Genomic DNA, 57671 nt, shown 5'->3' on the forward strand with positions numbered 1-57671 from the left:
CGGCCGGGTTTCGACCACGACCTCTGGCCGCTGCTGCACCGCGACACGCTCTGGGCGTACTACTCAACCCTGGTGCGCTCGCAGCCCGGGGCGGTCCCTGATGCCGCTGCTTTCCTCGCTGCGCTTGAAGAGGCGCTGCACCCGCATGCCCACAGCGCTGCCAGGTGGGAGGACAGTGTTGAGAGCGTCCTGGCCGTGCATGTGGGCCCGCGCCACCGGCTGGACCTGCCCGGGCTGGCAGCCCCGCTGGCCGGGCGCTCCTTCGCGTCCCGCGCCCAGCTGGACGCCGCCGTCGTCGAATACCTGCTCGACGATGCCCGCCGCTCAGCCCTGGGCGAGGATGATCCGGTGAAGATGGCCATCGGCGCCCTGCACCGCGGCCGGGCTGTCCTGAAAACAGCAGTGGCCGACGGCGGCATCACCGACGAATCATGGGTCGCCGGACTGCGTGGCTGGTTCGAGTCCTTTGTGGAAGGGCTGGCCAGCGGGCCGCCGGCGCTCCGCTCGGAGCAGCTCGCTGCGCTCGCAACCGCCGGAATTGTCAGTTTCGTAGGGCCCGACCCCAAATTCGGCGTCGACCGCAGGAACGCCGTGTTCACTGCCACGTCCCCCTGGGTGGACGGGCCGCCCATGACGGCAAAGACCATGGTGGAGGCGCTCGCCCCCGGCAACAGGGTGTCCGCGACTGATTCACCCGTGCTTGAACAGCTGCTCGCGGACGGGCTCGCCAGGCCCCGGCTGATGATGACGGCGGAGGGCGCACCCGTTCAGTCCACGGGCCTGGATGTTGTGCCCCACCCCTACCGGCCGGTGGCGGCCAACGGGTCGGTGACCGGGAACCTTTACGTGCTGGGCCTGCAGCTCTCGTCCTCGCAGTGGGGAACAGCCATCGCCGCTGAAGCCGTGCAGCCCGGACAGCCTGCCTACCGGAGCGGCCAGCGGACGCTCCGGGACGCCGACGAGATCGCCCGGGCCATCCTCGGACTGTAGCTGCCCCGGACGCTCTCTCACTTGATGTGCTTAAAGCCCAGATGCTCTCTCACACGTGAGAGAGCATCTGGGGAAATGGCGCCTTAAGTGAGAGAGCGTCAGTGGTTTTTTGGACCTTTCACACTTCGAGGCGGGGGCGTCAGCCGCGCAGGCAGGCCCGGTAGGCGGCCATGGCCTGGCCGTAATTCAGCTGGCCGGCCAGGTCCGCAGGCCGTGAAGGCTTGACCGGTTTGGTGCAAACCGGTCCAGCAGGCTCGGTGGCTGCCACTTTGACCTCTACCGTGACCTTGGTACCCGATTCCGCAGCGGTGAGGACCAGTGTTCCCGGCCCGGCAGCGGCACTTGAGGGGACGGCCAGGTTCACTGTTGCGGAACCGGCCGTGACGGGCACGGACCCTAGCTCGGTCACAACACCGGCGGTGTCCGTAAACACTGCCGAGAGGGTCTTGTTGACCGGGCTGCCCAGGGAGGTCAGGTCCAGCTTGGAGACCGAGAGGCTGACCGGTTCGCCGGGCTTGACCTCACTGGCGGTGGTGTTCGTCACGGCCACCGATCGCCGGGCGAAATCGGGCGAGACCGGGCTGCTGTCCTGCAGGTAGCCGATCCACGCGTCACGGTCGACCAGCCCCGAGTCCTTGGTGTTGGCACCTTCGGTGAAAACGCGGAAGTTGTCGCCCCCGGTTGCCAGGAAGCTGAATGTGCCCACCCGGTAGGACCTGGCCGGATCAAGCGCAGCCCCGTTCACACGGACGGAGGTGATGCGGTCACCGGCCGGCCGGGCGGCGTCGTACGTGTAGTTCACGTTCTTGGACAGGCCCAGCTGGATGTAGGCGCGGCTGGGAACCGTGCCGTCCGCGTTGGTCTGCCATTGCTGCTCCAGCAGCGTCTTGAACTGTGCACCGGTCAGGGACGTGGTCCACAGGTTGTTGACGAACGGAAGCACCGCATTGGCTTCGGCGTAGGTAATGGTGCCGTCCGGGGCGTAGTACAGCTCGTTCCGCAAGCCGCCGGCATTGACCACACCGATTTCGGCGCCGCCCAGTTCGGCGGGCTGCAACGAGTTGAGCAGCGAGTCCGCCACCAGGTTGCCCAGCGTGGATTCGCTGCTGCGGTCATCACGTTTTGCCACTCCGGCGGCGTCCGTGGTGAATGCTGTGGTGATGTCCGCCGTGACGGCACCAACAGGCTGGTTGCCGACGACGGCGGCATCCGCGAGTGCCTTCTTCACGATCGCGTCGACGGCGGCCACACGCGGGTAGGCGGTAACCAGGTCTGCGGCAGGATCTGTGGTGCGCTTCACATTTCCGGCCTTGTACGCGGTAACCTGCTTGGTGGCGGTGTCCACGGTGAGCTGGATCTGGCCCACGTTCTCGCCGTAGTTGCCTGTCTGGACAATCGGCCGGGTCTTGCCCTCCGCGCCGGGAACCGGTGCGTCCCAGGCGTACTCCTTGTGGGTGTGCCCGGTGAAGATGGCGTCAACGTCCGGGGACGTTTCGGTGACCAGCTTCGCGAACGGGCCGCCGGCTGCCACTTCCTCCTCCAGGGTGGAGCCTTCCACCGTTCCCGAACCGGCGCCGTCGTGGTTTTCCACGATGATGACGTCGGCCAGGTTCTCCGCGGTGATCCGTGCGGCCGCCCGGTTGATGGCGTCCACGGGATCACCAAACTCAAGGTCGGCAATCCCGGCGGGGGTCACCAGGGAAGGAACTTCCTGCGTGACCGTGCCGATGACGGCCACCTTGATGCCGTTCATGTCCAAAACGGTGAACTCTGGCAGGGCCGGCTCGGTGGTGCCCTTCTTGTACACGTTCGCACCCAGGTAGGGGAACCTGGCGTTGGTGCCGCCGGCGATGACGCGGTCCTGCAGGTCCGCCCAGCCGCCGTCGAACTCGTGGTTGCCGACGGCCGAGGCCCGAAGCTCCAAGGCGTTCAGCACATCGATGGTGGGCTGGTCCTTGGCAACCGCGGAGGCAAACAGCGACGCACCGATGTTGTCTCCGGCCGAGAGGAAGGCGGTGGAACCGGGTGCGGCCGCCGCACGTAGTTTCTCGATGGTGCCTGCGAACAGGACCGTGTTGGTGTCGATCCTTCCGTGGAAGTCGTTGATGCCCAGGAAGTTCAGGTCAACGGTGGCGGGAGCGGACTGCAGGTCCAGGCCGACCACCACGGGATCGTGGTCGCTGGCGCGGAACTGGTCCGGTGCGTAGTAGTTGGTGACGTTGTTGTTGTAGCGGCTGTATTCCAGGGCCACAGACTCAACCGAGTTGATGTTCCAGATGTCAGCGCCAGTGACCACCGCATTGGCGGCAGGTGAGGCCAGGATGTGGTCCAGCGAGCCCACCATGCCGCCGAAGAGGTAGGAGTGCTTGGCGGTGCCGTCGGCGTTGCGGGCTTTCTCGTCCTGGTTGACGTAGCCCTCTGCCGTGAAGACGTTGATGGGGTCTTCCTTGGCGTAGGCGTTGAAGTCGCCGATCAGGAACACCTTGTCCGTGCCCTTTGACTGCTGCAGGGACTTGGTGAACTCGAGAAGGGACTTCGCCTGGGCCGTGCGTGCGAGGTTTGATGCGCCCTGCCCCTGGTCCGTGTCCTCGGGGGTGGCCGCCGAGCCTTTGGATTTGAAGTGGTTTGCGATGGCAATGAACTCTGTGCCCGCACCGCCACCCACGGGCTTGAAAACCTGGGCCAGCGGCTTGCGGGCGTTGGAGAACGCCACGGTGTCGTTGTGGATGATGGACTCACCCACAGGCTCCGCAACTGCCTTTTTGTAGATGAACGCGGTGCGGATCATGTCTTCGTCGCTCAGCGGCGGTGCGTTAGCAGGGGACCTGACGTAATCCCAGATGCCCGGCGTTTCGATGTTCAGGGCGTTCACCAGCTTGGCCAGGGCGTCGTCCCGGTCCTTGCCGAACTGTGCGGAGTTCTCTATCTCCATCAGTGAGACAACATCGGCGCCGGCCTTGGAGATGGCCGAGACAATCTTGTCCTGCTGCCGTTCGAAGTTCTCTGCGTTGGCGGCGCCGCGTGCATCGCAGCCGCCGCGGACCGTGATCGGGTTGCCTTCGCGGTCCTCATAGTAGGTGCAGCCCGTGAGCTGGTCACCGGTGGTGGGGAAGTAGTTGAGCACGTTGAAGGAGGCGATCTTGAGGTTGCCTCCTACTGCGGCAGGAGCGTCGGTGCGCGTAGCCCCGAACGACGCCGGCTGGACTGTGGCCTTGTTCGCTTCTGTGAGGTGGGTTAGCGGCTGGAGCTTCCAGGCGTTGTTGCCGTATCCGAGCACCACATTGGTGGTGAACGTGACCGGCGAGCCCACCCGTACCGGGTCAGCCGTGGTCAGGTAGGGCAGCACTTGGGCTTTGGTGGCGGCGTCCCGCAGGAAGTTGGTGCTGGAACCGTCGTCGAGCTTGATCCCGCGCGCCGCGTTGTCCGCCACCGTTGCGGTGTACTCAGCTGAGCCGTAGGGGGCGACGGCGGTGGGCTGGACCAGCGGCGTTGTTCCGCCGGCGAGGCCGATCTCACCGTACTGGTTCAGGGTGTAGTTGTCCGTGACCGTCAGCGGGCCCTGGGGTGCCAGGAGCATGCCTTCCAGGGATTCGCGGAAGGTTTCGCTTGCGGGCAGCGTGAACGGCGTTGCCTTGACTTCGGGTGCGGCCTCAGCCAGTTTGGCCAGGCCTGCGGCCGCGGTGACATTGATCTGCGTCATGCCGTAGTACTCGGCCACGGTGCCCGTGACCTGCACGTGGTCTCCGGCCTGGACCGATGCCACCGTGGCGGGGGAATAGACGAAGATTCCGTCCGAGGCGGCGTGGTTCGTTGCCGTCAGGTCACCGCCGGTTCCCGGCGTCTGCAGGTAGTAGCCGTTGAGGCCGCCGGTGGGAAAGGCCGCGGTGACCTTACCGGTGGTGGTCACCGTTGATCCGGTGAGGGGGCTTCCAGCGCCCGTGCCCTGAATGTCGGCGATGGGCCTGTTTGACGGCGTGGGGTCGGGTGTGGGATCCGGTGCGGTGCCGCCGCCCGGGGTTGGGCTGATGGTTGCGCTGAGGCTGAAGTCCGCCGCATTGCTGTTGCTGTCCGCGCCCCCGCTGCGGTTCAGGCTCCTCGCGTCGCCTGTACCCGCAGGGCCCGCAGCCAATGCGGTTTCGAATGTGTTCGAGGAGCCGTAGCCCAGCAGGTCCGCCACGCCCGCGGGTTCCACCTGGGAGCCGGTGGACAGCGCGACGGCGGTGGGCTGCTTTGCGAGCACGATGGTGCCGGAGGTGCCGCTGAAATTCAGGCCTCCCGCGACGAGGTCCGGCGTGGGGAGGTCCGCGCCGTTGGTTCCGTTGCTGGCACCCTGGATCAGGTAATGCCCCTTTGCCGCGATGGTGCCGGAAAGGGGTGCCACTGAGGTAGGGGCTGCCGTACCGGCTGCCGAGCGGTACTGGACTGACCAGCCGTCCAGCGACACCGGGGCGTCCGAGGAGTTGTAAAGCTCCAGGAACCGGTTCTTGTAGGCGGCGCCCGTGCTGCCGCCACTGAGGTAGGCCTCGTTAATGACAACAGGGGATGTGCCTGCCGCGGGTGAGACCTCCGCGGCTGTATTGTCCGCAACTGCGGGAAATGCTGCCACGGGAGCCAGAAGCCCCGCCGACAACGCTGTACCCAGCGCTAGTTTCCAAGGTGTGTGATGCATCCGCTCGTACTTTCATAAGGGTGTCCCGGTGGGGGACCCGATGGAAGATGTCCGGGTTGTACCGACGGACAGGGGCCCGGATCCTGCTCCTGGTCAAGTGGTATCCGGCACATCACAACAGCGCTGAATGAACGCAGGGTTGATAGCGCGTGCATTCGGCGGGACGCTCCCCAGCGGAACGGGCCACCTACCGGCCGGGAGCCCCAGTAGCCCCGGTTCCGGTGATGCTGTTGGCGGTATGTGGTGGCCGGCATCTACCCCAGTGTGCCGACTATCACAAAGGATACCGGCCAGTAGCTTTGGTGGAACGGTGCGGGGCAAATTTGCCGGAACAATTTACGCGGGGGGCGCTGGTTTCCCTCGCGGCTGCCCATTCCGGTCCCGCTGCGGCCGGCCGCAGCTTAAACGAAGGACCCCTGTCCGCCAGCATGCTGGCAGACAGGGGTCCTGTTTCGCGGAAGGTAAGAGATTCGAACTCTTGGTACGGGGTTACCGCACACTAGTTTTCAAGACTAGCTCCTTCGGCCGCTCGGACAACCTTCCTCAACAAGTAGTGTTTCATAGGCACTTGCCTGCAACAAAACAGAGTCCGGAAGGTGTCCGGTGCACACTGGTTGCACGCAGTATTCAGTCAGAAACGGGAGTGTTCCATGAAAGCCGTCTACATTTCGGAGCCGGGCGGCCCGGAAGTGTTGGAGGTCCGCGAGGTCGAGGCCCCGGTACCCGGTACCGGAGAGGTGCTGATCGACGTTGTCGCGGCCGGCCTCAACCGGGCGGACGTGCAGCAGCGCAGGGGTTTCTACCCCCCGCCGCCGGGAGCCCCGGACATTCCCGGGCTTGAGGTGTCCGGCCGGATTGCGGGCTTTGGTCCCGGTGTCACGAGGGCGTTTTCCCTCGGTGACAAAGTGGTTGCGCTGCTGGCAGGGGGCGGCTATGCCCAGCAGGTGGCCGTCCCCGCCGAGCAGGTCCTCCGGGTGCCTGACGGCGTTGACCTGGTCACCGCGGCAGCGCTTCCCGAAGTTGCCGCCACCGTGTACTCCAACCTGGTCATGACCGCCCAGCTGCAGGAGGGGGAGACCGTCCTGATCCATGGGGCCACAGGCGGGATCGGCACCATGGCCATCCAACTGGCCAAGGCGCTCGGCGCCAGGGTTGCCACCACGGCCGGTTCTGATGAAAAAGTGAGCACGGCAAAGGCCTTCCTGGGTGCGGACATAGCCATCAACTACGCCGAGGAAGATTTTCCCGCGAGCCTTCGCCGCCAAAACGGAGGCAAGGGTGCGGACGTCATCCTCGACGTCGTCGGCGCCAAATACCTCAAGCAGAACGTGGACGCGCTCGCTGACTACGGACGCCTGGTGGTGATCGGACTGCAGGGCGGCACCAAGGGTGAGCTCGATTTGGGGCAGCTGCTTCAAAAGCGGGCTGCTGTGGTGGCCACAGCCCTGCGCCCGCGGCCCGTGGAGGAGAAAGGCGCCATTATGTCCGCCGTCCGCGACGCCGTATGGCCGATGGTCAGCGACGGAAGGGTCCGGCCGCTGGTGGCAAAGACATTCCCGCTCGACCAGGTGCGCGCGGCCCACCGGTACTTCGACACCGGTGATCACGTCGGCAAGATCCTCTTGGTCATGTAACCGCTCCGCCCGCAGACCGTTGCCCGCCGAGCACAAGGAACAGCATGTCCATCCGCCATAGCCTCCTCGCCCTGCTGCAGGACCAGCCCCGCTACGGCTACCAGCTGCGGGCCGAGTTTGAGGCGCGCACCGGCGCTACCTGGCCGCTGAATATCGGACAGGTGTACACCACCCTGGACAGGCTGGAACGCGACGCCCTGGTGGCCCGGGACGGCGACGACGGGAACGGCCACGTGGTCTACAGCATTACGGCGGCCGGCAGGGCGGAGATCCGGGAGTGGTTCGCAGCGCCGGTGGAGCGGAGCAGCCCGCCGCGCAACGAGCTGGCCATCAAGCTGGCGCTCGCCGTCACCACGCCGGGCGTCGATATCCAAGCCATCATCCAGGGCCAGCGGATGGCCTCCGTCCGCGCCCTGCAGGACTACACCAAAGCCCGGCGGGACACGGCTTCAAACCAGCGGGCCGTTGATACGGCGTGGCTTTTGGTCCTGGACTCCCTGATTTTTCAGACTGAGGCGGAGGTCCGCTGGCTTGATCTGTGCGAGGCAAGGATGATCCAGCAGGCACAGGGGAAATAGGCAACACAATTGGGTCTTTTTGAACGCGGAGGACAGGTTTACCGTGGGGTGCAGGAGCCGCCCGGCCGGGCGGTGGAACTTGGAGGAAGCTCATGACAACCCACGTGGCCGACTGCAGCGTAACGAACTGTTCCTTTAACGATCACACCAACTGCAATGCTGCCGCCATCACGGTTGGCGGCGCGGAAAACCACGCGCACTGCGCCACCTTCATCGACACCGGTATGCACGGCGGACTGCCGAAAGTCCTTGCCGACGTCGGAGCCTGCCAGCGCTCCGAATGCGTCCACAACGACCACCTGATGTGCAAGGCGGCCGAGGTGCATGTCGGCCCCGGTGCTGACAACGCTGACTGCCTTACCTACTCGCACGCCTAAGGAGCAGCTTTACGCTTTCCCCACGAGCCAAGGCCTCCGCCCGAATTGTTCGGACGGAGGCCTTCTCTGCGTTGGTCCGGCCGGGACGACCATCTGAGCCGTCGTTCGTCGCCGCGTCCCGTCCGCTCACCGCACGTTTCCGCGCCACCTGGCAGAACGCCCCTGGAACAGGGCTGCGGGTTGGTAGGGTGCGTCACAGCAGAAGCGAAACAATCTCAAGGAGGAGACATGGCCGAAACGCCTGATCAACGGAGGAATGCATCCGGGGAAAGGGGCGTGGTGGCCACCGACCCGGCCCTGCCCCCGACAGCCATCGACGAGGAGGTCCGCGAGGCAGAAGACCGGAAATGGACGCCGGCGAAGATCGCGCTGTGGGCCGGCATCGCCCTGCTGGGCGGCCTGGCGTGGTTCATGCTGGCCATCATCCGCGGCGAGACCGTCAACGCCATCTGGTTCGTGTTTGCCTCGGTGTGCACCTACCTCATCGGCTACCGCTTCTATTCAAAGGTCATCGAGCGTTACATCACCCGGCCTGACGACCGCCGTGCCACCCCCGCAGAGTACAAGGCGGATGGCAAGGACTACGTCCGGACTGACCGCAACGTCCTGTTCGGCCACCACTTCGCCGCCATCGCCGGCGCCGGACCCCTGGTGGGTCCGGTCATCGCGGCGCAAATGGGCTACCTGCCCGGCACTATCTGGATCATCATCGGCGTCGTTCTTGCCGGTGCCGTCCAGGACTACCTGGTGATGTTCTTCTCCATGCGGCGCGGCGGCAGGTCCCTGGGACAAATGGCCCGCGAGGAGCTTGGCGTCATCGGCGGCACTGCGGCCCTCATCGCCACCCTGCTGATCATGGTGATCATCGTGGCCATCCTCGCGCTCGTCGTCGTCAATGCGCTGGGCGAAAGCCCGTGGGGTGTCTTCTCCGTAGGCATGACCATCCCCATCGCCCTGTTCATGGGCGTCTACCTCCGCTACCTGCGGCCCGGCAAAATCATGGAAGTGTCGCTGATCGGCTTCGTCCTCCTGATGGCGGCCATCGTCGGCGGCGGCATCGTGGCCGAAACCCCGTGGGGCGCCGACATCTTCAGCCTGGACAAGGTCACCATCGCGTGGGGGCTCATCGTGTACGGCTTCATCGCCGCCATCCTGCCCGTGTGGCTGCTCCTGGCACCCAGGGACTACCTGTCAACGTTCATGAAGATCGGCGTGATCGTGATGCTGGCGCTGGCCATCATCGTGGTCCGCCCGGAAATCACCGTTCCCGCCTTTAGTGAATTCGCCAGCAGGGACAACGGGCCGGTGTTCCCCGGGGCCCTGTTCCCGTTCCTGTTCGTAACCATCGCCTGCGGTGCCCTCTCCGGCTTCCACGCACTGATCTCGTCCGGCACCACCCCGAAGCTCGTGGAAAAGGAACGCCAGACCCGTTTCATTGGCTACGGCGGCATGCTGATGGAGTCATTCGTGGCCATCATGGCACTGGTGGCCGCCATCTCAATCGACCGCGGCCTGTACTTCGCCATGAACTCGCCGGCCGCGCTGACCGGCGGGACGGTGGAAACAGCAGCCACCTGGGTCAACAGCCTGGGCCTGGCCGGAGTTAACATCACCCCCGAGTTCCTGTCCCAGACGGCAGCCAACGTGGGGGAGGAAAGCATCGTGTCCCGCACCGGCGGTGCTCCCACCCTTGCCGTTGGCCTGGCTCACATCATGCAGCAGTTCATCGGCGGCACCGCCATGATGGCGTTCTGGTACCACTTCGCCATCATGTTCGAGGCCCTCTTCATCCTCACCGCTGTGGATGCCGGCACACGAGTTGCCCGCTTCATGCTGCAGGACTCGATCGGCAACTTTGTCCCCAAGTTCAAGGAGCACTCCTGGCGTCCCGGCGCCTGGCTCTGCACCGCCATCATGGTGGGAGCGTGGGGCGCGGTGCTGCTGATGGGCGTCACGGACCCGCTGGGCGGCATCAACACACTGTTCCCGTTGTTCGGCATCGCCAACCAGTTGCTGGCCGCAATCGCCCTGTCCGTGTGCCTGGCCATCGTGGCAAAGCGCGGCACGTTCAAGTACCTCTGGATTGTTGCCCTGCCGCTGGCGTTCGCCGCCGTGGTGACCATCACCGCGAGCTACCAGAAAATCTTCTCGTCCACCCCCGCGGTGGGCTACTTCGCCAACAACGCGGCCTTCAGCAAGGCCCTCGCTGACGGGAAGACGGAGTTCGGCACAGCTAAATCCGTGGCGGCCATGGAGGCCGTTGTCCGGAACACGGCCATCCAGGGCTGGCTCTCCGTGATCTTCGTGGTGCTCAGCATCATTGTGATTGCGACGGCGTTGCTCGCCACGGTCAAGGCCTTCCGCAACCGCACGGACGGCACCGCCGTCAAGGACAATGAGGACCCGGCCCTTCCGTCCAGGGTCTTCGCCCCTGCCGGGCTTATCCCCACACCCGCCGAACGCGAACTGATGGCTGAGTGGGACAAGGTGCCGGCGGAGCTCAGGTTCGAAAAGGGCGGCCACCACTAATGGCGGCGCGGCTGGCTGTGCTGACGCGGGGCGTCCGCGGCGTCGCCAGGTACTTCGGCGGCGTCCTGGGCGCGGACGCGTACGCCAAGTACCTGGAGCACCACAGGGCGGCCGGCCACGGGGCGGCACCGCTCACGGAGAAGGAATTTTGGCGCGACCGGACTGACCGCCAGGACACCAGTCCGCAGGGCCGGTGCTGCTGATTGAGCTTGCAGCGGACAAACCGCCAGGCAGGTTCATCCGGTGGGTCACGGGTGGATCGCTCATGAGAGTATGAACGCATGAGCGATCCACAAGACACTCAGTCAGCTGAGGACCTCCCGGTAGAAGGCACTCCCATCGACGACCGGCAGCCGCCCATGCACGCCCAGCCGGGCCCTCCGGAGGGCATGAAGCCCAAGGGGAGCAGCCTGCAGGACCTGGTGGATGAGCCGGCCAAGGTGATGCGGATCGGAACCATGATCAGGCAGCTCCTGGAGGAAGTGAAGTCCGCGCCCCTGGATGAGGCTGCGCGCGGCAGGCTGGCTGAAATCCACGAGCGCTCCATCAAAGAGCTGGAAGACGGACTGGCCCCGGAGCTCGTGGAGGAACTGGACAGGATCAGCCTTCCCTTCTCCGACGACGGCACTCCCTCGGACGCTGAACTGCGCATAGCCCAGGCCCAGCTGGTCGGGTGGCTTGAAGGCTTGTTCCACGGCATCCAGACGGCCATCGCCGCCCAGCACGCAGCACGCGAACACGCGGCTGCGCAGATGCAGCTCCGCCAGCTTCCGCCCGGAACGATGATCGCCCCCGGCGTGGTCATTGGTGAAAACGGTGAGCCGCAGAGGGCCGCCGCAGGTTCGCGCTCCGGCAATTCCGCCCGGCCCGGCCAGCGGGACGACCCGGACCACGGTCCCGGACAATACCTGTAAGGGTGCGCTTGGGCTTTTTCAGCGCCGCCAGGCAGGGGCGCAAGGATGATGCGGAACTGGGGAAGGGGCTGTGGCGCCGCGCCCACGACCGCTTCCAGCGGGGACTGGACCGCTTCCACCAGGTCCTTGAAGGTGTGGAGGACGACCAGCTTTACGGTGAACTGCTCGAGATCGCCAACGAGCTGGCGGGCCTCCTCGAAAGGGTACGGCTGGTTTGCATGGAGGCGCAGCGGCGTTCACCCAATGAAGGCCTGGATATTCCGGTTGACCTGGCCGGCGTGCACCGTGCCCTGTCCAAGGCCGGCAACTCATTGGCTACAACGGCGGAGGCAGCCGCCATGCTTCGGCTCGCCGTGGGCCCGGTCCCGGTAGGTGCGGCGTCCGTCCGGCGCCGGGCCGAGTCCGTCTTCCAGCAGGTGGCTGACGCCGAGCGCCACCTTGATGAGGAGGGCTCCGGGCAGCGGCAGGCGGACATTCCCGGTTAAGCGCCTGGCTTACTTCAGGCCGATACCCTCTTGGCGGGCTGCGGTGTTTGGCAGGATAGTCGAATGACTCTTTCACCTACACTGACGTTCAATGATGGAAACACGATTCCCCAGCTTGGCTACGGCGTGTGGCAGGTTGAGGACGACGTCGCCGAAAAGGTGGTCCGGCAGGCGTTTGAAGCAGGCTTCCGCCACATCGACACCGCCAAGATCTACGGCAACGAGGCAGGCGTGGGGCGGGCCATCGCCAGTTCCGGCCTCTCCCCGGAGCAGCTCTTCATCACCACCAAGCTCTGGAATGCTGACCAGGGCTATGAGTCCACCCTGGCAGCCTTCGAGGCGTCGATGGACAGGCTGGGACTCGAGACACTGGATCTGTACCTGATCCACTGGATGCAGCCCAAGCAGGACAAGTACCTGGACACCTGGAAGGCGCTGATCGAGCTCCAGAAGCGCGGCAGGGTCAAGTCCATCGGCGTGTCCAACTTCACCATCGAGGGCCTGCAGCGGCTCATCGACGAAACGGGCGTTGTCCCGGCCATCCACCAGATCGAACTGCACCCGTACTTCAGCCAGCGCGAACTTCGCGAGTTTGGCGCTTCGAAGGGAATCCTGACCCAGGCGTGGTCGCCGTTGGGCCAGGGCGGCGAGCTGCTCGAGGATTCAACGGTGGCGTCCATTGCCGCCAAGCACGGTGCCACGCCTGCCCAGGTGGTCATCGCCTGGCACCTGGCAATCGGCAACGTGGTGATTCCCAAGTCCGTCACGGAATCCCGGATCCGGGAAAACTACGCGGCGCTTGAGGTGAACCTGGACGCAGACGACGTCGAGGCCATCAATGCCCTTGACCGCTCGGCCAACGGCGAAGGCCGAATCGGCGCGGACCCGGCTGTTTCTGACTTCGCGTAGCCGCCGGACGGCGCCCACGCCAGGGCTTTAGCCGTCCACTGCCGCCCTGCCTGTTCTGTACAGGCAGGGCGCTTTGCGTTTAAGCGGGAGCGGTTTAGGCGGCTGTGCGGATCTGTTCTATGGACACGGCGTCGACGACAGCCCAGCTGTCCTCGCCGGCGCAGTGCCGGCTGGCAAAGCGTTCTGCTTCTGCCAGGGTGTCAAAGACCTCGGCCCGTGCCCGGCCGCAGTCGGCGTCGAAGTACGTAACGTGGAATTCCTGTACCAGTTGCTTTTCCATGAATCCAGTCTGCAACCGGGGTCTGACAATTACGGGAATCAGTCCCGCGTGTTGCCCAGCCGAAGGACCCGTTCCTGGGCAAGGACTGCCGTACGCTCGGCTTTGTCCGCGGCCCGCACCGCCTGCTTTGCCTCGGCAACGGTGGCCGCAAGCCTCTTCTTTGAGCGTTCCAGCTGCTCTTCGGCGGTCCTCAGCCGGGCACGAAGGTCTGCAGTCTCCTGGAGGAGTTCCGCAATTTGAGTCCGTATGTCGTCGGCCTGGTCCTGCAGCTCCCGCGCCGCCCGGGCTGTCCCGGCCTCTGCTGCCTGCGCTTCGGTAAGGGCAGCCCGGGCCCGTTCCAGCGCGGGCGGTGACGCGGGCCGCGGAGTCTGCCGGACTGCCTCAAGCCGCGGCTTTGCTGGCTTGCGCTGTTGCGGTGCTGCCGCCGTCGTCCGCGCTTTCCTGCCGGCGGGGGCCGCTGGCACGGAGGCGGGAGCCGCTGCAGCGGGCGGCAGGACCGAAGGGACTGCCACGGTGCCGTCCAGGTCAACGGCGTTCACGCCGTCCGCCAGCAATGTCTTGAGCAGCCGCCCGCTCCGCACGGCCGCTGCTGCTCCCTCATCGGCTGTCAGCGCGCGAAGCGTCTCCTCAACGTCGCCTGCCATGGCATCGCTGATGGCCCGGCCATGTTCCTGGGCCACTGTACGGGCGGTCTCGACGGCGGCGGAGAGCGACGTGCGGCGCTCACGTCCCAGGTCACGGAGCGACGCAGCATCCAGCGAGGCCTGTGCCGCACGCATTCTGCCACCGAGTTCCGTCAGCTGGGCCAGGACGTCCGGCTGGTGCACGGCCAGCATGTTCACTGCCCAGGCGGCCACCGACGGCTTCGGCAGTGCCCGGACCGCTGCCGCCAGCTCCTTGTCGGACGCGGCTGCTTCCCTCGCAGCCGTGGTCCTGGCCCCCACAAAGTCGTCCAGCGGTTTGGCGTAGAGCTGGTTGGCGACCTCCGCAAGAACCTCGTCTTCCATGCTCGCCATCTTAGGCGCCGGTGATCTGCCTACCTGTACTCACCCGGTTGGCCCGAACCGCCGCTGTCCGAACGTTGCCGGCGCCGGTCTTCCGCCTGGCCTATGCCGTCACGTACGGCGGCACGGATGACGCCGTACAGGACGTAGAAGAAGATGGCGGCGAAGACCAGGTTCAGGGCGATGTTATCCGGGGATGTCACAGCTGGTCACCGTCCGCCCAAAGACGCTGCACGCCTGCCGCGGCGTCGCGCAGTTTCCCGCCGTCCAGCACCACCGAGCTCTCGGCCAGGCCAAAGTCCATCCACTGGACGATCAGGCGAAGGTCCCCCGCGGGAGGCAAAGGCCAGAGCCAGGCGCTTCCCGTGCCCGCCAGTTCGTTGTCCGCGCCGCTGCCTCCACCGCTGTTCAGGGCAAGGGTTGGGGGTTCCGGTTCCTCGTTGCTGCCCATAAACCCGTGGGGACCATGGGCTCCCGTGCTGGCTTTGGAGCCGTCGGCAAGTTCCACGCCGAGCATCAGCCCGGAGAGGAGCCGTGTGCCGCGGCGGATGCCCATCCCTGGTTGAAAGAACAGGGAGTGTTTGTCCGCCCAGTCATCCTCGGTCTCGTCGCCCCGCTGGAAGACCCACGACAGGTTGAACGAGCAGCCCGTGGAATAGACCTCGGCGCTCCTTACGGCCACCACCATGCGGGGGCTGCGGTGCAGGAACCGGCCGATGTGGACGGCCACTGGAAGCTCGTAGGCGGGTGGAGCGGTCCACGCCGGCGGCACGAACCTGGTGCTGGGGGGCCGGGGCGCTGACGGCGGGATCGGAAAGTCCTGGAAGAAGGTCACGGTCATCCTTGGTCTCGCTGGCGGTGACCGACCAGCGGAACGGCGGAACTGTGCCGCCCTGGATCCCCCAATCCGTCCTTACTCCGCCAGTCTAGCCCTGCGTGTCCAGGCGGGTGCGAAGCCGTGCTGGGCGGCGCCCTCTTCAACGGCCACCGGGATGTCTGGCAGGCCGCTGGCACAAGGCTCCCGCGGGCCCACCGATTGCCCCTACTATCGCCGGGGCGGCAGGGCCATCATGGGAGCTATAGGCGCTGCAACCAATGATCGGAGTCCGCCATGATCCAGGCCCTGCGGTGCAGGTTGAATATCAGCCACCAGTGGCACGTCGAACATACCGAAGACGGAGGCCTGTACAAGCGTTGTTTGCGCTGCGGCAAGGATGGCGCGGAGGGGGACGGCGCGGACAACGGCTGGGCCCTCAGGAGATGGTGGTAGGCCCCGGTCGACCCCTTAACCAGCGAAAAACCCCGGAAACCCCTAAAACTTTGGGTTATCCGGGGTTTATCCCGAGCTTCCTATCAGAATCGAACTGATGACCTTTTCATTACGAGTGAAACGCTCTACCGACTGAGCTAAGGAAGCACCGCACGAATCTCCGGCGGAGCCGGGCGCTTCATGCAAGAGTCAACTGTAATAGAGTCCCCGCGCCCGGGTCAAAATGGGCGGCGGAAGCGGAGTGCGGCCTTCAGCACACCGTATTGTCGGCGGGAACCTGGCCGCTCACCAGATAGCTGTCCACGGCATCCCCGATGCAGCTGTTGGAACGGCCATAAGCGGTGTGGCCCTCGCCTTCCCAAGTGAGGAGCGCTGCGTTGCCCAGCTGCTTGCGGAGCGATGAGGCCCATTCCACCGGAGTGGCGGGGTCGCCGGTGGTGCCGATGACGACTATGGGGGAGTCGCCGTCGTATTCCACGGGCGACGGCGTGCGCACGCTCTTGTACGGCCAGTCGACGCAGTTGGTGCCTCCGTACGCAAAGAAGTACCCGAAGGTGGGGGAGTCCTGCGTCAGCCGCTGCTGCTCGGCGCGCATGGCGGCGGTATCGGACTCCATGGGGTAGTCAAGGCAGTTGATGGCGTTGAAGGCGAACGTCGAATTGGACGTGTACGTCCCGTTGGAAGAGCGGTCGGCCCCGAGGTCTGCGAGCCGCAGCATGAGGCTGACGTCTCCCGTCATTGCCGCTTCCAGGGCCTGGGTCAGGGCGGGCCAGCTTTGGTCGTTGTACAGCGGCGTGATCAGCCCGCTGACGAACATGGTGGCGTTCACTACCCGCCCGTCCTTGGCTGTCCGCGGCGTCTGCTGGACGGCGGCGATCAGGTCGCGGATCTGCTGGACACCGGAATCCACGTCCCCGCTCAGGGGGCACCCGTCCTGGCCCAGGCAGCTGGCAACATAGGCGCGTATTGCCTTCTCGAAGGCGCGGGCCTGCCCGCTGGTCAGCTCTTCATTGCTGATGGAAGGGTCCAGCGCCCCGTCCAGCACCATCCGCCCCACATTGCCGGGGAACAGGGAAGCGTAGGTTGAGCCCAGGAAGGTGCCGTAGGAGTAGCCAAGGTAGTTGAGCTTCGGGTCATTGACCACAGCCCGGAGAATGTCCACGTCCTTGGCGGAGCTGACAGTATCGATGTTCCCCAGCACCGGGCCGGTCTGCTCTTCGCACTGCGCTGCAACCGCCTTGTTGTCGGCCAGGACGGCAGACAGGCCTGAATCCGTTTCGAGATCGTAGATCTTGGCCCGGGCGGCATCCCGTTCGGCGTCGGTCATGCACGTGACCGGAGCTGAGCGTTTCACGCCGCGCGGGTCGAAGCCCACAAGGTCGTATGAGTCCCGCACAGCCTGCGAGAAATGTGTTCCGGCCGCATCCTTCACGAAGTCGTACCCGGAAGCACCCGGACCGCCCGGGTTGACCAGGAGGCTGCCCGTTTTCTTTCCGGTGCTGGGAGCCCTCAGCGCGGCAATCTGGATTGTCTCGCCGGCTGGGTCGTCGTAGTCCATGGGCACCGTCACGCTGGCGCACTGGAACTCGGTCTCGCACGGCTCCCAGACGACCTCCTGCGAATAGAACTCCTCCAGCCCCGCCGGTGCAGAAGCAACGATGGACGGGTCGGCCTTGGCAGTGGCGGCTTCCTGGCTGCGGTCTTCACCATTCAGGAGGCTGCAGGACGCCAGAACCATGGCCAGGGCCATGGCCCCGAGGGCACGGACGCCAACCGCCGCGGATCGCGGGCGTACGGGCAGGGGGCGGGCAGTCATCGGGTCTCCTTGAAGGACTAGATCAGGCTGGCTGCCATGGACTCAATGGTCAACAGCGGTGCAACGTTAGTGGTGGTGATGCGTTCGCGGGCTTTGTTGATGGCATCCATCCGGGCAAGTGTCGACTCCGGCGTGGAACGGCGGGCGAACTCCTCCAATTCGCCCCTGAGCTCAACGTTTACCAGCTCCACAGCATTCCCGAGCTGGATAATCAGCACATCGCGGTAGAAGGAAAGAAGATCCGTCAGGGTCCGGTCCAGCGAATCGGTGATGGAGCGCTTGGCGCGCCGCTTCTGGTCGTCCTCCAGCTGCTTGACCTGGCTGCGCATGGCGGGCGGCAGTGTCCCGGACTCGGGGGCACCCAGCGTCGCCAGCAGTGCGGCCTTCTCCGCAGCGTCCCGTTCTTCATTGGAGCTGTTGGCCTCGGCCGTGGCGATCTTGACCAGCTTGTCCGCCATCATCACCGCAGCGGTGACGCCCCTGAGGCCGAGCGGAAACCGCACAGTCTCCAGCCGGCGTTCCCTGGCAGCGGGGTCGCGGGCCAGCCGCCGGGCAATGCCCACGTGGCTCTGCGCCGCCCTGGCGGCACGCTCAGCCAGAGCCGGCTCAACGCCGTCGCGCTTTACCAACAGGGCAGCGACGTCCGCGGCAGGCGGGAGCCTCAAAGCCACGCTGCGGCAGCGCGAGCGGATGGTCACCAGGACGTCCGCCGGGGACGGGGCGCACAGCATCCATACGGTCCGGGGGGTGGGTTCCTCGATGGCTTTGAGGAGGACATTCGTGGTGCGTTCCGCCATCCGGTCCGCATCCTCCACCACGATGATGCGCCACCGCCCCGTCGACGGCCTGTTTCCGGCGGTGGCCACCAGCTCCCGGGCTTCGTCGATGGTGATGGTGACCTTCTCCGTCCGGACAAACGTGACGTCCGAGTGGGTCTCGCCCAGGATGGTCAGGCAGGCGGAGCAGCGGCCGCACCCGCGCTGGCTGACATCTTCCTGGTCGCAGTTAAGTGCCGCGGCAAAAGCCTTCGCCGCGTTCGAGCGCCCGGAGCCCGGCGGACCGGTAAAAAGCCACGCGTGGGTCAGCCCGTCACCGCTGGATGCCTGCCGCAGTTGTTCGACGACGGCGGGTTGCCCTTGCAGGTCGTCCCACACGGTCACGGGTGGCCACCGACTGACGGAGCGCGGGCGGGGACGTCCCCGGGGACGCCGTGGTGCGCGGCCAGGAGACTTTCCACCCGCTCGAGTATCTGTTCCGCCAGTTCCCCGACCGAGTGATGGGCCGGCAGCACCAGGTAGGACCCCGGACGGCTGCGTGCCAATTCCAGGAATGCATCGCGGATCCGGGTATGGAAGTCATCAGCTTCGGATTCCAGCCGGTCCTCGGCAGCTTCGCCGGCGGTTCGGCGGCGGCGGCCCACGGCCGGCTCGACATCCAGCAGGACGGTGAGGTGGGGCTGCAGGCCGGACGTGGCCCACTCGTTAAGGGACCGCACAGCGTCTTCGCCCAGTCCGCGTCCCGCCCCTTGGTAGGCGACGGACGAATCGATGTACCGGTCCGTCAGGACGATCTCGCCGCGTTCCAGGGCGGGGCGGATGACCTGGGTGGCGTGCGCGGCCCGGGAAGCGGCGAAGATGAGCGCTTCCGTATGGGCATCAATGTGGCCGTGGCCGTGGTCCAGCACCAGGGAACGCAGCTTTTCACCAATGGGAGTTCCGCCTGGCTCACGGGTGCGCAGGACGGTGTGGCCCTGGGATTGAAGGGCTTCCGCAAGCCGGGCAGCCTGCGTTGATTTGCCGGCGCCGTCGCCGCCCTCAAACGCGATGAAAAGCCCGGCCCTTTGTTTGCTCACCCATCAAGCCTACCGATCCCCGCTGACAAATCCGATTGGGCCTGTGGACAAAGGCCGGGCCAACGGGGGTAACAGCTTTCCGGCGGACTGCCGGCTGACAGTACGCTTTCACCATGAGTCTCTCCGAACAGCAGGCCGCGGTACTGTCAGCCGAAACCGTGGTGGTTGCGGCCGGGCGTCCCCCGAGGGAACGGGACCAGCCGGTCAACCAGCCGATCGTCCTTTCCTCCACATATTTTGGTTCCGGCCCGCTCGGGGATGGCGACCGTGGGTACGGCCGGTATTCGAATCCAACCTGGGACCCCTTCGAAGAGGCCCTCGGCCAGCTTGAAGGTTCCGGTCTGCCGGGTCTGCTCTACTCGTCGGGGCTCGCGGCGGTCAGCTCGGCCCTTTCCCTGATTCCCGCCGGGGGAGTGCTGGTGATGCCCGCCCACAGTTATTCGGGGTCCCTGGTCATGGCCACGGAACTGGCCCAAAAGGGCTTCATTGAACTGCGCACCGTTGACATCGCCGACACTGCCGCCGTCAGGGAGGCCCTTGCGCCAGGGGGACCGGCGGCCCGCCCGGCCGCCATGTTGTGGCTTGAAAGCCCCACCAACCCCATGCTTGGCATTGCCGATATCCCCGCACTGACTGGCGCCGCGCACGCTGCCGGCGCCATCGTCGTCACCGACAACACTTTCTCCACGCCCCTTGTCCAGCAGCCCCTGCTGCTGGGATCCGACGTCGTCCTGCACTCGGTGACAAAGTACTTGGCGGGTCATTCCGACGTCGTCCTTGGCGCCCTGGTGACAGCCAACCCGGACATCCGCTCCGCGCTGCTCCACCACCGGACCATCCATGGGGGAATCGCGGGGCCGTTCGAAGCGTGGCTGGCGCTGCGCGGGCTGCGGACTCTGGCGCTGCGGGTGGAGAGGTCCCAGTCGTCTGCCCTGGTTTTGGCGGAGCGGCTGAGCAAGCATCCGGCGTTTGAGTCCGTCCGTTTCCCGGGCCTGCCCGAGGACCCCGGCCACGGGCGGGCCAAGGTGCAGATGAAGGGGTTCGGCTCCATCATCTGCGTGCAGGTGGCCCCTGCGGGAGGGCTGAGCGGCGCCGACACCGCTGACAAACTCGTCCGCGCGCTGCAGCTGTGGCTGCCTGCGACGTCGCTGGGCGGTGTTGAGTCCCTCATTGAACGCCGACGGCGGCACACCGCCGAGCCGGTGAGCGTCCCCGAGAATTTGGTGCGGCTGAGTGTGGGAATCGAGAACGTGGAAGACCTCTGGGCCGATTTGAAGCGGGCGCTTGACTCGCTGGGCAGCTAGGCTGGGCTTGTGGACGGTGAACTGATTATTCGGCCTGTAGAGCAGGCAGTGTTCTTTATCCTGGCCCTGGTGGCACTGGGGCTTGAATTGTGGGCTGTGGTCGACTGCGCCCGGCACCGTGCCAACGCGTTCGAGGCCACGGGCAAAAGGACCAAGACTTTCTGGCTTGCCCTGACCGGCGGTGCGGCCCTGATCGGTGTCATCTCCTTCTTCAGCAGCGGAGGCGGCTTTTTTGGCACGCTGGGCCTGTTCGGCCTCGCAGCCGTCGTCGCCGCGTCCGTTTACCTTGCGGACGTGCGGCCGGCCGTGAAGGATGCAGGCCGGGGCGGCAGCCGCAACACCGGCCCGTACGGCCCGTGGTGAACCAGCAGCCGGCCTGACCGCACCTTTCACACCAAAAATCCCGCAGGTTACCTAGGGCGGAGCCTGCCCGCGGGAACGCTTCAGCGGGCCCCTACGCCAGGGGTGCGACGGCGTCCCAACCCACCGTGAGTTCGCCGAGCCGCCACCGTGCGGGCCCGTCCTGCACCGGCCAGCCGGCATCGCGCAAGGTCCGGCACATTCCCTGCCACCGTTGCCTGTTTCCGAAGGATGCCAGGGGCGCGCATTCCAGCCATGCCCGGTCCATGGCCTGCATCAGGGCGTGGACCGGTTCGCCGGGAACGTTGCGGTGGATCAGGGCTTTGGGCAGTCTTTCGGCTACGTCCGAGGGCAGGTCGAAGCTGCCGAACCGGACTGAGATGCTGAGGGACAGCGGCCCATCGGCGTCCAGCGCCACCCAGGTGACGCGCCGCCCGATCTCGTCGCAGGTGCCGTCGATGAACAGGCCGTCAGGGGCCAGCCGGTCCTGAACCAGCCGCCAGATGCCGGGAACGTCCGCTTCCTCGTATTGCCGCAATACATTGAACGCGCGCACCAGCACCGGCCGTCCCGGCACGGGCAGTTCGAAGCCGCCCACCCGGAAGCTCAGGCCAGGGCGTTGCAGGGGGAGGGCTGCGCGGACGCGTTCCGGTTCAATTTCGATTCCGAAGACCCGCACATCCGGGCGGACGGCGGAAAGCCGTTCAAAGAGCTCGACGGCGGTAGCGGGCGTGGCGCCGTAGCCCAGGTCCACCACGAGGGGATCGGCGGCATTCCGGAGCCGCCAGGCCTGGGGGCCGGCCAACCAGCGGTCAACCCGCCGCATCCGGTTGGGATTGGTGGTTCCGCGGGTTACGTTGCCCACCGGTTTGCCCGGTCTGCCGGTGCTGCTCCTGCCGGAAATCTGCGGGGCAGTCACCCGTTCAGCCTTTTGCACCACGGCCCCACCTTATCCCTGTAGCCGGAGGAGGCGCGTCACGGGGCCGGGGTTGTAACGCTGGGCAGGCTGCGGCAGCGCTCGGCTAGGATGAAAATCATGACTTACAAGCTGATTCTGCTGCGCCACGGCCACAGCGAATGGAACGCCAAGAACCTGTTCACCGGCTGGGTGGACGTAGACCTCAACGACCAAGGCCGTACGGAAGCAGCACGCGGCGGGGAACTCCTGGTTGAGAACGATGTTCTCCCGGACGTCCTCTACACCTCCTTGCTGAAGCGGGCCATCAACACCGCAAACATTGCCTTGGACAAGGCCGACCGCGGCTGGATCCCGGTGAAGCGTGACTGGCGCCTGAACGAACGCCACTATGGCGCCCTGCAGGGCAAGGACAAGGCCCAGACCCTTGCCGAGTACGGCGAGGAGCAGTTCATGGAGTGGCGCCGCTCCTACGACACCCCGCCGCCGCCCCTGGACGACGATTCCGAGTTCTCCCAGGCACACGATCCCCGCTATGCGGACCTGGGTGACGCCCTCCCGCGCACCGAATGCCTGAAGGACGTCCTGGTCCGCCTGCTGCCGTACTGGGAGTCGGACATCAAGGAGGACCTGAAGGCCGGCAAGACCGTCCTGGTCACGGCCCACGGCAACTCCCTGCGCGCCCTGGTCAAGCACCTGGACGGCATCAGCGACGAAGCCATCGCCAGCCTGAACATCCCCACCGGCATCCCGCTGGTGTACGACCTGGACGAGAACTTCCAGCCGATCAAGTCCGGCGGCACCTACCTTGACCCGGAAGCCGCGGAACAGGCGATCCTGGCCGTAGCCAACCAGGGCAAGAAGTAAGACTTCGCGGTTCTTCGCCGGGTGCTCGGTCGTTCCTCCCTTAGACGCACTCCGGCCGAAGAACGCGCTGCGTCAAAAGTGAAACGACGACGGCGGGCTGGTCACCTGAGGTGACCAGCCCGCCGTCGTTTCTTCCCTCAAGAGTTTTTGTCCAGATATGCAGGCCTCCGGACCTCGGAAGTCGGCGTATCTGGACAAAAACTCCCAGGGGGTTTAGCTGTGTTCTGTGCCGGTGGGCTGCCAGGCGCCGGTCACCAGGTAGGTGACCTTCTGGGCCACTGAAACCCCGTGGTCCGCAAAGCGTTCGAAGTAGCGGCTGGCGAGGGCAACGTCCACGGTGGTGGCGGGTGATTCCTTCCACTCAGGTGCTGCGATGGCCTTGAAGACGCTGAGGTGGAGGTCATTGATGGCGGTATTGGCCTTTAGGATGTCCCTTGCCACCTCAAGGTCGCGGGTTTCCAGGAGGACAGTCAGCTTGTCCGCAATCTCCTGGTCCAGTTCGGCCATGCGCTTGAAGGTGCCGGTCATGGACGCGGGAATCACGGTGGACGGGTAGCGCAGGCGTGCCAGCTGGGCAATGTGCCGGGCAAGGTCGCCCATGCGCTCCAGGGATGCGCTCATCCGCAGCGATCCCACAATCATCCGCAGGTCGCTGGCCACCGGCCCCTGCAGCGCCAGGATGTCGATGGCGCGCTCGTCGAGGCTGTTCTGCAGGAAGTCGATGCGGGCGTCCGCGGCGATGACGTCCTGCGCCAGGTCGACGTCCGCCACTTCGAAGGACGTGGTGGCCTTGTCCATCGCTTCGCTTACCAGCCGGGAGATTTCCACGAGCTGGTCACCGACCTGGGTCAGCTCTTCCTGAAAAACCTTACGCACGTGGGCGTCCTTTCCTTGTAACTCCCGCCGGCCCCGGTCCGGGCAGCGGGAATCGCGTCGCCAATCGGCACTCCAACCAGCTAGTCTGCCAGCGCCGGGTAAACGGCGAGGCCCTTGAAGGTGAACGTTAGTTGAACCGTCGCAGGAGGAGGCCTGGACGCGCCGATCAGCGTCTTCCAGAGCATAAGGTGGAGCTGTGGATCCTATGTTCATCGGCCTGGTGGCCGGCCTCGTCGGCCTGGCGCTCGGCACGTTCGGTGTGCTCGCCTACCGGGTCAGTGAGCGGCAGCGGCGTCTCCTGGACGTGGACGCCGAAGAACCGGCGCTGCCGCCGGGCGCCGCCGAGGTGCTCGCCGTCGTCGGCCGTGCCTTTGTGGTGGTGGACGCCGTGGACGGCGTGGTCCGTGCCAGCCCGGCAGCCTACGCGTACGGCCTGGTCCGCGGCCATACTGTTGTTCACAGGGAGCTGCTGGACATGACGGCCGGCGTCCGGCGGGACGGTGTCATCCTGGAGAAACAACTGGAGCTTCCCCGCGGCCCGCTCGGCCAGGGAACCATCATCGTCCAGGTCCGGGCCGCGATGCTCGGGGAGGAATACATCCTGCTGCTTGCGGATGACCGCACCGAAATTACGCGGACGGAAGAGATCCGGAACGACTTCGTAGCCAACGTTTCCCACGAGCTGAAGACGCCCGTTGGTGCCATCTCCCTGCTCGCCGAGGCCCTTGAGTCCTCGGCGGATGACGAACTGGCCGTCCGGCGCTTTGCCAAACGCATGCACAAGGAGTCAGGCCGGCTGGCCGCACTGGTGCAGGACATCATCGAGCTGTCCAGGCTGCAGGGGGCCAGTGTGGCTCAGCAGGGCAGGCCGGTCGACGTCAATGCCGTCATAGCCGAGGCTGTGGACCGGTCCCAGCTTCCGGCGGAGAGCAAGAACATCCGGATCGTCGTGGGAGGACGGACGGAGGCGAAGGTCTTCGGCGACCAGGACCTGCTGGTGACCGCGCTCCGGAACCTGATCGACAACGCCATCCGCTACTCCCCGGAAAACACCCGGGTGGGGATCGGTGTGCGCAGCAGGGAGGGCCTGGTCTCCATCTCTGTAACGGACCAGGGCGAGGGACTCAGCCCCGAGGACCAGGAACGCGTCTTTGAACGCTTCTACCGGGTGGATTCGGCACGCTCGCGCCATACAGGCGGCACCGGCCTGGGCTTGAGCATCGTCAAGCACGTGGCCTCCAACCACGGCGGCGAGGTAACCCTGTGGTCGCAGCCCGGGCAGGGATCCACCTTTACCCTCCGGCTTCCCGAAATGGAAGGCCAGGACGGCGGGGAACAACAGGATGCCGCCGCAGCCGCCCCGGGACCGGCCCGGCACAGCCTGGAAGAGCCACCTGTCACCCAAGGACCCGGCGCCGCCGGTGCAACAGAACGAGGAGCAAAAGCTTGAGCAGGATTTTGATTGTCGAGGATGAGGAGTCGTTCAGCGATCCCCTCTCCTACTTGCTGGGCAAGGAAGGGTTCGAGGTGGAGGTCGTGGACAACGGCCTGGACGCCATCACAGAATTCGACCGGAACGGCGCGGACCTGGTGCTGCTGGACCTGCAGCTTCCCGGGCTCTCCGGCACGGAAGTGTGCCGCCAGCTCCGCCAGCGGTCCAGTGTCCCCGTGATCATGCTGACGGCCAAGGACGCCGAAATCGACAAGGTGGTGGGCCTGGAGCTTGGCGCCGACGACTACGTCACCAAGCCCTATTCGTCCCGCGAGCTCGTGGCGAGGGTCAGGGCAGTACTGCGGCGCCAGGGCGAACCGGAGGAGCTTGTCTCTTCCACCGTGCAGGCAGGCCCGGTCCGGATGGACATTGAACGCCATGTTGTCAGCGTGGGCGGGGAACAGGTGCTGCTGCCGCTGAAGGAGTTTGAGCTCCTGGAAATGCTGCTGCGCAACTCCGGCCGCGTGCTCACCCGGGGCCAGCTGATCGACCGTGTGTGGGGTTCGGACTACGTGGGGGACACCAAGACCCTGGACGTCCACGTCAAAAGGCTGCGCGGCAAGATCGAGCCGGACCCTTCAGCGCCGCGATTCCTGGTGACCGTGCGTGGCTTGGGGTACAAGTTCGAGCCGTAAGCACGCAGTTCCCGGCAGCTGCCGGCTCAGCAAAAGCTGGCGACGAACGGCAAACAAAAGGAGGGGCCGCCAGGCCCCTCCTCTTGTTTGCTTCAATGCTTGGCGGTCATCCCTGCTGCCTAGTGGCCGTCGCCTCCGGCGGCTTCTTCGGATTCCGACGGCGAAGGGCTGGCGGAGGTGGGCGCAGGAGTGCTTCCGGCTGGCAGGTACTCCTGGTACTCGGGCAGCGTGGTATCCAGTACGGGAACCTTCACCGTGTTGCTGACGTTCGTGCCGTCTTCGCTGATTTCGACGTCGACGAGCGAGCCCGGGATCCCTCCCGTTGTGCTGAGGATGGCTTCATCGGAGCTCTCGTTAAGCAGGGTGTAGTCGTTGGCCTTGACCGGAATTTCGGTCTGCGACCCTTCCGCACCGTTGACCGTGAGGGTCACGTCCTGTGAGGAGGAGTTGTAGACGGCGCCGATCAGGCGGCCCGGCTGGTCCTCGCCTGCGGAGACGATAAGGATGTTGCGGAGCTCCAGCGGACCGAGGTCGGCGATGATGCCGTCAGACGCCTGGTACCGGGCGGTCGTCTGCTGGGAATTGGTGTACCCGCAGCCCGAGGTCAGCAGGCCTACGCCAAGGGCGGCTGCCGTCAGTGCCAGTTTGCCGTGCTGGGCCCGGGTCATCGCAGTGAAACGCACGTCGCGTACTCCTCAAGAGTCTTGAAACATTAATCACGCATAGCCTATCCGTAAAGCGCGCCAAACGAGGATTCGGCGTTGTCACAACACCCTTCCGTCAGCCCGGCGCATGCACTATTATCTGCGTTCGTCAAGGGGGTGAGGGGGTCTGATTAGGCCGATTTTCCGCGTATTTCTGCGGTTCCCGGTCCCCTTCCCGGCCGGTCATATGCCCGAATCGTGATAAACTGGTCAGCGGGAAAGGGGAAATGTCCACATGGTATTTGAGGTCGGCGAGACAGTAGTTTACCCTCACCACGGTGCTGCGAAGATTGAAGAAATCAAGATGCGCACCATCAAGGGCGAAGAGAAAATGTATCTCAAGCTCAAGGTGGCCCAGGGTGATCTGACCATTGAAGTTCCAGCAGAGAACGTTGACCTTGTTGGGGTTCGGGACGTAGTGGGCAAGGAAGGCCTGGAGCACGTATTTGATGTGCTTCGTGCTGAGTTCACGGAAGAACCCACCAACTGGTCACGTAGGTACAAGGCAAATCTGGAGAAGCTTGCTTCCGGTGACGTCATCAAGGTTGCCGAGGTCGTCCGCGACCTGTGGCGCCGCGATCACGACCGGGGCCTTTCCGCAGGCGAAAAGCGAATGCTGGCCAAGGCCCGGCAGATTCTGATTTCAGAACTGGCGCTGGCTGAGAAGACCGACGAGGAGAAGGCTGCAAGCGTTCTCGACGAGGTCCTGGCTTCCTAAGAATTGAACCCCGGTGTCACCCAGGTGGCGCCGGGGCTTCTTTTTGCCCAAAATCGTGCCCCTGAAGATTCACCCGCCGGTGTTCAGCGCCCGCGGCCCGCAGGGACGTAGGCTAGTCCGCATGAGCGAAACACCCACCCGCCCGGTCACCGCAGTGATCCTGGTGGCAGCAGGTTCAGGGCAGAGGCTGGGCTACGGCATCCCCAAGGCAGCGGTCCCGCTGGGCGGTGAACCAATCCTGATGCATGCCCTTCGCGGCATTGTCGCGTCCGGAACCGGCAGCCAGGTGTGCGTCGCCCTGCCGCCCGGAGAGGACACGCTCCGCCGGCTGTGCGAGGATTTCCGGCAGGAACTGGCGGACGGCGGGCCGCTCCTTTCCATTGTGGATGGCGGCGCCACCCGGGCAGATTCCGTCCGCGCCGGCATGGCCGCTTTGATGGAAGGCATTGAAGCGGTGCTGGTGCACGACGCCGCCCGCGCCCTCACCCCCGAGTCCGTCTTCCACCGTGTCACCGACGCCCTTGCTGCCGGCGCCGCAGCCGTCATTCCCGCCGTCGCGGTCGTGGACACCGTCAAGACCGTCGCTGCCACCTCGGGCAAGGACGCCAGCCTGGCGCCGGAGGTTGTGACCGGAACAGCGCCCCGCGAGGAACTCCGCGCAGTGCAGACGCCCCAGGGTTTCCACCTTGAGACGTTGCTGAAAGCACACGAGGCTGCGCGCAGCCTCGACCAGAAAAGCTCAGCAGCCGTCACGGATGACGCCATGCTCGTGGAAATGCTCGGGATCCCGGTCCACGTGGTGAGGGGGTCCACCCAGTCCCTGAAAATCACCACTCCGCTGGACCTGATCTTCGCCGAAGGGCTTCTGGAGGGCCCGCTGGGTGCGCGCTGGGTGGAAGGCTAGCAATGGAACGTGCCGAAATGATCATCCCCCGCACCGGCATTGGCCTGGATGTGCACGCCTACGCCACCGAGGACCAGCCCCGTCCGCTATGGCTTGGCGGTCTGCTCTGGCCGGGCGAGCGCGGTCTCGCAGGGCACTCGGACGGGGACCCCGTAGCGCATGCGGCCGCGGATGCGCTGTTCTCCGCCGCAGGGCTGGGTGACCTCGGCACGCACTTCGGGACGGACCGGCCGGAGTTCGCCGGCGCCGCGGGAACCACGCTGCTGGCCGAGGCTGCTCGGATTGTCCGCGCAGCCGGGTTTGAGATCGGCAATATAGCGGTCCAGTTCGTTGCCAACCGGCCCAAGTTCGGTCCGCGCCGGGAGGAATCGCAGCAAGTCCTGAGCGATGCAGCCGACGCGCCGGTGAGTGTCACGGCAACCACCAGCGACCACCTTGGATTCACCGGCCGGGGCGAAGGCATCTCGGCGGTGGCTACCGCTTTGGTGTATCCAAGGCCGCCCCTTCCCATCAGCTAATCTGGAGCGGTGACCCTGCGCTTCTATGACACTGCCTCCGCCGAAGTCCGGAACTTCGTGCCCCTCGTCGAGGGCAAGGCCAGCCTCTACTACTGCGGGGCCACCGTGCAGGGCATGCCCCATGTGGGCCATATCCGCTCGGCCATTGCCTTCGACCAGCTCACCCGCTGGCTGGCCTACCGCGGCTTCCGGGTCACGGTGGTCCGGAATGTCACGGACATCGACGACAAGATCCTGGCCAAGTCCGAGGCCTCCTTCGCCCAAGGTTTCCAGCCGGAACCGGGGGAGGTGCGGGAAGAGGAATGGTGGGCCCTGGCCTACCGCTATGAGCAGGAGTTCCTCAAGGCCTACGACACCCTCGGTGTCTCCCGGCCCACATACGAGCCACGCGCCACCGGACACATCCCCGAGATGCACGCCCTCATCCAGCAGCTGATCGACCGCGGCCACGCCTACCCTGCCCCGGACGGCTCGGGAGACGTCTACTTCGATGTCCGTTCCTGGAGCAAGTACGGCGCACTGACCCGCCAGAACATCGACGATATGCAGGCGGCGCCGGACGTTGAGGCCCAATTCAGCAACAGGAAAAAGGACCCGCGCGACTTCGCTTTGTGGAAGGGGTCCAAGGCGGGAGAACCGACGACGGCGAGCTGGGCTTCCCCGTGGGGCGCCGGCCGGCCGGGCTGGCATCTGGAATGCTCTGCAATGGTGACCAAATACCTCGGCACCGAGTTCGATATCCACGGCGGTGGCCTTGACCTGCGCTTCCCGCACCATGAAAACGAGATGGCCCAGTCCCAGGCCGCCGGCCACCCGTTCGCCAGCTTCTGGATGCACAACGGCATGGTGACCTACGAGGGCGAAAAGATGTCGAAGTCCATTGGCAACACCATCAGCCCCGCTGAAATGCTGGAAGTGGCCTCCCCCCGCGTAGTCCGCTACTACCTGGGCCAGGCACACTACCGCTCCGTCCTGGACTACCGTCCCACCTCCCTGCAGGAGGCAGCGGCCGCCGTCGAACGCATTGACGGGTTCATCAGCCGTGCGGTGCGGGCGCTGTCCGGCGGCGGCGACTACAGCTTCGCCACCTACGGGACCGTGCCGGAAGAATTCGAACGCGCCATGGACGAGGACCTCAACGTGCCGCAGGCCTTGGCCGTGCTCCATGAAATGGTCCGGTCCGGCAATACTGCGTTGACCGACGGGAAGCTGGAGGAAGCGCGGCAGGCCCTGCACCACGTCCACGACATGCTTCGCGTCCTCGGCCTGAACGACGTTGCTTCCGGCGCCGTCGCGGACATGCGGGAATCAGCTGCGTTGTCAGTCCTCGTAGAAGCCCAACTCGCAGCCCGCGCCGCAGCCCGTGCCGACAAGAACTGGACCGCCTCGGATGCCATCCGGGACACCCTGGCCGCCGCCGGCGTGGTTGTAGAGGACGGACCCGAGGGTCCCACCTGGAGCCTGAAGCGGGACTGACCGGGCAGTCCGCAAGCAACCGCTGAGCACAGAGCAGGCGATTTTTCCTGGTTCAGTAGACTGGTAGGCAGACTCAGTCAACACAATCAAGGGTGGAACACAATGGCCAACAATGGTCGCCGATCGGTTAAAGCGAAGAAGGGCCCAACCATCGGGACCGGTGGCCACGGCCGCAAGGCCCTGGAAGGCAAGGGCCCCACGCCCAAAGCGGAGGACCGCCCCTACCACAAGGCCCACAAGGCCAAGCAGCTCTCGGAGCGCTCCGCAGCGAAGCGCAACCCGGGTGCCCGCAGCGCGGGAGCGGCCAAGTCCGGACCCAAGGGCCGCGCCACCGAGGAAGTCGTCACCGGCCGCAACTCGGTAGTGGAGGCACTGCGTGCCGGCATCCCGGCCAAGGCGCTGCACGTCGCCATCCGCATCGAGATGGACGATCGCGTCAAGGAATCGCTGAAGCTCGCCGCTGAACGCGGCATCCCGCTGATGGAAACCGGAAAGCCCGAACTTGACCGGATGACCGATGACGCGGTGCACCAGGGCCTGGTGCTGCAGATTCCGCCGTACGACTACCAGGATGCCTACGAACTGGCTGAAGACACAGTCGATAAGTGGAAGAAGGGGCACATCAGCAACGCGCCGCTTTTCGTGGCGCTGGACGGCATTACCGATCCCCGCAACCTCGGCGCCATCATCCGCTCGGTTTCCGCCTTTAGCGGCCATGGCGTCATCGTCCCCGAACGCCGCTCCGTGGGTGTGACCGCCTCGGCCTGGAAGACCAGTGCCGGCGCCGCTGTCCGCGTGCCCGTGGCCCGGGCATCGAACCTCAACAACGCCTTGAAGCAGTTCAAGAACATGGGGATTTTCGTCCTGGGCCTGGACGGCGACGGCGACGTTTCCCTGCCTGACCTGACGCTTGCCACCGAACCCGTGTGCATCGTGGTGGGCTCGGAGGGGAAGGGCCTCAGCAGGCTGGTCCGCGAGAACTGCGACCAGATCGTGTCCATCCCCATTGATTCCGCCATGGAATCGCTGAATGCCTCCATGGCCGTGGGCATCTCGCTCTACGAGGTCTCCCGGCAGCGGGCCACCAAATAGGAGCCGGCGGGTACTGCGCACTGCAGTGCCCGCTTCGCTTAGCAGTACCCGGCGCAACCACGGCGTCCGGGCAGGTCACGTGCCGCTGGCGGCTAATATTTAGGTGATGGTCATGCCGCTCTTCGACACTGCTTCCACCATGGACGCCTCCACGGCCGCTCCACTCGGTGTGAGTGTTCCGCGCGCTGATTCGGGGGGCTCACGCCACCGGGCAGGCGGGCGTGCCAACGTGGCCTGCTATGCACCGGGCATCTCCAGCCTGGAAATCGCGTATATCGCCCCTGGCGGGGAGTGGAAGCTGCAATCGCTGCCCAACGTCACGCATGGGGTCCACCACGGGATCGTTGAGGACCTGCCATACGGAGCCCGCTATGGTTTCCGTCCAGCGTCCAGCGAGCAGTCGCTGCCTTTTGCCGTGCCCACCGCGGACGTTGATGACGACGGCGGCCAGCCGCTTCTGCTTGATCCTTACGGCAGGGCCGTGGACCAGCGCGATGGCTTCCTGACCAGCGTGCGCATGGCGGGGGACTTCGACTGGGGAACAGACGAACGCCTCAGGCTGCCGTGGCGCAACACGATCATCTATGAGGCACATGTCCGCGGACAAAGCATGCTCCACCCGGATGTTCCGGAGGAACTGCGCGGCACGTACGCCGGCATGGCCCACCCTGCCATCATCGAGCACCTAACCAGCCTGGGAATCACGTCGGTCCAGCTTCTGCCGGTGCACTTCCACCTGGATGAACCCCACCTGCAGGACCTGGGACTGACCAACTACTGGGGCTACAACACGGCGGCTTTCTTCTCCCTGCACCCCGGCTACGCCACCCGGGCAGCCCAGGAAGCCGGCCCGCAGGCCGTCCAGGACGAGTTCAAGGGAATGGTCAAACTCCTCCACGCCGCAGGGCTGGAAGTCATCCTCGACGTCGTCTACAACCACACAGCCGAGGGCGGTCCTGACGGCCAGACCATCAGCTTCCGCGGGCTGGGTGAGCAGGCGTACTACCGGACGGACGGACACGGAAAGTACGTGGACACCACGGGCTGCGGAAACAGCCTGAACTTCGGTGAGCCACGCGTTGTCCAGATGGTCCTGGACTCCCTTCGGTACTGGGTGGATGAGTTCCACATCGACGGCTTCCGCTTCGACCTCGCCGTGACGCTGTGCCGGAACGCTTCCAACGACTTCGACCCCCGGCACCCCTTCCTCGTCGCCATCGCCGCGGATCCCGTCCTGTCGGACGTCAAGCTGATTGCCGAGCCGTGGGATGTGGGCTATGGCGGCTGGCAGACCGGGCGGTTCCCGGGCGGCTGGGTTGACTGGAACGACCACTTCCGGGATGCGCTCCGGTCCTTCTGGCTCGCTGACCGGGCTGCCCTGGAAGCGGGGGGCCACGGCGGGTCCCTGGCCAAGCTCGCGGACGGCCTGTCCGGCTCCGCGGCCCTCTTCCAGGCCTCGGGCCGCTCCCGCCTGGCGTCGGTCAACTTCATCACCTCCCACGACGGCTTCACGCTTAATGACCTCGTCTCGTTCGACCGCAAGCACAATGAGGACAACGGCGAGGAGAACAGGGACGGGCACGGCGACAACCGCAGCTACAACCATGGCGTCGAAGGCCCCACCGAGGACGGCGCCATCCTGGCTAAAAGGGCCCAGTCCCGCCGCAATCTGATGGCGTCGCTGCTCATCTCCCTGGGCGTGCCCATGATCACTGCCGGCGATGAACTGGCGCGCACCCAGCAGGGAAACAACAACGCCTACTGCCAGGACAACCCCATCGCCTGGCTGGACTGGACACGCACTCCGGAATCCCACGAAATGCTCCGCAGCACCAAACGCTACATCCGGCTGCGCAAGGAGTTCCTCGCCGCGCAGCCCCACGACTTCCCGGTCCGGGACGAGCAGTCATACCTCCACTGGTTCGACCAGGACGGCCATCCCATGTCCATGGAACGCTGGAACGATCCCCACCACCGGGTGGTGCAGCTCCTGCTCGGATCCGACAATGGCGCCCTCGCCGGCCTGATGGTGGTGAACGGCAGCAACTCCGACGTCCGGATCACGCTGCCCCTGGTCACCGCAAAAGGCACCCACCCGCAGATGTTCGAACTCCGCCTGACCACCTCGCCGCTGCACGACCTGCGCCAGGGCGGCCGCGTCGCCTCGGGCGAAAAGGACCTCGTCGAGGCCCATTCCATCAGCATCTACCGCACCTAGCGTCATAGACCCAGCTGTATCGACCTAACTCCCGGGACAACAAGAATGCGCAACCGCTCCATCCTGCCCTTGCTGCTAACCGGCCTGGTGGTACTGGCCCTGTTTGCTTTCGGCGGCAACGGGTTCCTGGGCCAGCTGACCGAAAGTACGACGCCGGAGGCCGCCTCCACCGCGGAGCCTGCGCCGGGTGCCGCTTCCGGAACGCCGGCGGCACCTGCTCCGCCCCCGTCGGCGCCGGCTCCGCCCGCGCCGGCACCGGAGAACTCTTCCGGGCTGCCGGAGGTCCGTGAGTCTGCGCTTCCTGCCGAGGGCCGCAGGGTACTCAACCTGATCCGCGCCGGCGGACCGTACCGCTACAGCCAGGATGACCAGACGTTCGGCAACTTCGAACGCATCCTGCCGCGGCGGGACAGGGGCTATTACCGGGAGTACACCGTGCCAACCCCTGGCGAACAGGACAGGGGCGCCCGCCGCATCGTAGCCGGCGCCGGCGGCGACAAGTACTACACCGACGACCATTACGAGTCCTTTAAGTTCATCGCGGAAGGCAGCTGAGCAAACATGAAGATCTACTCCGGTGACACCTGGACCCTGGAGGAACTGCAGGAGCAGGTGGCCGACGCCGGCCGCCGCAGCCTGGTGGTCCCGGCTGCGGACAGCAGGAAAGCCGTCCTGGAGGCGTTCGGCGAGGTCCTGGACTTTCCCGAGCACTACGGCGTGAACCTTGATGCGCTGAACGATTCACTGCACGACTTTGCGGACAGCATCACGGACAACGGCAATCCTCCCGTCACCGTCCTGTGGCTGGTGGCCGCTCCTTTCCGCAGCGACAGGTCCTTCGGCATCCTGTGCGAAATCCTCCAGGATGCTGAACGCTACGCCGGGAAAGACCTCGCAGTCACCGCCGTCCTGCTCTAGCCAGCCGGACGGACCCTACCCGCCGCCCTCCTCATGCGAGACGTAGGTGCCAAGCAGCTCCGCTGCCCGGCCGCCGTCGTCCTCTGCCGCCAGGCCTTTACGCATGTTCTCCGCCTTCTCCCTGCCCGCGGGGAACGGCGGCAGGAGGGGGACCTCGGGGTCCGTGAGTACTTCGATCACCACGGGGCGGTCTGCCGCGAAGGCACGTTCCCAGGCGTCCCCGATCAGCTCCGGATCCTCTACCCGGATGCCTGTAAGGCCCAACAGATCGGCGTAGCCGGCGAACGGGAAGTCAGGAAGCTCCTGGCTTGCGGCGAACCGTGGTTCGGCCTCGGACTCCCGCTGTTCCCACGTCACCTCCGTGAGTTCCCGGTTGTTGAATACGCAGACCACAAACGTGGGATCCGCCCACTGCCGCCACCGGTGGGCCACTGTCACCAGCTCGGCGATGCCCGCCATCTGCATGGCACCGTCGCCGGCCAGCGCAACCACCGGCCGGTCCGGGTGGGCGAGTTTTGCCGCTATGCCGTAGGGGAGCGAACATCCCATGCTGGCCAGCGTCCCCGACAGGTGGGCAGGAACGCCAGGCGGAAGCACCAGTTGCCGCGCATACCAGTAAACGCAGCTGCCGACGTCGACACTCACCAGGGCATCGCCGGGCAGCCGGCCGTTCAACTCCCGAACAACCCGCTCGGGGTTCACCGGGATTGCCGGCACGGCGGCCCGTTCCGCGGCCAAGGCCCGCCAGCGGGCAACTTCCTGCTCCACGTCCGTTTGCCATTGCCCCCGGGAACGTGGCCGAAGCCTTGGGATCAAGGCCTGGAGCGCCAGGACGGCGTCACCGGCCAGGCCCACCTCAACCGGATACCGGTTACCGATCTTCCGTTCATCGATGTCGACCTGGACAGCGCGCGCTGCACCTGGCGGCGGATAGAACTCGGTCCAGGGATCGTTGGAGCCCACAATCAGCAGTGCGTCGCAGTTGCCCAGCAAGTGCGCACTGGCGGTGCTGCCGAGGTGTCCCATGGTGCCCGCTGCAAAGGGCAGGGTCTCGTCCACATAAGGTTTGCCCAGCAGGCTGGTGGCTATGCCGGCGCCGAGTTTTTCAGCGGCCGCCACCACCTCCTTGGAAGCGCGCCGGGCTCCCTGGCCCACCAGCAGCGCCACTCTTTGCGAGGAATTCAGGAGGGCTGCCGCGGCCTCCAGGTCCTGCTCCCCGGGAGTCTTGGCCGAGGTGCTCCACGTCGGTGCGGTCACCACAATCCCGTGTTCCTGCTCCAGGTCCGGCGCGGGAGCGGACTGGATGTCATGCGGCACAATGACCACACAGGGCGAGGACGTGGCCCTGGCGGTGCGGAAAGCCCGGTCCAGGACCATGGGCAGCTGCTCCGGGGCGTTGACCTGCTGGACGAACTGGGCCGCCACATCCTTGAACAGGGACATGAGGTCGATTTCCTGCATGTAGGCCGAGCCCAGCACCGTGCGGCTTTGCTGCCCGACGATCGCCACCACCGGCACGCCGTCGAGCTTGGCGTCATAAAGCCCGTTCAAGAGGTGGACGGCGCCCGGTCCCTGGGTGGAGGTGACCACCCCCACCCCGCCCGTGTACTTCGCGTGGCCCACGGCCATGAAGGCGGCCGTCTCCTCGTGCCGGGCCTGCACGAACTCAATGCGTCCTTCGGCCCGGCGCAGGGCCCCCATGAAGCCGTTGATCCCGTCCCCGCTGTAGCCGAAGACCCGGCTGACCCCCCACGTGCTGAGGCGCTCCACGATGAGGTCGGACACGGTGCGGTCTGTCATGGGTTCCTCCCGGGCGGTCAGCCACTCGGTCTATGCTTCCGGCGATCCTCTACGCGTTGACGATCAGTCCCAGCTCGGCCTTGGAGGCGAGGGCGTCGTGCCGCGGCAGGACCCGGACGGTGTAGCCGAACGGTCCCGAGCGGTCGATCACCAAGGAACCGCTGAACAGATGGCGCCCGCTGCCCAGGTCCTCCTGCATCTTCAGCTCCATCACCGTGATGTCCGTCAGGCTGTCGCTTTCCTCGGCCCGGCCGTATGCCACTTCGACGGCTACGTCCCCGGGAGTGAGGTTGTGCAGCGCCACATACGCATTGACCTGGAGGATGTCGCCGATCTGGGGATCCTCGGACACCCCCACGGAGTCCACGTGCTCCACGTGCACCAGCGGCCAGGCCAAACGAACCTTCGCAGTCCAGGCCGCCAGGGTGCGTGCCTGCGAGTAGGAGTTGGCGGAGGCGCTCCGCCCCGCTTCCGCCGCCGGACGGTAAAGGATATTCACGTAGTCGCGCAGCATGCGCTCGGCAGAGACTGCCGGTCCGAGGTGCGAGAGGGTGTGCTTGATCATGGAGACCCAATGGGTGGGCACCTTCTCGGCCTCCGACGTCGAAGGTCCCGCAGCACCCGCACCCGCCGACACCGTGCTGCCGTAAAAGCGCGGGGCAACCTGCGTTTCCAGCAGCTCGTAGAGCGCGGCTGCCTCAATGTCGTCCCGTTCGTCGGGGGACGCGCCGTTGTTGGCGGTGGGAATCGCCCAGCCGTTCTCGCCGTCGTACATCTCGTCCCACCAGCCATCCAGGACGGACAGGTTCAGCGACCCGTTGAGCGCGGCCTTCATGCCGGAGGTTCCGCAGGCTTCCAGGGGGCGCAGCGGGTTGTTCAGCCAGACGTCACAGCCCGGGAACAGTGTCCGTGCCATGGCGATGTCGTAGTTGGGCAGGAAGGCGATCCGGTGCCGGACGGCAGGATCGTCCGTGAAGCGGACCAGGTCCTGGATCATCTTCTTTCCTGCGTCGTCGGCGGGGTGGGACTTTCCCGCGATGACCAGCTGGATGGGATGTTCCTTGTGCAGGAGGAGCGCCTTGAGACGTTCCGGCTCGCGCAGCATCAGGGTGAGGCGTTTGTAGGTGGGCACGCGCCGGGCAAAGCCGATGGTCAGGATGTCCGGGTCCAGGACTTTGTCCGTCCACCCCAGCTCGGCATCGGCCGCCCCGCGTTTCTTCCAGGCAGCGCGGAGGCGGAGGCGGACGTCGTCAACCAGTGCCGACCGCATGTCCCGGCGGAGCGCCCACACGTCCGCGTCACTAACGTTGTAGGCCAGGTCCCAGCGGCCGTTGGCTTCGGCTTCACTGCCGAACTGGTCCCGGGCAAGCTTGGAGATACGGCTGTCCACCCAGGTGGGCACATGCACGCCGTTCGTCACCGACGTGATGGGCACCTCGGAGTGGTCGAAGCCCGGCCACAGTGCGGAGAACATGCCGCGCGACACTTCGCCATGCAGCTTGGCTACGCCGTTGGCGCGCTGTGCCAGGCGAAGGCCCATGACAGCCATGTTGAAGACGGAGGGGTTGCCCTCGGCATAGTTCTCGCGCCCCAGCTCCAGGATGCGGTCAATGGGCACGTCCGGCGCAAGGCCGGCCTGGAAGAAGTGGTGGATTTGGGCGATCTCGAACCTGTCAATGCCTGCGGGAACGGGCGTGTGCGTGGTGAAGACAGTGGACGCGCGCCCTGCGGCAAGGGCTTCATCGAATGACAGGGCCTGATCCCCGGCCATGAGTTCCTGGATGCGTTCGATGCCCAGGAAGCCGGCGTGCCCTTCATTGGTGTGGAACACCTCCGGAGCGGCGGTGCCGGTGAGCTGCTGGAAGGCGCGGAGCGCCTTGACCCCGCCCATGCCGAGCAGCAGTTCCTGCTGCAGCCGGTGGTCTCCGCCGCCGCCGTAAAGGCGGTCGGTGATGCTGCGGGCCGCGTCATCGTTGCCGGGCACGTTGGAGTCCAGGAGCAGCAGGGGAACGCGTCCGACGTCGGCGCGCCAGATGTGTGCCAGCAGGCGCCTTCCGTTGGGCAGGGGGAGGGCGATCTGCAGGGGACGACCTATGCCATCCGCGGAAGGCTCGCGCAGCAGGGTGAGCGGCAGGCCATCCGGGTCCAGCACCGGGTAGGTCTCCTGTTGCCACGCGTCCCGGGAGAGAGACTGCTTGAAGTAGCCTGCCTGGTACAGCAGGCCCACGCCGATCAGCGGCACGCCCAGGTCCGAGGCTGCCTTAAGGTGGTCGCCGGCCAGGATCCCCAGGCCGCCGGAGTACTGCGGCAGCACCTCGGTGATGCCGAACTCCGGGGAGAAGTAGGCGATGGAGGCAGGCGCATCGGGGCCGAGGCCTTGGTACCAGCGCGGTTCCTCAAGATAGCGGTCCAGGTCCTGCTCCGCTGCCCGCACCCGTTCCACCACGGAGCGGTCCGCAGCGAGCTGCTGGAATTCCTCGCGGCTTACCATCCCCAGGAAGCCCACCGGATCCTGTCCGCTTTCTTTCCAGAGGCGGGGGTTCAACCCCTCGAAAAGTTCCCGCGTGGGGCGGTGCCAGGACCAGCGCAGGTTGCTTGCCAGGCGGGCCAGCGGGCGGATCGGTTCGGGGAGGACTGTACGGACGGTAAATCTGCGGATTGCCTTCACCTGCGTCACACTAACCGACAACATGCACGGCTGGAACCAGCTTCGGGTTTCTTTTGGGTAAATGACAGTTGGCGCCGGGGAAATGACGGTTGGCGCGCCGGATTTAGTGCGCAGCCTTAGCATTCCCGGTCATTTCTCGCTAACGTCGAGCTTGTGACGACTAAATCAGGAACCAGTGCCGCATCAATGAAAATGTCGAAGGGCCTCATCACTGAGGGGCTGCGGTTCGGACGATTTCCGATCACCGCCGTGCAGCCCGTCGTGGAGGATGGCAAATTCCCTGCCAAAGCCCTGCCGGGCGAAGGGATCGTGGTGGGAGCCACAGCCTTCCGCGAGGGCCATGACCAGCTCGGTGTCAGCGCCGTGCTCTTTGACCCCGAGGGCAACGAACGCCAGCGGGTACGGCTCGCTCCGCCGCGCGGGGAACGCGGCATGGGGACGGACCGCTGGGAAGGCGTGCTCACGCCGTCGGAAACCGGCGACTGGTCCTTCGCGATCGAAGCCTGGCACGACCGCTACGGCACCTGGCACCACAATGCCGAGGTGAAGGTGGAAGCCGGCATCGATGTGGAGCTGATGCTTGCCGAAGGGTCCGCGTTGCTTGGCGAGGCGGCCGGTGACGACACCCGCAGCGAGTGGGACAGGGGCGTCCTCCGAGAGGCTGCGGACAAGCTGGCGGACCCTTCCCTCAGCACAGAGGAGCGCCTCGGGGCCGGATTCAGCCACGCGGTCACCGGCGTTGTCGCGCACCAGCCCATCCGTGAACTGGTGACCGTCTCCCGGCGCTTCCCCCTGCTGGTTGAGCGTGACCGGGCCGGACGCGGCGCCTGGTATGAGTTCTTTCCCCGCTCGGAAGGCGCCGTCAAGGACCACACCACGGGCGCCTGGACCTCGGGGACCTTCCGTACCGCTGCCCAGCGGCTTGACGCTGTGGCAGCCATGGGCTTCGACGTCATCTACATGCCGCCCATCCATCCGATCGGCGTGCAGCACCGCAAGGGTCCCAACAACACTCTGATCGCAGGCCCGAACGATCCCGGGTCACCCTGGGCCATCGGAGCCGCGGAAGGCGGCCACGACGCCATCCACCCGGACCTTGGCAGCTTCGATGATTTTGATGCCTTCGTGGAGCGGGCCAACGGGCTGGGCCTGGAGGTTGCCCTGGACCTCGCGCTCCAGGCCGCTCCGGACCACCCCTGGGTGCAGTCCCATCCCGAGTGGTTCACCACCCGCGTGGACGGCTCCATCGCCTACGCGGAAAATCCCCCGAAGAAGTACCAGGACATTTATCCGCTCAATTTCGATAATGATCCCGAGGGCCTCTCAAAGGAAATTCTGCGGATTGTGCTGCTGTGGGTAAGCCACGGCGTAAAGATTTTCCGCGTGGATAACCCGCATACCAAGCCCGTCTGGTTCTGGGAATGGCTAATTGCACAGGTCAACAAAGAGGTTCCCGGAGTGGTGTTCCTGGCCGAGGCCTTCACCCGGCCGGCCATGATGCACGCCCTTGGCCGCGCAGGGTTCCAGCAGTCCTACACCTACTTCACCTGGCGCAACACCAAGAAGGAAATCGAGGCGTACTTCACGGAAGTAAGCCACGAGTCGCCGGCGTTCTTCCGCCCCAACTTCTTCGTCAACACCCCGGACATCCTCACGGAATACCTGCAGTTCGGCGGGCCTGCGGCGTTCAAGATCAGGGCCGCCCTGGCCGCCACGGCCAGCCCGTTGTGGGGCGTCTACGCCGGTTACGAGCTGTACGAGCACGTGGCCCGCCCCGGCGCGGAAGAGTACATCGACAACGAGAAGTTCGAGTACAAGGCACGTGACTGGGACGCCGCGGCGCACTCCGGCCGTACCCTTGCCCCCTACATCACCAGGCTCAACGAGATCAGGCATACCCACCCGGCGCTGCAGGACCTGCAGAACCTGACGGTCCACCACAGCACCGACGACGCCACGGTGGTCTACTCCAAGCACAAGACCCTTCCGGACGGGTCCAAGGACACCCTCATCATCGTGGTGAACGTGGATCCGCACGGAACCAGGGAGTCCACCGTCTCGCTTGACCTGCCCGCGCTGGAACTCGACCCCCAGGACCTGACCCACAACGGAGGTTTCCACGTGGATGACCTCATTTCCGGCGAAAGCTGGGAATGGGGCGAGTACAACTACGTCCGCCTTGACCCGCATGTCGAGCCCGCACACATCCTGCGCGTGAGGAGAATGCATCAGTGAATTTCAACCCGCAAGGTTCGGGCCAGCATTTCACCCCTAAGAGCACGTTTGAGTTAAATGCCCCGGGCCTGCAGCATGATCCGCTGTGGTACCGGAAAGCAGTGTTCTACGAGGTACTTGTAAGGGCCTTCGCGGATGCCAACGGCGACGGGTCCGGCGACTTCTCCGGCCTCATCGACAGGCTCGACTACCTGCAGTGGCTGGGCGTGGACTGCCTGTGGCTGCCGCCGTTCTTCCAGTCACCCCTGCGCGACGGCGGCTACGACATCTCGGACTACAACTCGGTCCTGGACGAGTTCGGCACCATCAGCGACTTCAAGCGCCTGGTGGCGGAGGCCCACGCGAGGGGCGTGCGGGTGATCATCGACCTGCCGCTCAACCACACCTCGGACCAGCACCCCTGGTTCCAGGAGTCGCGCAAGGACCCTGACGGCCCATACGGCGACTTCTACGTCTGGAGCGATACCGACGAGAAGTACCAGGACGCCCGGATTATCTTCGTGGACACCGAGGAGTCCAACTGGACCTTCGATCCCATCCGCCGCCAGTTCTTCTGGCACCGCTTCTTCAGCCACCAGCCCGACCTGAACTTCGAGAACCCCAAGGTCATCGAGGCGCTGTTCGATGTGGTCCGGTTCTGGCTCGACCAGGGCATTGACGGCTTCCGTGCCGATGCCATTCCCTACCTGTTTGAGGAGGAAGGGACCAACTGCGAGAACCTTCCGGCCACGCACGAGTTCCTCCGCAAGCTTCGCACCATGGTGGATGAAAGCTACCCCGGCAGGGTCATCATTGCCGAGGCCAACCAGCCGCCGAATGAAGTGGTGGAGTACTTCGGAACGGAGGAGGAGCCCGAGTGCCACATGGCCTTCCACTTCCCGATCATGCCGCGCCTCTATTACGCATTGCGGGACCAGAAGGCCGCCCCCATCATCGAAACCATGCAGGACACCCCGGCTATCCCCGACGGGGCACAGTGGGGCACCTTCCTTCGCAACCACGACGAGCTGACCCTGGAAATGGTCACGGCCGATGAACGCGCTGCAATGCTGGGCTGGTACGCCCCGGACCCCCGCATGCGGGCCAACATCGGAATCCGGCGAAGGCTTGCGCCCCTGCTGGACAACTCCCGCGCCGAAATCGAACTGATCAACGCGCTCCTTCTCTCGCTGCCTGGCAGCCCTTTCCTCTACTACGGCGACGAGATCGGTATGGGGGACAACATCTGGCTTGAAGACAGGGACGCCGTGCGCACGCCCATGCAGTGGAACCCCGACCGGAACGCCGGGTTCTCCAACGCGGATCCAGGCAAGCTCTACCTGCCTCCCATCCAGTCCCTGGTGTACAACTACGCCATGGCCAACGTGGAGGCGGAGTCCGCCCACTCGGGATCACTGCTGCGCTGGACGCGGCAGATCCTCAGCGTCCGCAAGAACCACCCGGCGTTCGGCCTTGGAGCCTTCAAACACGTCGAAGCTGACCACGACGCCGTCCTTGCCTACCTCCGCGAGCTGCCGAGTGACAACTCTGCCGGCGCGGACGGGGAAACCATCCTGTGCGCGTTCAACCTCTCGCAGCATCCGGTGGCCGCCCAGTTGCGGGTCCCGCAGTTCGCGGGGCGCGGTCTGCGCGACGTCTTCGGCGGCCAGCCGTTCCCCGGCATCAGCGGGGACGGAACCCTCACCCTGACCCTCGGCAGCCACGATTTCTTCTGGCTGAGGATCCGTTCAGCAGCGTCCAACCCATCGTCTCCGTACACGCAGGCGATGCCGATTTTGTCGATCGAGAACTGATATGAACCAACCTATCCTCACCCCTGCCCTCACCGCCCTGCTCCAGGAATGGCTGCCACGGCAGCGCTGGTTCCCGGTCAAGACGCCCGACTTTGATGTGTCCCAAGCTGGCAGCCTGGGGCTGGAAGACCCGTCCGGCCATGCCGGGCTGGCCGTGTTCCTCCTCCGGGTCACCACACAGACGCCCGACGGCGGCACGCGGACGGCCGTCGTCCAGGTCCCCTTGAGTTTCCGGCACGCGCCTGCAGCCGGGATGGAACGTGCGCTGGTTGGCCAGGCCGCCGGGATGGACCCGTCCAGGACCTGGGTCTACGACGCCGTCCACGATCCCGACTTCGTGGGCAGCTGGCTGGAACTCATCCGGCAGGAGGAAAAGGCGCCCAACGGGACGGCAGCAGGCTTCCGCGTTCCCGGAAAGTTCCGGCTGCCAACCGCCCGCGGCGTAGTGAAGGTGCTGTCCGGGGAGCAGTCCAACAGCTCAGTCATTGTGGACGACGGCGAGTCCGCGGCCATCGTGAAATTCTTCCGCGTCCTCTCGGAAGGGACGAATCCCGAGGTTGAGGTGGGTTCCGCCCTCTCGGCTGCCGGCACGTCCGAAGTGCCCGCCACCCTTGGCTGGGTGCGCGGCGAATGGCTCGGCCAGGGTGCTCCCGCGTCCACAACAGCAAAGGGACCCCGGTACGTCCAGGGCGAGCTGGCGGTGGCGCACGAGTTCCTGGCCGGCGGACGCGACGCCTGGCGCCTTGCCGTTGATGCCGCCCGCTCGGGTACCGACTTCACGGCGGAAGCACACGCCCTGGGTGCGGCCACGGCCACCGTGCACCAGCGGCTGGCACAGGCCCTCGGGCACTCGTCCGAACCGCAGGCTGGGCAGGTCATCGCGCCGGCAGTAGCCCAGCGGGTCCGCCAGGCGTGGGCGGAAGCCGGTGCCGCCGTCGGACCTTATGATGACGCGTTGAACGCGCTCCTTGACCGCCTTGACCACGCAGCCGCCGGCCCGCTGCAGCGCATCCATGGCGACCTCCACCTCGGCCAGATACTCCAGGTTCCGGGGCTGCCGGGAAGCCCTGCGCGGTGGGCCATCCTTGATTTCGAAGGTGAACCGCTGCGTCCCGTCGAGGAACGGAACGTCCCGGACGTGCCCCTGAGGGACGTCGTGGGCATGCTGCGGTCCTTCGACTACGCGGCCGGCGCCGCCCAGCGCGAACAGGAAGGCGCACACGTGCCGGCAAGCTGGGTGGACGACTGTGCGGAGGCCTTCCTGGCCGGCTATGCGGGTGTCACTCCCGGAACGGTGGACAGGGAGTCGCCGCTCTTTGTGGCATTGTGGCTGGACAAGGCACTGTACGAAGTAGTTTATGAAATGCGTAACAGGCCCGACTGGCTGGCGATCCCCGTGAACGCCTCCAGGCGGCTCCTGGGCAGCAATGGCGCCGGCGGTTCCGCCGGGGCAGCATCGGAAGGTAACGAAATGACAGGCTCAGCACAAACTGACCGGCCGGGGGTTCCGCTGAAGGTTGACGAAGGCACCCTTGGCAGGATTGCCAACGGTGAACACCACGCCCCCCACTCCGTCCTGGGCGCGCACCTTGATGATTACGGCCACGTCACTATCCGCACGGTGAAGCACCTCGCGGAAGCAGTCTCCGTCCTTACGCCTGCGGGTGAGGTCCCCATGGAGCATGAGGCCCACGGCGTATGGGTTGCCGTCCTCGAACCGCTGCAGCAGGGGCACGTTCCCGATTACAGGCTTTCCGTCACGTACCCCGGCGCGGAACCGGTCACCGTGGACGATCCTTACCGCTACCTGCCCACCGTGGGCGAAGTGGACCTTCACCTCATCGGTGAGGGCCGCCACGAAAAGCTGTGGGAAGTCCTTGGCGCCCACGTCCAACACTACAAGTCCGCGATGGGGGACGTGGACGGCGTCTCCTTTGCCGTCTGGGCACCCAATGCGCAGGCTGTCCGGGTCAAGGGCGACTTCAACGCCTGGGACGGCCGGGAGAACTCGCTCCGCTCACTGGGTTCCTCAGGAGTGTGGGAGATCTTCGTTCCGGGTGTTGTAGCAGGGGCGTGCTACAAGTTTGAAATCAGGACCAAGGCCGGCCACTGGGTGGAGAAGGCCGACCCCCTTGCCTTCGGAACCGAGGTGCCGCCCTTGACCGCCTCGAGGGTGGTGGAGCCTTCCTACGCCTTCAAGGACCAGGAATGGATGGAGGCCCGCGCACAGCGGGACCCGCACAACTCGGCAATGAGCGTCTACGAGGTGCACCTCGGTTCCTGGCGCCTGGGCCTGGGGTACCGGGAACTGGCCAAGGAGCTGGTGGAGTACGTCAAGTGGCTCGGATTCACCCACGTGGAGTTCATGCCGGTGGCCGAGCACCCGTTTGGCGGGTCATGGGGCTACCAGGTCACGTCCTACTTTGCGCCGACCTCCCGTTTCGGCCACCCCGACGAGTTCCGCTACCTGGTGGACACGCTGCACCAGGCGGGCATCGGTGTGCTGCTTGACTGGGTCCCGGCCCACTTCCCCAAGGATGCCTGGGCACTTGCCCAGTTCGACGGCGAGCCACTGTACGAGCACGCGGATCCCAACCTGGGCGAACACCCGGACTGGGGCACGCTGATCTTCGACTTCGGACGCACTGAGGTCCGGAACTTCCTGGTTGCCAACGCCCTGTACTGGCTGGACGAGTTCCATATCGACGGCCTGCGGGTGGACGCTGTGGCTTCGATGCTCTACCTGGACTACTCCAGGGAAGAGGGGCAGTGGCAGCCCAACCGCTTCGGCGGCCGGGAAAACCTTGAGGCCATCTCCTTCCTGCAGGAAGTCAACGCCACGGTGTACAAGACCCACCCCGGCGCCGTCATGATCGCCGAGGAATCCACGGCGTTCCCCGGCGTTACCGCACCGACCAGCCACGGCGGGCTGGGTTTCGGCCTCAAGTGGAACATGGGCTGGATGCACGATTCCCTCAAGTACATGGCCGAGGAGCCGGTCAACCGTAAGTGGCACCACGGCACCGTCACGTTCTCCATGGTCTACGCCTTTACGGAAAACTTCCTGCTTCCCATCAGCCACGATGAGGTAGTCCACGGCAAGGGATCGATGCTCCGCAAGATGCCGGGGGACCGCTGGCAGCAGCTTGCAAACCTGCGTGCCTTCTTTGCCTACCAGTGGGCCCACCCGGGCAAGCAGCTGATCTTCATGGGTACGGAATTCGGCCAGGAAGCCGAATGGTCCGAACAGCACGGGCTCGACTGGTGGCTCGCCGATATCCCGGCACACCAGGGCCTCCAGTTGCTGACGAAGGACCTCAACGAGCTCTACAGTTCCACGCCTGCGCTCTATACCCGCGATAACGAGCCCGGCGGATTCCAGTGGATCAACGGGGGAGACGCCGACCGGAACGTCCTGTCCTTCATCCGCTGGGACAAGGAGAACAACCCGCTGGTCTGTGCCATCAACTTCTCCGGAGCACCCCACGTTGGCTACACCTTGGGTGTACCGGAGGCCGGGGCCTGGACAGAGGTGCTGAACACAGACGCAACAACTTATGGCGGGTCCGGTGTCCTCAACTCCGGCCAGCTGAAGGCAACGGACAAGGGGCAGGACGGACAGCCGGCAACACTCAGCGTCACGTTGCCTCCGCTGGGCGCCGCCTACTTCAAGCCTGGGGCTCCCGCCGCAGGCTAAGCCTTGGCCTGTGAGAGAGCCCGGAATCCGCGGGATTCCGGGCTTTTTCACGTCCTGCTGACCGTCTCCCCCCGCCCGGTTGGCGCTCCGGAAAAAGTGGTGGTAGAGTTTATTTCCGCGCTGCTCCACGGAGTCAGACGGAAAACCGACACTCAAGCCTCTGGCTGAAGAGAGTCGCGGAAGCCGGTTTGACAAGCGGAAGAGCAGCCGGTAAGTTTGATAAGTTGCTCCGGAGCGATCCACGGCTGAGAAGTGCTGGTGGTGGTGCCGGGTGTGTCTGTTGTTTGAGAACTCAATAGTGTGCCAAGTTTGTTGATACCAATTGTTTTATTGATTGGTTGTTTTGGCCAGGTCCGCCACCCCGTGGTGTGGTCTGGTTTTTACAGCTGGTTTCAAATTTTGCAGTGTGGTGGCCGCGTTTTCCCGTGGTGCCATGTTGTGTTCGTTTTTGTTTTTCTTCAACGGAGAGTTTGATCCTGGCTCAGGATGAACGCTGGCGGCGTGCTTAACACATGCAAGTCGAACGATGATCCCAGCTTGCTGGGGGATTAGTGGCGAACGGGTGAGTAACACGTGAGTAACCTGCCCTTAACTCTGGGATAAGCCTGGGAAACTGGGTCTAATACCGGATATGACTCCTCATCGCATGGTGGGGGGTGGAAAGCTTTTTGTGGTTTTGGATGGACTCGCGGCCTATCAGCTTGTTGGTGAGGTAATGGCTTACCAAGGCGACGACGGGTAGCCGGCCTGAGAGGGTGACCGGCCACACTGGGACTGAGACACGGCCCAGACTCCTACGGGAGGCAGCAGTGGGGAATATTGCACAATGGGCGCAAGCCTGATGCAGCGACGCCGCGTGAGGGATGACGGCCTTCGGGTTGTAAACCTCTTTCAGTAGGGAAGAAGCGAAAGTGACGGTACCTGCAGAAGAAGCGCCGGCTAACTACGTGCCAGCAGCCGCGGTAATACGTAGGGCGCAAGCGTTATCCGGAATTATTGGGCGTAAAGAGCTCGTAGGCGGTTTGTCGCGTCTGCCGTGAAAGTCCGGGGCTCAACTCCGGATCTGCGGTGGGTACGGGCAGACTAGAGTGATGTAGGGGAGACTGGAATTCCTGGTGTAGCGGTGAAATGCGCAGATATCAGGAGGAACACCGATGGCGAAGGCAGGTCTCTGGGCATTAACTGACGCTGAGGAGCGAAAGCATGGGGAGCGAACAGGATTAGATACCCTGGTAGTCCATGCCGTAAACGTTGGGCACTAGGTGTGGGGGACATTCCACGTTTTCCGCGCCGTAGCTAACGCATTAAGTGCCCCGCCTGGGGAGTACGGCCGCAAGGCTAAAACTCAAAGGAATTGACGGGGGCCCGCACAAGCGGCGGAGCATGCGGATTAATTCGATGCAACGCGAAGAACCTTACCAAGGCTTGACATGAACCGGAAACACCTGGAGACAGGTGCCCCGCTTGCGGTCGGTTTACAGGTGGTGCATGGTTGTCGTCAGCTCGTGTCGTGAGATGTTGGGTTAAGTCCCGCAACGAGCGCAACCCTCGTTCTATGTTGCCAGCACGTGATGGTGGGGACTCATAGGAGACTGCCGGGGTCAACTCGGAGGAAGGTGGGGACGACGTCAAATCATCATGCCCCTTATGTCTTGGGCTTCACGCATGCTACAATGGCCGGTACAAAGGGTTGCGATACTGTGAGGTGGAGCTAATCCCAAAAAGCCGGTCTCAGTTCGGATTGGGGTCTGCAACTCGACCCCATGAAGTCGGAGTCGCTAGTAATCGCAGATCAGCAACGCTGCGGTGAATACGTTCCCGGGCCTTGTACACACCGCCCGTCAAGTCACGAAAGTTGGTAACACCCGAAGCCGGTGGCCTAACCCCTTGTGGGAGGGAGCTGTCGAAGGTGGGACTGGCGATTGGGACTAAGTCGTAACAAGGTAGCCGTACCGGAAGGTGCGGCTGGATCACCTCCTTTCTAAGGAGCACCTACAAATTTTCATGCCGCGTATGTGGTGGTGGGGGTTTGTCAGGAGTATATGCCCGTTGCGCAGACGCTAGTTCTGCGGCGGGTGCTCAAGGGTGGAATATCAACAAATAGCGGCTGCCGGTTCTGTCCGGTGCTGAGTACGGTTCTCCCTTTGTGGGGTTCCTGGAAAGGTGCTGGGGGGTGTTGGTGGTTTAGTGTTTGGCACACTGTTGGGTCCTGAGGCAACAGGGCCGCGGGTTCTGCCCCCTTTTTTGTGGGGTGGGGTTTGCGGGTTTGTGTGTTTCTGGTTTCCTGGCTGCACCGATCATGCGTGTGATCCTTTCGGGGGTTGTGTGTGGGGTGTGTGGTTTGGGGTTGTTGTTTGAGAACTACATAGTGGACGCGAGCATCTTTTATAAGAAGCAATTTCCAAGAATATGAACCTGGATCTGTTGTTCTGTCTTTCGGGATGGAGCGGTGGTTTTCATGGTTCTCTCGAAAATTACTGATTGATCTTTTGTGGTCAAGTTTTTAAGAGCACACGGTGGATGCCTTGGCATTAGGAGCCGAAGAAGGACGTAGGAATCTGCGATAAGCCTGGGGGAGTCGATAACCGGACTGTGATCCCAGGGTGTCCGAATGGGGAAACCCCGCCAGGGGCGCGAGTTGCCTGGTGACCCGCATCTGAACACATAGGGTGCGTGGAGGGAACGCGGGGAAGTGAAACATCTCAGTACCCGCAGGAAGAGAAAACAATAGTGATTCCGTTAGTAGTGGCGAGCGAACGCGGATCAGGCTAAACCGTTCCATGTGTGATAGCCGGCGGGCGTTGCATGGTCGGGGTTGTGGGACTTTCCATACCAGTTCTGCCGGGCTGGTGGGGTGTGATGTGCAGGCATAGGTGAACGGTTTTGAAAGGCCGGCCAGAGAGGGTGTTAGCCCCGTAACCGTAATGTTGTGTACCGCCCGGATGAGTATCCCAAGTAGTACGGGGCCCGAGAAATCCCGTGCGAATCTGTCAGGACCACCTGATAAGCCTAAATACTCCCTAATGACCGATAGCGGACCAGTACCGTGAGGGAAAGGTGAAAAGTACCCCGGGAGGGGAGTGAAACAGTACCTGAAACCGTGTGCTTACAATCCGTCGGAGCCAGTCTGATTCTGGTGACGGCGTGCCTTTTGAAGAATGAGCCTGCGAGTTAGTGTTACGTCGCGAGGTTAACCCGTGTGGGGCAGCCGTAGCGAAAGCGAGTCTGAATAGGGCGTTGCAGTGGCGTGATCTAGACCCGAAGCGAAGTGATCTACCCATGGCCAGGTTGAAGCGACGGTAAGACGTCGTGGAGGACCGAACCCACTTCAGTTGAAAATGGAGGGGATGAGCTGTGGGTAGGGGTGAAAGGCCAATCAAACTTCGTGATAGCTGGTTCTCCCCGAAATGCATTTAGGTGCAGCGTTGCGTGTTTCTTGCTGGAGGTAGAGCTACTGGATGGCTAATGGGCCCTACAAGGTTACTGACGTCAGCCAAACTCCGAATGCCGGTAAGTGAGAGCGCAGCAGTGAGACTGTGGGGGATAAGCTTCATAGTCGAGAGGGAAACAGCCCAGACCACCAACTAAGGCCCCTAAGCGTGTGCTAAGTGGGAAAGGATGTGGAGTTGCGAAGACAACCAGGAGGTTGGCTTAGAAGCAGCCATCCTTAAAAGAGTGCGTAATAGCTCACTGGTCAAGTGATTCCGCGCCGACAATGTAGCGGGGCTCAAGTACACCGCCGAAGTTGTGGCATTCAGATATTAGCTAAGCCCTTGTGGTTCAGGCGTCTGGATGGGTAGGGGAGCGTCGTGTGGGCGGTGAAGTCGCGGTGTAAACCAGCGGTGGAGCCTACACGAGTGAGAATGCAGGCATGAGTAGCGAAAGACGGGTGAGAAACCCGTCCGCCGAATGATCAAGGGTTCCAGGGTCAAGCTAATCTGCCCTGGGTAAGTCGGGACCTAAGGCGAGGCCGACAGGCGTAGTCGATGGACAACGGGTTGATATTCCCGTACCGGCGAAAAACCGCCCATGCTGAACAGGGGATACTAACTGCCCGAGACCTGCCCGATCGCCCTTGTGGTGTGAGGGTTTTGGTGGAGCGCAGGACCTGATCCTGGGAGGCAAGCGTATTAACAGGTGTGACGCAGGAAGGTAGCCAAGCCGGGCGATGGTTGTCCCGGTCTAAGGATGTAGGGCGAACGGTAGGCAAATCCGCTGTTCATGATGCCTGAGATCTGATGGGACCCCCGTTTGGGGGGATTTGGTGATCCTATGCTGCCGAGAAAAGCATCGACGCGAGGTTTTAGCCGCCCGTACCCCAAACCGACACAGGTGATCAGGTAGAGAATACTAAGGCGATCGAGAGAATTATGGTTAAGGAACTCGGCAAAATGCCCCCGTAACTTCGGGAGAAGGGGGGCCCCAACCTTGATACACCCACGCGGTGTGGAGGGGATCGGGGCCGCAGAGACCAGGGGGAAGCGACTGTTTACTAAAAACACAGGTCCGTGCGAAGTCGCAAGACGATGTATACGGACTGACTCCTGCCCGGTGCTGGAAGGTTAAGAGGACCGGTTAGCCGCAAGGCGAAGCTGAGAATTTAAGCCCCAGTAAACGGCGGTGGTAACTATAACCATCCTAAGGTAGCGAAATTCCTTGTCGGGTAAGTTCCGACCTGCACGAATGGAGTAACGACTTCCCCGCTGTCTCAACCATAAACTCGGCGAAATTGCAGTACGAGTAAAGATGCTCGTTACGCGCAGCAGGACGGAAAGACCCCGAGACCTTTACTATAGTTTGGTATTGGTGTTCGGAGTGGCTTGTGTAGGATAGGTGGGAGACGTTGAAGCCCGGACGCCAGTTCGGGTGGAGTCATCGTTGAAATACCACTCTGGTCACTTTGGACATCTAACTTCGGCCCGTAATCCGGGTCAGGGACAGTGCCTGATGGGTAGTTTAACTGGGGCGGTTGCCTCCTAAAAAGTAACGGAGGCGCCCAAAGGTTCCCTCAGCCTGGTTGGCAATCAGGTGTCGAGTGTAAGTGCACAAGGGAGCTTGACTGTGAGAGAGACATCTCGAGCAGGGACGAAAGTCGGGACTAGTGATCCGGCGGTACATTGTGGAATGGCCGTCGCTCAACGGATAAAAGGTACCTCGGGGATAACAGGCTGATCTTGCCCAAGAGTCCATATCGACGGCATGGTTTGGCACCTCGATGTCGGCTCGTCGCATCCTGGGGCTGGAGTAGGTCCCAAGGGTTGGGCTGTTCGCCCATTAAAGCGGTACGCGAGCTGGGTTTAGAACGTCGTGAGACAGTTCGGTCCCTATCCGCTGCGCGCGCAGGAAATTTGAGAAGGGCTGTCCTTAGTACGAGAGGACCGGGACGGACGAACCTCTGGTGTGTCAGTTGTACTGCCAAGTGCACCGCTGATTAGCTACGTTCGGATGGGATAACCGCTGAAAGCATCTAAGCGGGAAGCTCGCTTCAAGATGAGATTTCCATACACCTTGTGTGTGAGAGGCCCCCAGCCAGACCACTGGGTTGATAGGCCGGATGTGGAAGCGAGGACTAACGACTCGTGAAGCTGACCGGTACTAATAGGCCGATAACTTACACCACACACCCTCTTCCGTGAACGGATTCAAAAGACGTTCACACCAGGAAAGGGTAAAAAGATAACAAGACTGCTTGCGTCCACTATGTGGTTCCCAACCAACAAACCCACCCGTTTGCTGGCAAGGAACCAACAACTGAATATCAACACCACAATGTTGTAACCACACAAGACTTCCCACACCACCCCCAAAGGGGTTGGTGGCGGGTAACAGGGTTACGGCGGTCATAGCGTGGGGGAAACGCCCGGTCCCATTCCGAACCCGGAAGCTAAGACCCACAGCGCCGATGGTACTGCACCCGGGAGGGTGTGGGAGAGTAGGTCACCGCCGGACACACATTGGTCGAGGCCCCAACCACCATGGTTGGGGCCTCCCACATTTAACACACCACACCCAAAACACGACCACGCGCCCATGCCACGCACCTGACGCCGAGGCCAGGGACACACCAGCGGAGCACCAGGCAACGGCCGCCCGGGCGACCCTCTCCCACTTATCCTCGGTTTCCCGGGTGATCCTCACTCACTGAACGCCGGTTCCCCCGGGGCACGCAATTCCACCTCCTGCCGGCCCCCACCACCCACACCGTGAGCGAGAGCGTCCCGCGAAACCCGACATTGACTGCGAGAGCGCCGCAGGGGGAGGGGCGGTAAAGTTGGACAGCATGGATAGCCTCTTCAGCCATCAGCAAGAACCCTCCAGAGACGATGCCCACCCTGCTTTCGAGCTCCTGGAGCCCCTGGTTCACACGGTGCTAGTACCGGGAAGCGTAGCGCATGCATTCGCCGGCTTTACGGACCACACCCATCTCTGGTGGCCTTTGGAATCGCACGGCGTTTATGGGGCCGGCTCCTATGTTGAGTTTGAGGAGAACCTCATCCTCGAAACGTCGGACGACGGACGCACCAGCATCTGGGGAACGCTGGATGACTGGCAGCCTCCGCTGTCCTTCCATGCAACCTGGCATCCCGGCACCACGGCGCTGTGGTCCACGGAGCTGCTGGTCGCCTTCCGGGCAGTCCCGGAGGGAGCCGAACTGCGGATAGTCCACGACGGCTGGGAGGGAGCTGAAGACCCTGTTGCCACCAGGGCCACCTATGCCGAAGCCTGGCCGCTGATCCTTGCCAGGTACGCCCGGTTTATGGGCGCTGCCTGAGCCGTGGCTTACGCTGCGGACGAGTGCAGGTCCCAGCAAGTGCGCCGTTAGGGTATCCCCCTAGACTGGGGAAAACCCACGACGTATGGAGGCCCGGTTGGGAAACGTAGTAGACGAGCTGGAGAGGATCCTGGCACCCGGGCAGGTAGACGCGGAAGAGGTTTCCCTACGCCGGTACGCCGTGGACCAGGCCCCAGTTATCGACTTCCAGCTGCCGCTGGCTGTTGTCTTCCCGGAATCCGTGGAAGAGGTCCAGGTGGTAGTGCGCGCTTGTAGAGACAGCGGTACCGCCGTCGTGCCGAGAGGCGCGGGCACGGGTGTCTCCGGCGGAGCCCACGCCACGAAGAACTGCATTGTTATGTCCCTGGAGCGCATGGACCGCATCCTCGCGCTGAACCCGGACGATGAGACGGCCAGGGTTGAGCCGGGCGTCGTCAATGCCGTCCTGAACGACGCAGCCGCGCAGCACGGGCTGATGTACGCGCCCGATCCCGCCAGCTTCCGGAGTTCAACCATCGGCGGGAACGTAGCCACCAACGCAGGCGGGTTACGCTGCGCCAAATACGGGGTCACACGGGACTCCGTCCTGGCTCTGGATGTGGTGCTTGCCGACGGCTCACTCATCCACACCGGCCATCAAACCTTCAAAGGCGTGGCAGGCTACGATCTCACCGGCTTGTTCGTAGGGTCCGAAGGGACGCTCGGCATCGTCGTCGGCGTCACCGTGCGCCTGAAGTACCTGCCCCGGGACGTACATACCATCGCGGCGTTCTACCCTGACTTCAGGCTGGCCGCCGCAGGGGTTTTGGCAGTGGGAAGGGCCCGGGTCCAGCCAGCCATCATGGAACTGCTCGACGGCGGCACCCTGGCCCAGCTCGATGACATCCACGGATCGGACCTCACCGCCAGGGGCCGCTCCCTGCTCCTGATCCAGACCGACGGATATGGCGCTGCTGCCGAGGCACAGGTGGTCCGGGATGTCCTGCTGGCGGGCGGGGCCGCCGTCAGTACGGAAGCGAGTGCAGAGGCCGAACGGCTGGTCGAGCTCCGCCGCCACAGCAGGGGTGTGGAGGTCGACGACGAATACCGGGTGGGCGAGGACGTGGCCGTTCCCCGTTCCCGGCTTGTGGACTACGTGGCAGCGCTGGAAGGCATGGCCTTGAACCACGGGGTGCACCTCAAGGTGGTGGCCCACGCCGGCGATGGCAACCTGCACCCCACCTTTTGGATCGACCGGACGGGGAATGGTGTGGACGCAGGCGCCATGGAGCGGCTCCAGCGGGTCCTGGACGAGTCCATCACCGCCGCACTGGCAATGGGCGGCACAATCACCGGTGAGCACGGGGTGGGGCAGTACAAGCTGCGCTGGCTGGGCCAGGAGCAGCCGGAGCCGGTCCGTGAACTCCAGCGCAGGATCAAGGCACTGTTTGATCCTGCGGGCATCCTCAACCCCGGAAAGGCAATCTAGCCCTTAGTCGTCGGAGTCCGGATATTCGTCAATCGACTCATCGTCGCCGTAGCGGGACTCTTCCGTCTCCACCTCGAGGATCTTCAGCATCCCCGTGTCCGGGTTCAGCATGATCGCGGCTTCATCACGCCGGTGGCGCAGGATGGAGTCGATGTAGGACTGCACGGCTTCAGCCAGCGGGATGTGGCGCTCCTGCTTTTCGGACATGTACCAACGGTGCTCCAGAACCTCGTGCACCACTTCAGCCGGCTCCAGCTTCCCCGAAAGGTCCCGCGGAATGGACCTGACGATCGGCTCGAAGATCTGGCTGACCCAGAGATGCGCGCTGTATTCCTCGTCCATGTCCGGGTTGTTGTCCGCCCGGAACGAATCCATGTCGTTCAGGAGCCGGCGCGCCTGGTTCTCCTGCGCATCGATGCCCGTGAGCCGCAGCAGCCGCCGCTGGTGGTGCCCGGCGTCCACCACTTTGGGCTGCAGCTGGATGGTGGAGCCGTTCTGGGTGGTCTTGATGGCGTATTCCTCGACGTCGAAACCGAGTTCGTTAAGCCGCCGGATCCTGGCACTCACGCGCCAGCGCTCACCAAGTTCGAAGGATTCCTTCTCAGTGAGCTCCGCCCAGAGCCGGCGGTAACTGTCCATGATGAGCTCGCTGGTGGCCACCGGGTCCACCTTTTCCTCGATCAGGCCGCCGTCCAGCAGGTCCATCAGCTCGCCCGCAATGTTCACCCGAGCGATCTCGAGGTCGTACTCGCGCTGCCCTGTGGAGAGGTCCGGATAGAGCTCGCCCGTTTCCGCGTCCACGAGGTAGGCAGCGAACGCGCCGGCGTCGCGCCGGAACAGCGTATTGGAGAGCGACACATCGCCCCAGTAGAAGCCGATGAGGTGCAGCCGCACCAGGAGCAGCGCCTGGGCATCGATGAGGCGCGTCAGGGTGTCCTTGCGGAGCATCTGGGAGAACAGGGCGCGGTACGGCATGGAAAATTTCAGGTGCCTGGTGACGAGCACCGGGTTCAGCGGACGTCCATCCAGGGTGGTGCGTCCGGTGATGACGGCCACCGGTTCCACGCAAGGGACGTCCAGCCGGGCCAGCTTCCGGAGCATGTGATACTCGTGGCGCGCCACGTGCTCGGAGGTTTCCTTGATGGCGATCACGGAGCCGCCAAGGTGGGCGAAGCGCACGATGTGGCGGGAGATGCCCCGGGGGAGGGCCGCCAGGTTTTCCGCCGGCCAGTCTTCCAGGGCGATGTGCCACGGCAGGTCCAGCAGCTCGGGATCGGCCGCTGCCGCCGTGATGTTCAGGGAGCTGGAAACCGAGGCAGCCTTGCCGTCATCGGCGCTGGCGGCAACAAACCGCGGCAGTTTGCCGATCTGCGCATAGTCGGTGGGTTCGTCGTGCCACTGGGCGCTGTATTCCTCGGTCATGGTCCAATTCTTCCGTACGTCGGGGCGTCCAGCTAATTTCTTTTGCAGGCACGGTTAACAGCCGACGGCGGCCCATCCGTGAGGAGGAGCCGCCGTCAATTGTGCGGTGGGGACTAGTCGCCCAGGCGCAGGCCGGTCTTGGTGTCGAACAGGTGCACGTGGCCCGACTGCGGCCGGACGTAGATGACCTCGCCCTTCATCGGGGGGCGGCGGCCGTCGACGCGTGCCACGATGTCGTGGTCCTTGCCGTCAAGGGTGGTGTGGCCGTAAACGTAGGCGTCGGCACCGAGCTCTTCGACGACGTCGACCTCAACCTTCAGGCCTTCGCCCTGCGGAGCGGTTTCGAGGTCTTCCGGACGGCTTCCGAGGGTAACCGTGGAGCCGTGTGCCTCTTCCAGGACGTTGCGCGGCACGGGGTACACCGTTCCGCCGAACTGGACGCCGCCGTCGACAACGGGGAGCTCGAGGAGGTTCATGGCGGGGGAGCCAATGAAGCCTGCAACGAAGACGTTCTTGGGCTTGTCGTACAGGTTGCGCGGGGTGTCGACCTGCATCAGCAGGCCGTCCTTCAGCACAGCAACGCGGTCACCCATCGTCATGGCCTCGACCTGGTCGTGGGTCACGTAGACGGTGGTAACGCCCAGGCGGCGGGTCAGCGAGGCGATCTGGGTACGGGTCTGGACGCGGAGCTTGGCATCAAGGTTGGAGAGCGGCTCATCCATGAGGAAGACCTGCGGGTTACGCACGATTGCGCGGCCCATGGCGACACGCTGGCGCTGACCGCCGGAAAGTGCCTTCGGCTTGCGGTCCAGGTACTGCTCAAGGTCAAGAAGCTTGGCGGCTTCGCGGACGCGCTCGGCGCGCTCTTCCTTGGAGACGCCTGCGATCTTCAGGGCGAAGCCCATGTTGTCGGCCACAGTCATGTGCGGGTACAGCGCGTAGTTCTGGAAAACCATCGCGATGTCGCGGTCCTTCGGGGGAACGTCGGTGACGTCGCGGTCGCCAATCAGGATGCGGCCGGCGTTGACGTCCTCGAGGCCTGCGAGCATGCGCAGGGAGGTGGACTTACCGCAACCGGAGGGTCCAACGAGGACCAGGAATTCGCCATCGGCGATGTCGATGTTGAGCTTATCGACGGCGGGCTTATCTGTGCCCGGGTACAGACGCGTAGCGTTATCAAAAGTAACTGTAGCCACAGTTATCAATCCCTTCACCGGCAGGTACGTGCCGGACGATCCGTTGTGAATGGTTCATGTTTGTTCAGTTTTGTACTGCAGACGCCTTCTTGTCATAGCAGGAGAGCGTTGAGTGACGCCGCACGGTTCTTGTGCGCCACATCACAAGCAAGAGTATGTCAGATGTTCCGCTATTGGTTGCAAATGTTACGGAGGTCACACGTGAGCTTGCACAACCCGGGTGCGCCGCATCACGGCGCGGACGTGCCCGGATCTTCCTCCGCGACGGCCATGCTGCGTTCCTGAAGCAGTACCTCCAGCAATTCCGCCACATGC

General features: G+C 64.4%; 43 protein-coding genes, 2 tRNA genes and 3 rRNA genes (2 of these 48 cut by a window edge). 30 read left to right on the top strand and 18 right to left on the bottom strand.

Going from position 1 to position 57671, the window contains the following annotated elements:
• Window positions 1-990 carry the 3' portion of an FAD/NAD(P)-binding protein gene (locus tag ABRP28_RS19365; RefSeq protein ID WP_350000643.1) on the top strand. It extends 951 nt beyond the left edge of the window, so 990 of the gene's 1941 nt are visible here — the last part of the coding sequence; the start codon falls outside the window, past its left edge; it ends in the stop codon at window positions 988-990.
• A gap of 139 nt (window positions 991-1129) precedes the next feature.
• Here the strand turns inward: ABRP28_RS19365 and ABRP28_RS19370 are convergent, their stop codons facing one another.
• Window positions 1130-5659, bottom strand: a complete 4530-nt coding sequence (locus ABRP28_RS19370) for an ExeM/NucH family extracellular endonuclease (RefSeq protein ID WP_350000641.1) — start codon at window positions 5657-5659, stop codon at window positions 1130-1132.
• Between the two features lie 455 nt (window positions 5660-6114).
• Window positions 6115-6202, bottom strand: a tRNA-Ser gene (locus tag ABRP28_RS19375).
• A 107-nt stretch (window positions 6203-6309) separates the two neighbouring features.
• Between ABRP28_RS19375 and ABRP28_RS19380 the strand changes: the two genes are divergently transcribed.
• The 8 genes from ABRP28_RS19380 (at window position 6310) to ABRP28_RS19415 (ending at window position 13085) form a co-directional block, all read left to right on the top strand.
• The gene (locus ABRP28_RS19380; RefSeq protein WP_350000639.1) at window positions 6310-7293 is read left to right on the top strand and encodes an NAD(P)H-quinone oxidoreductase; all 984 of its coding nucleotides are present in this window, start codon (window positions 6310-6312) and stop codon (window positions 7291-7293) included.
• Between the two features lie 44 nt (window positions 7294-7337).
• Window positions 7338-7871 carry a PadR family transcriptional regulator gene (locus tag ABRP28_RS19385; protein WP_350000637.1) on the top strand — a complete coding sequence of 178 codons (534 nt, stop codon included), beginning with the start codon at window positions 7338-7340 and terminating at the stop codon, window positions 7869-7871.
• Between the two features lie 92 nt (window positions 7872-7963).
• On the top strand, window positions 7964-8248 hold the full coding sequence (locus ABRP28_RS19390) for a DUF1540 domain-containing protein (RefSeq protein WP_066273802.1): 285 nt from the start codon (window positions 7964-7966) through the stop codon (window positions 8246-8248).
• Window positions 8249-8476: 228 nt separating this feature from the next.
• A complete protein-coding gene (locus tag ABRP28_RS19395; protein WP_350000636.1) occupies window positions 8477-10777 on the top strand; it encodes a carbon starvation CstA family protein in 2301 nt (766 codons plus the stop codon).
• The gene (locus tag ABRP28_RS19400) at window positions 10777-10980 is read left to right on the top strand and encodes a YbdD/YjiX family protein (protein ID WP_350000634.1); all 204 of its coding nucleotides are present in this window, start codon (window positions 10777-10779) and stop codon (window positions 10978-10980) included. Before ABRP28_RS19395 ends, ABRP28_RS19400 begins: the two co-directional genes overlap by 1 nt.
• Before the next feature lie 78 nt (window positions 10981-11058).
• Window positions 11059-11691, top strand: coding sequence for a bacterial proteasome activator family protein (locus tag ABRP28_RS19405; protein ID WP_286187519.1), 633 nt, complete (start codon window positions 11059-11061; stop codon window positions 11689-11691).
• Window positions 11692-11699: 8 nt separating this feature from the next.
• Window positions 11700-12176, top strand: coding sequence for a hypothetical protein (locus tag ABRP28_RS19410; RefSeq protein ID WP_231457562.1), 477 nt, complete (start codon window positions 11700-11702; stop codon window positions 12174-12176).
• 63 nt (window positions 12177-12239) lie between these two features.
• Window positions 12240-13085, top strand: a complete 846-nt coding sequence (locus ABRP28_RS19415) for an aldo/keto reductase (RefSeq protein ID WP_350000632.1) — start codon at window positions 12240-12242, stop codon at window positions 13083-13085.
• A 94-nt stretch (window positions 13086-13179) separates the two neighbouring features.
• On the opposite strand, the gene ABRP28_RS19420 is transcribed toward ABRP28_RS19415, so the two are convergent.
• The 8 genes from ABRP28_RS19420 to tmk all read right to left on the bottom strand — a co-directional run bounded on the left by ABRP28_RS19420 (window position 13180) and on the right by tmk (window position 19307).
• Window positions 13180-13365: a hypothetical protein gene (locus tag ABRP28_RS19420; RefSeq protein ID WP_350000630.1), complete on the bottom strand. Its 186-nt coding sequence runs from the start codon at window positions 13363-13365 to the stop codon at window positions 13180-13182.
• A 38-nt stretch (window positions 13366-13403) separates the two neighbouring features.
• Window positions 13404-14372 (bottom strand): hypothetical protein, encoded by a 969-nt coding sequence (locus ABRP28_RS19425; protein WP_350000629.1) that lies wholly within the window; start codon window positions 14370-14372, stop codon window positions 13404-13406.
• 29 nt (window positions 14373-14401) lie between these two features.
• Entirely contained in the window at window positions 14402-14572 is a 171-nt protein-coding gene (locus ABRP28_RS19430; protein WP_350000627.1) for a hypothetical protein, read from the bottom strand.
• Window positions 14569-15204, bottom strand: coding sequence for a hypothetical protein (locus ABRP28_RS19435; protein WP_350000625.1), 636 nt, complete (start codon window positions 15202-15204; stop codon window positions 14569-14571). Before ABRP28_RS19435 ends, ABRP28_RS19430 begins: the two co-directional genes overlap by 4 nt.
• A 509-nt stretch (window positions 15205-15713) precedes the next feature.
• Window positions 15714-15786: transfer RNA gene (locus ABRP28_RS19440), tRNA-Thr, on the bottom strand.
• 103 nt (window positions 15787-15889) lie between these two features.
• Complete coding sequence (locus ABRP28_RS19445; RefSeq protein WP_350000624.1) at window positions 15890-17455, bottom strand: alpha/beta hydrolase; 1566 nt, start codon at window positions 17453-17455, stop codon at window positions 15890-15892.
• A gap of 17 nt (window positions 17456-17472) precedes the next feature.
• Entirely contained in the window at window positions 17473-18615 is a 1143-nt protein-coding gene (locus ABRP28_RS19450) for a DNA polymerase III subunit delta' (protein WP_350000622.1), read from the bottom strand.
• Window positions 18612-19307, bottom strand: coding sequence for a dTMP kinase (tmk, locus tag ABRP28_RS19455; RefSeq protein WP_350000620.1), 696 nt, complete (start codon window positions 19305-19307; stop codon window positions 18612-18614). Before tmk ends, ABRP28_RS19450 begins: the two co-directional genes overlap by 4 nt.
• 113 nt (window positions 19308-19420) lie before the next feature.
• Here tmk and ABRP28_RS19460 point away from each other — a divergent pair, with 113 nt between their 5' ends.
• Together ABRP28_RS19460 and ABRP28_RS19465 are read left to right on the top strand one after the other, a co-directional pair.
• Complete coding sequence (locus ABRP28_RS19460; protein WP_350000619.1) at window positions 19421-20611, top strand: aminotransferase class I/II-fold pyridoxal phosphate-dependent enzyme; 1191 nt, start codon at window positions 19421-19423, stop codon at window positions 20609-20611.
• Between the two features lie 9 nt (window positions 20612-20620).
• On the top strand, window positions 20621-20974 hold the full coding sequence (locus tag ABRP28_RS19465) for a DUF2516 family protein (RefSeq protein WP_066273813.1): 354 nt from the start codon (window positions 20621-20623) through the stop codon (window positions 20972-20974).
• A 91-nt stretch (window positions 20975-21065) separates the two neighbouring features.
• Here the strand turns inward: ABRP28_RS19465 and ABRP28_RS19470 are convergent, their stop codons facing one another.
• Window positions 21066-21911 (bottom strand): class I SAM-dependent methyltransferase, encoded by an 846-nt coding sequence (locus ABRP28_RS19470; RefSeq protein ID WP_350000616.1) that lies wholly within the window; start codon window positions 21909-21911, stop codon window positions 21066-21068.
• Between the two features lie 96 nt (window positions 21912-22007).
• Between ABRP28_RS19470 and ABRP28_RS19475 the strand changes: the two genes are divergently transcribed.
• Window positions 22008-22754: a phosphoglyceromutase gene (locus ABRP28_RS19475; RefSeq protein ID WP_350000614.1), complete on the top strand. Its 747-nt coding sequence runs from the start codon at window positions 22008-22010 to the stop codon at window positions 22752-22754.
• A 213-nt stretch (window positions 22755-22967) separates the two neighbouring features.
• On the opposite strand, the gene phoU is transcribed toward ABRP28_RS19475, so the two are convergent.
• Window positions 22968-23630 (bottom strand): phosphate signaling complex protein PhoU, encoded by a 663-nt coding sequence (gene phoU, locus ABRP28_RS19480; RefSeq protein WP_231457378.1) that lies wholly within the window; start codon window positions 23628-23630, stop codon window positions 22968-22970.
• A gap of 205 nt (window positions 23631-23835) precedes the next feature.
• Here phoU and ABRP28_RS19485 point away from each other — a divergent pair, with 205 nt between their 5' ends.
• Window positions 23836-25080: an ATP-binding protein gene (locus ABRP28_RS19485; RefSeq protein WP_350001564.1), complete on the top strand. Its 1245-nt coding sequence runs from the start codon at window positions 23836-23838 to the stop codon at window positions 25078-25080.
• Complete coding sequence (locus tag ABRP28_RS19490; protein ID WP_066273817.1) at window positions 25077-25757, top strand: response regulator transcription factor; 681 nt, start codon at window positions 25077-25079, stop codon at window positions 25755-25757. The genes ABRP28_RS19485 and ABRP28_RS19490 overlap by 4 nt, the downstream gene beginning before the upstream one ends.
• A 119-nt stretch (window positions 25758-25876) precedes the next feature.
• Here the strand turns inward: ABRP28_RS19490 and ABRP28_RS19495 are convergent, their stop codons facing one another.
• The gene (locus ABRP28_RS19495) at window positions 25877-26440 is read right to left on the bottom strand and encodes a hypothetical protein (RefSeq protein WP_374152895.1); all 564 of its coding nucleotides are present in this window, start codon (window positions 26438-26440) and stop codon (window positions 25877-25879) included.
• 256 nt (window positions 26441-26696) lie between these two features.
• On the opposite strand from ABRP28_RS19495, the gene ABRP28_RS19500 reads away from it, so the two are divergent.
• From ABRP28_RS19500 to ABRP28_RS19535, 8 genes are all read left to right on the top strand, one after another.
• Window positions 26697-27179, top strand: a complete 483-nt coding sequence (locus tag ABRP28_RS19500) for a CarD family transcriptional regulator (protein ID WP_011690592.1) — start codon at window positions 26697-26699, stop codon at window positions 27177-27179.
• A gap of 121 nt (window positions 27180-27300) precedes the next feature.
• On the top strand, window positions 27301-28083 hold the full coding sequence (gene ispD / locus ABRP28_RS19505) for a 2-C-methyl-D-erythritol 4-phosphate cytidylyltransferase (protein ID WP_350000610.1): 783 nt from the start codon (window positions 27301-27303) through the stop codon (window positions 28081-28083).
• Window positions 28084-28085: 2 nt separating this feature from the next.
• A complete protein-coding gene (ispF, locus tag ABRP28_RS19510; protein WP_374152896.1) occupies window positions 28086-28601 on the top strand; it encodes a 2-C-methyl-D-erythritol 2,4-cyclodiphosphate synthase in 516 nt (171 codons plus the stop codon).
• A gap of 9 nt (window positions 28602-28610) precedes the next feature.
• Window positions 28611-30077, top strand: a complete 1467-nt coding sequence (gene cysS, locus ABRP28_RS19515) for a cysteine--tRNA ligase (RefSeq protein ID WP_350000608.1) — start codon at window positions 28611-28613, stop codon at window positions 30075-30077.
• Window positions 30078-30179: 102 nt separating this feature from the next.
• Window positions 30180-31169 carry a 23S rRNA (guanosine(2251)-2'-O)-methyltransferase RlmB gene (rlmB, locus tag ABRP28_RS19520; RefSeq protein ID WP_350000606.1) on the top strand — a complete coding sequence of 330 codons (990 nt, stop codon included), beginning with the start codon at window positions 30180-30182 and terminating at the stop codon, window positions 31167-31169.
• A 106-nt stretch (window positions 31170-31275) separates the two neighbouring features.
• On the top strand, window positions 31276-33387 hold the full coding sequence (gene glgX / locus ABRP28_RS19525; RefSeq protein ID WP_350000605.1) for a glycogen debranching protein GlgX: 2112 nt from the start codon (window positions 31276-31278) through the stop codon (window positions 33385-33387).
• 45 nt (window positions 33388-33432) lie between these two features.
• Window positions 33433-33942 (top strand): ribonuclease domain-containing protein, encoded by a 510-nt coding sequence (locus tag ABRP28_RS19530; protein ID WP_350000604.1) that lies wholly within the window; start codon window positions 33433-33435, stop codon window positions 33940-33942.
• A 6-nt stretch (window positions 33943-33948) separates the two neighbouring features.
• On the top strand, window positions 33949-34305 hold the full coding sequence (locus tag ABRP28_RS19535) for a barstar family protein (protein WP_350000602.1): 357 nt from the start codon (window positions 33949-33951) through the stop codon (window positions 34303-34305).
• A 15-nt stretch (window positions 34306-34320) separates the two neighbouring features.
• Here the strand turns inward: ABRP28_RS19535 and ABRP28_RS19540 are convergent, their stop codons facing one another.
• Both ABRP28_RS19540 and glgP read right to left on the bottom strand, forming a co-directional pair.
• Entirely contained in the window at window positions 34321-36105 is a 1785-nt protein-coding gene (locus tag ABRP28_RS19540; protein ID WP_350000600.1) for a thiamine pyrophosphate-requiring protein, read from the bottom strand.
• 49 nt (window positions 36106-36154) lie between these two features.
• Entirely contained in the window at window positions 36155-38773 is a 2619-nt protein-coding gene (gene glgP / locus ABRP28_RS19545; RefSeq protein WP_350000598.1) for an alpha-glucan family phosphorylase, read from the bottom strand.
• Window positions 38774-38965: 192 nt separating this feature from the next.
• Here glgP and ABRP28_RS19550 point away from each other — a divergent pair, with 192 nt between their 5' ends.
• From ABRP28_RS19550 to ABRP28_RS19585, 8 genes are all read left to right on the top strand, one after another.
• Entirely contained in the window at window positions 38966-41008 is a 2043-nt protein-coding gene (locus ABRP28_RS19550; RefSeq protein WP_350001559.1) for an alpha-1,4-glucan--maltose-1-phosphate maltosyltransferase, read from the top strand.
• Entirely contained in the window at window positions 41005-42801 is a 1797-nt protein-coding gene (gene treS / locus ABRP28_RS19555) for a maltose alpha-D-glucosyltransferase (protein ID WP_350000597.1), read from the top strand. The genes ABRP28_RS19550 and treS overlap by 4 nt, the downstream gene beginning before the upstream one ends.
• 1 nt (window position 42802) lies before the next feature.
• Window positions 42803-46498: a 1,4-alpha-glucan branching enzyme gene (locus tag ABRP28_RS19560; RefSeq protein ID WP_350000596.1), complete on the top strand. Its 3696-nt coding sequence runs from the start codon at window positions 42803-42805 to the stop codon at window positions 46496-46498.
• A gap of 458 nt (window positions 46499-46956) precedes the next feature.
• Window positions 46957-48479 (top strand): 16S ribosomal RNA (locus ABRP28_RS19565).
• 512 nt (window positions 48480-48991) lie between these two features.
• A 23S ribosomal RNA gene (locus ABRP28_RS19570) occupies window positions 48992-52118 on the top strand.
• A gap of 212 nt (window positions 52119-52330) precedes the next feature.
• Window positions 52331-52447, top strand: a 5S ribosomal RNA gene (gene rrf / locus ABRP28_RS19575).
• The 16S, 23S and 5S rRNA genes sit together here, the layout of an rRNA operon.
• Window positions 52448-52778: 331 nt before the next feature.
• Window positions 52779-53270, top strand: coding sequence for a hypothetical protein (locus ABRP28_RS19580; protein WP_350004940.1), 492 nt, complete (start codon window positions 52779-52781; stop codon window positions 53268-53270).
• Between the two features lie 85 nt (window positions 53271-53355).
• Window positions 53356-54738, top strand: coding sequence for an FAD-binding oxidoreductase (locus ABRP28_RS19585; protein WP_374152897.1), 1383 nt, complete (start codon window positions 53356-53358; stop codon window positions 54736-54738).
• Window positions 54739-54741: 3 nt separating this feature from the next.
• Here the strand turns inward: ABRP28_RS19585 and ABRP28_RS19590 are convergent, their stop codons facing one another.
• The 3 genes from ABRP28_RS19590 to otsB form a co-directional block, all read right to left on the bottom strand.
• Window positions 54742-56160 (bottom strand): DUF4032 domain-containing protein, encoded by a 1419-nt coding sequence (locus tag ABRP28_RS19590; RefSeq protein ID WP_350004936.1) that lies wholly within the window; start codon window positions 56158-56160, stop codon window positions 54742-54744.
• Between the two features lie 113 nt (window positions 56161-56273).
• Window positions 56274-57356 (bottom strand): ABC transporter ATP-binding protein, encoded by a 1083-nt coding sequence (locus tag ABRP28_RS19595; protein ID WP_174179677.1) that lies wholly within the window; start codon window positions 57354-57356, stop codon window positions 56274-56276.
• Window positions 57357-57586: 230 nt separating this feature from the next.
• Window positions 57587-57671: the end of a trehalose-phosphatase gene (otsB, locus tag ABRP28_RS19600; RefSeq protein WP_350004934.1), read on the bottom strand. It continues 752 nt past the right edge of the window; only the last 85 of its 837 coding nucleotides appear in the window; its start codon lies beyond the right edge, outside the window; its stop codon occupies window positions 57587-57589.

It is taken from the genome of Pseudarthrobacter sp. WHRI 8279 (assembly GCF_040224115.2).
Classification (GTDB): Bacteria; Actinomycetota; Actinomycetes; order Actinomycetales; family Micrococcaceae; genus Arthrobacter.

What these genes read in the sequence shown, in the direction of transcription:
- ABRP28_RS19370 (WP_350000641.1), bottom strand. Translation starts at nt 5,659, where the DNA reads ATGCATCACACACCTTGGAAACTAGCGCTGGGTACAGCGTTGTCGGCG.
- ABRP28_RS19380 (WP_350000639.1), top strand. Translation starts at nt 6,310, where the DNA reads ATGAAAGCCGTCTACATTTCGGAGCCGGGCGGCCCGGAAGTGTTGGAG.
- ABRP28_RS19385 (WP_350000637.1), top strand. Translation starts at nt 7,338, where the DNA reads ATGTCCATCCGCCATAGCCTCCTCGCCCTGCTGCAGGACCAGCCCCGC.
- ABRP28_RS19390 (WP_066273802.1), top strand. Translation starts at nt 7,964, where the DNA reads ATGACAACCCACGTGGCCGACTGCAGCGTAACGAACTGTTCCTTTAAC.
- ABRP28_RS19395 (WP_350000636.1), top strand. Translation starts at nt 8,477, where the DNA reads ATGGCCGAAACGCCTGATCAACGGAGGAATGCATCCGGGGAAAGGGGC.
- ABRP28_RS19400 (WP_350000634.1), top strand. Translation starts at nt 10,777, where the DNA reads ATGGCGGCGCGGCTGGCTGTGCTGACGCGGGGCGTCCGCGGCGTCGCC.
- ABRP28_RS19405 (WP_286187519.1), top strand. Translation starts at nt 11,059, where the DNA reads ATGAGCGATCCACAAGACACTCAGTCAGCTGAGGACCTCCCGGTAGAA.
- ABRP28_RS19415 (WP_350000632.1), top strand. Translation starts at nt 12,240, where the DNA reads ATGACTCTTTCACCTACACTGACGTTCAATGATGGAAACACGATTCCC.
- ABRP28_RS19420 (WP_350000630.1), bottom strand. Translation starts at nt 13,365, where the DNA reads ATGGAAAAGCAACTGGTACAGGAATTCCACGTTACGTACTTCGACGCC.
- ABRP28_RS19425 (WP_350000629.1), bottom strand. Translation starts at nt 14,372, where the DNA reads ATGGAAGACGAGGTTCTTGCGGAGGTCGCCAACCAGCTCTACGCCAAA.
- ABRP28_RS19445 (WP_350000624.1), bottom strand. Translation starts at nt 17,455, where the DNA reads ATGACTGCCCGCCCCCTGCCCGTACGCCCGCGATCCGCGGCGGTTGGC.
- ABRP28_RS19460 (WP_350000619.1), top strand. Translation starts at nt 19,421, where the DNA reads ATGAGTCTCTCCGAACAGCAGGCCGCGGTACTGTCAGCCGAAACCGTG.
- ABRP28_RS19475 (WP_350000614.1), top strand. Translation starts at nt 22,008, where the DNA reads ATGACTTACAAGCTGATTCTGCTGCGCCACGGCCACAGCGAATGGAAC.
- ABRP28_RS19485 (WP_350001564.1), top strand. Translation starts at nt 23,836, where the DNA reads ATGTTCATCGGCCTGGTGGCCGGCCTCGTCGGCCTGGCGCTCGGCACG.
- ABRP28_RS19500 (WP_011690592.1), top strand. Translation starts at nt 26,697, where the DNA reads ATGGTATTTGAGGTCGGCGAGACAGTAGTTTACCCTCACCACGGTGCT.
- ispD (WP_350000610.1), top strand. Translation starts at nt 27,301, where the DNA reads ATGAGCGAAACACCCACCCGCCCGGTCACCGCAGTGATCCTGGTGGCA.
- ispF (WP_374152896.1), top strand. Translation starts at nt 28,086, where the DNA reads ATGGAACGTGCCGAAATGATCATCCCCCGCACCGGCATTGGCCTGGAT.
- rlmB (WP_350000606.1), top strand. Translation starts at nt 30,180, where the DNA reads ATGGCCAACAATGGTCGCCGATCGGTTAAAGCGAAGAAGGGCCCAACC.
- glgX (WP_350000605.1), top strand. Translation starts at nt 31,276, where the DNA reads ATGGTCATGCCGCTCTTCGACACTGCTTCCACCATGGACGCCTCCACG.
- ABRP28_RS19530 (WP_350000604.1), top strand. Translation starts at nt 33,433, where the DNA reads ATGCGCAACCGCTCCATCCTGCCCTTGCTGCTAACCGGCCTGGTGGTA.
- ABRP28_RS19535 (WP_350000602.1), top strand. Translation starts at nt 33,949, where the DNA reads ATGAAGATCTACTCCGGTGACACCTGGACCCTGGAGGAACTGCAGGAG.
- ABRP28_RS19540 (WP_350000600.1), bottom strand. Translation starts at nt 36,105, where the DNA reads ATGACAGACCGCACCGTGTCCGACCTCATCGTGGAGCGCCTCAGCACG.
- ABRP28_RS19550 (WP_350001559.1), top strand. Translation starts at nt 38,966, where the DNA reads ATGTCGAAGGGCCTCATCACTGAGGGGCTGCGGTTCGGACGATTTCCG.
- ABRP28_RS19560 (WP_350000596.1), top strand. Translation starts at nt 42,803, where the DNA reads ATGAACCAACCTATCCTCACCCCTGCCCTCACCGCCCTGCTCCAGGAA.
- ABRP28_RS19580 (WP_350004940.1), top strand. Translation starts at nt 52,779, where the DNA reads ATGGATAGCCTCTTCAGCCATCAGCAAGAACCCTCCAGAGACGATGCC.
- ABRP28_RS19585 (WP_374152897.1), top strand. Translation starts at nt 53,356, where the DNA reads ATGGAGGCCCGGTTGGGAAACGTAGTAGACGAGCTGGAGAGGATCCTG.
- ABRP28_RS19590 (WP_350004936.1), bottom strand. Translation starts at nt 56,160, where the DNA reads ATGACCGAGGAATACAGCGCCCAGTGGCACGACGAACCCACCGACTAT.